The sequence below is a fragment of the Pedobacter psychroterrae genome (genome assembly GCF_004331695.1).
Taxonomy (GTDB): Bacteria; Bacteroidota; Bacteroidia; order Sphingobacteriales; family Sphingobacteriaceae; genus Pedobacter; species Pedobacter psychroterrae.
This window is the reverse complement of sequence record NZ_SJSL01000001.1, coordinates 1497847-1555517: the sequence shown is the minus strand read 5'-3', so window position 1 is coordinate 1555517 and position 57671 is coordinate 1497847. Positions and strand designations below refer to the sequence as shown.

Annotated in this window: 62 protein-coding genes and 1 tRNA gene (2 of these 63 only partly in view); 9 read left to right on the top strand and 54 right to left on the bottom strand. The window is 39.8% G+C overall.

The genetic code is table 11. The features are described 5' to 3' along the window. From dnaK to EZ437_RS06700, 39 genes are all read right to left on the bottom strand, one after another. Positions 1 to 51 carry the beginning of a molecular chaperone DnaK gene (gene dnaK / locus EZ437_RS06890; protein ID WP_131594502.1) on the bottom strand. Its footprint begins 1869 nt before the window's first position, so the window shows 51 of its 1920 coding nt (coding positions 1-51); the start codon lies at positions 49 to 51; its stop codon lies off the left edge, out of view. A gap of 164 nt (positions 52 to 215) precedes the next feature. After that, the gene (locus EZ437_RS06885; RefSeq protein ID WP_131594500.1) at positions 216 to 1430 is read right to left on the bottom strand and encodes a class I SAM-dependent methyltransferase; all 1215 of its coding nucleotides are present in this window, start codon (positions 1428 to 1430) and stop codon (positions 216 to 218) included. 233 nt (positions 1431 to 1663) lie between these two features. Next, positions 1664 to 2221, bottom strand: a complete 558-nt coding sequence (gene rplQ / locus EZ437_RS06880) for a 50S ribosomal protein L17 (RefSeq protein ID WP_131594498.1) — start codon at positions 2219 to 2221, stop codon at positions 1664 to 1666. Positions 2222 to 2312: 91 nt separating this feature from the next. Then, a complete protein-coding gene (locus EZ437_RS06875; RefSeq protein WP_131594496.1) occupies positions 2313 to 3305 on the bottom strand; it encodes a DNA-directed RNA polymerase subunit alpha in 993 nt (330 codons plus the stop codon). Between the two features lie 79 nt (positions 3306 to 3384). After that, positions 3385 to 3993 carry a 30S ribosomal protein S4 gene (rpsD, locus tag EZ437_RS06870; protein ID WP_131594494.1) on the bottom strand — a complete coding sequence of 203 codons (609 nt, stop codon included), beginning with the start codon at positions 3991 to 3993 and terminating at the stop codon, positions 3385 to 3387. A gap of 65 nt (positions 3994 to 4058) precedes the next feature. Beyond that, entirely contained in the window at positions 4059 to 4448 is a 390-nt protein-coding gene (rpsK, locus tag EZ437_RS06865; RefSeq protein ID WP_008244541.1) for a 30S ribosomal protein S11, read from the bottom strand. Positions 4449 to 4470: 22 nt separating this feature from the next. Then, on the bottom strand, positions 4471 to 4848 hold the full coding sequence (gene rpsM, locus EZ437_RS06860) for a 30S ribosomal protein S13 (RefSeq protein ID WP_048907427.1): 378 nt from the start codon (positions 4846 to 4848) through the stop codon (positions 4471 to 4473). Between the two features lie 82 nt (positions 4849 to 4930). Continuing rightward, entirely contained in the window at positions 4931 to 5047 is a 117-nt protein-coding gene (ykgO, locus tag EZ437_RS06855) for a type B 50S ribosomal protein L36 (RefSeq protein ID WP_008244551.1), read from the bottom strand. A gap of 1 nt (position 5048) precedes the next feature. Continuing rightward, entirely contained in the window at positions 5049 to 5267 is a 219-nt protein-coding gene (gene infA, locus EZ437_RS06850; protein WP_048907428.1) for a translation initiation factor IF-1, read from the bottom strand. Positions 5268 to 5338: 71 nt separating this feature from the next. Then, positions 5339 to 6124, bottom strand: a complete 786-nt coding sequence (gene map, locus EZ437_RS06845; protein WP_131594492.1) for a type I methionyl aminopeptidase — start codon at positions 6122 to 6124, stop codon at positions 5339 to 5341. A gap of 5 nt (positions 6125 to 6129) precedes the next feature. Further along, entirely contained in the window at positions 6130 to 7464 is a 1335-nt protein-coding gene (secY, locus tag EZ437_RS06840) for a preprotein translocase subunit SecY (protein ID WP_131594490.1), read from the bottom strand. A 3-nt stretch (positions 7465 to 7467) separates the two neighbouring features. Next, entirely contained in the window at positions 7468 to 7914 is a 447-nt protein-coding gene (gene rplO, locus EZ437_RS06835) for a 50S ribosomal protein L15 (protein WP_131594488.1), read from the bottom strand. A gap of 116 nt (positions 7915 to 8030) precedes the next feature. Further along, positions 8031 to 8210, bottom strand: coding sequence for a 50S ribosomal protein L30 (gene rpmD, locus EZ437_RS06830; RefSeq protein WP_131594486.1), 180 nt, complete (start codon positions 8208 to 8210; stop codon positions 8031 to 8033). Between the two features lie 4 nt (positions 8211 to 8214). Further along, positions 8215 to 8733, bottom strand: coding sequence for a 30S ribosomal protein S5 (gene rpsE / locus EZ437_RS06825; protein ID WP_131594484.1), 519 nt, complete (start codon positions 8731 to 8733; stop codon positions 8215 to 8217). An 18-nt stretch (positions 8734 to 8751) separates the two neighbouring features. Then, the gene (gene rplR, locus EZ437_RS06820; protein WP_068892467.1) at positions 8752 to 9105 is read right to left on the bottom strand and encodes a 50S ribosomal protein L18; all 354 of its coding nucleotides are present in this window, start codon (positions 9103 to 9105) and stop codon (positions 8752 to 8754) included. 5 nt (positions 9106 to 9110) lie between these two features. Beyond that, positions 9111 to 9668 (bottom strand): 50S ribosomal protein L6, encoded by a 558-nt coding sequence (rplF, locus tag EZ437_RS06815; RefSeq protein WP_131594482.1) that lies wholly within the window; start codon positions 9666 to 9668, stop codon positions 9111 to 9113. Positions 9669 to 9686: 18 nt separating this feature from the next. Continuing rightward, positions 9687 to 10085: a 30S ribosomal protein S8 gene (rpsH, locus tag EZ437_RS06810; protein ID WP_131594480.1), complete on the bottom strand. Its 399-nt coding sequence runs from the start codon at positions 10083 to 10085 to the stop codon at positions 9687 to 9689. A gap of 108 nt (positions 10086 to 10193) precedes the next feature. Beyond that, the gene (gene rpsN / locus EZ437_RS06805) at positions 10194 to 10463 is read right to left on the bottom strand and encodes a 30S ribosomal protein S14 (protein ID WP_131594478.1); all 270 of its coding nucleotides are present in this window, start codon (positions 10461 to 10463) and stop codon (positions 10194 to 10196) included. Continuing rightward, a complete protein-coding gene (gene rplE / locus EZ437_RS06800) occupies positions 10463 to 11035 on the bottom strand; it encodes a 50S ribosomal protein L5 (RefSeq protein ID WP_131594476.1) in 573 nt (190 codons plus the stop codon). The genes rpsN and rplE overlap by 1 nt, the downstream gene beginning before the upstream one ends. Next, on the bottom strand, positions 11035 to 11373 hold the full coding sequence (gene rplX / locus EZ437_RS06795) for a 50S ribosomal protein L24 (RefSeq protein ID WP_131594474.1): 339 nt from the start codon (positions 11371 to 11373) through the stop codon (positions 11035 to 11037). The genes rplE and rplX overlap by 1 nt, the downstream gene beginning before the upstream one ends. A 1-nt stretch (position 11374) precedes the next feature. Next, on the bottom strand, positions 11375 to 11743 hold the full coding sequence (gene rplN, locus EZ437_RS06790; RefSeq protein ID WP_008244575.1) for a 50S ribosomal protein L14: 369 nt from the start codon (positions 11741 to 11743) through the stop codon (positions 11375 to 11377). Between the two features lies 1 nt (position 11744). Then, positions 11745 to 11999 (bottom strand): 30S ribosomal protein S17, encoded by a 255-nt coding sequence (gene rpsQ / locus EZ437_RS06785; RefSeq protein WP_008244576.1) that lies wholly within the window; start codon positions 11997 to 11999, stop codon positions 11745 to 11747. 13 nt (positions 12000 to 12012) lie between these two features. After that, positions 12013 to 12222 carry a 50S ribosomal protein L29 gene (gene rpmC / locus EZ437_RS06780; protein WP_131594472.1) on the bottom strand — a complete coding sequence of 70 codons (210 nt, stop codon included), beginning with the start codon at positions 12220 to 12222 and terminating at the stop codon, positions 12013 to 12015. Between the two features lie 72 nt (positions 12223 to 12294). After that, positions 12295 to 12717 (bottom strand): 50S ribosomal protein L16, encoded by a 423-nt coding sequence (gene rplP / locus EZ437_RS06775; RefSeq protein ID WP_131594470.1) that lies wholly within the window; start codon positions 12715 to 12717, stop codon positions 12295 to 12297. 38 nt (positions 12718 to 12755) lie between these two features. Then, a complete protein-coding gene (gene rpsC / locus EZ437_RS06770) occupies positions 12756 to 13622 on the bottom strand; it encodes a 30S ribosomal protein S3 (RefSeq protein ID WP_131594468.1) in 867 nt (288 codons plus the stop codon). Between the two features lie 5 nt (positions 13623 to 13627). After that, positions 13628 to 13990: a 50S ribosomal protein L22 gene (gene rplV / locus EZ437_RS06765; protein WP_012780780.1), complete on the bottom strand. Its 363-nt coding sequence runs from the start codon at positions 13988 to 13990 to the stop codon at positions 13628 to 13630. Positions 13991 to 13997: 7 nt separating this feature from the next. Next, a complete protein-coding gene (gene rpsS, locus EZ437_RS06760) occupies positions 13998 to 14264 on the bottom strand; it encodes a 30S ribosomal protein S19 (RefSeq protein WP_008244581.1) in 267 nt (88 codons plus the stop codon). Next, positions 14264 to 15088, bottom strand: a complete 825-nt coding sequence (rplB, locus tag EZ437_RS06755) for a 50S ribosomal protein L2 (protein ID WP_131594466.1) — start codon at positions 15086 to 15088, stop codon at positions 14264 to 14266. Before rplB ends, rpsS begins: the two co-directional genes overlap by 1 nt. A 23-nt stretch (positions 15089 to 15111) precedes the next feature. Further along, on the bottom strand, positions 15112 to 15402 hold the full coding sequence (gene rplW / locus EZ437_RS06750) for a 50S ribosomal protein L23 (protein WP_131594464.1): 291 nt from the start codon (positions 15400 to 15402) through the stop codon (positions 15112 to 15114). Position 15403: 1 nt separating this feature from the next. Beyond that, positions 15404 to 16033: a 50S ribosomal protein L4 gene (gene rplD / locus EZ437_RS06745; RefSeq protein ID WP_131594462.1), complete on the bottom strand. Its 630-nt coding sequence runs from the start codon at positions 16031 to 16033 to the stop codon at positions 15404 to 15406. 4 nt (positions 16034 to 16037) lie between these two features. Continuing rightward, positions 16038 to 16655: a 50S ribosomal protein L3 gene (gene rplC / locus EZ437_RS06740; protein WP_131594459.1), complete on the bottom strand. Its 618-nt coding sequence runs from the start codon at positions 16653 to 16655 to the stop codon at positions 16038 to 16040. A gap of 180 nt (positions 16656 to 16835) precedes the next feature. Further along, the gene (locus EZ437_RS06735; RefSeq protein ID WP_225869513.1) at positions 16836 to 17234 is read right to left on the bottom strand and encodes a DUF1634 domain-containing protein; all 399 of its coding nucleotides are present in this window, start codon (positions 17232 to 17234) and stop codon (positions 16836 to 16838) included. Further along, positions 17235 to 18077: a sulfite exporter TauE/SafE family protein gene (locus EZ437_RS06730; protein WP_131594457.1), complete on the bottom strand. Its 843-nt coding sequence runs from the start codon at positions 18075 to 18077 to the stop codon at positions 17235 to 17237. Between the two features lie 189 nt (positions 18078 to 18266). Continuing rightward, positions 18267 to 20174 carry a hypothetical protein gene (locus tag EZ437_RS21535; protein ID WP_165500356.1) on the bottom strand — a complete coding sequence of 636 codons (1908 nt, stop codon included), beginning with the start codon at positions 20172 to 20174 and terminating at the stop codon, positions 18267 to 18269. A gap of 501 nt (positions 20175 to 20675) precedes the next feature. Continuing rightward, the gene (gene rpsJ, locus EZ437_RS06720) at positions 20676 to 20981 is read right to left on the bottom strand and encodes a 30S ribosomal protein S10 (protein ID WP_008244591.1); all 306 of its coding nucleotides are present in this window, start codon (positions 20979 to 20981) and stop codon (positions 20676 to 20678) included. Between the two features lie 60 nt (positions 20982 to 21041). Further along, positions 21042 to 23156 carry an elongation factor G gene (fusA, locus tag EZ437_RS06715; RefSeq protein ID WP_131594455.1) on the bottom strand — a complete coding sequence of 705 codons (2115 nt, stop codon included), beginning with the start codon at positions 23154 to 23156 and terminating at the stop codon, positions 21042 to 21044. A 13-nt stretch (positions 23157 to 23169) separates the two neighbouring features. Then, complete coding sequence (gene rpsG / locus EZ437_RS06710) at positions 23170 to 23637, bottom strand: 30S ribosomal protein S7 (RefSeq protein WP_131594453.1); 468 nt, start codon at positions 23635 to 23637, stop codon at positions 23170 to 23172. A 16-nt stretch (positions 23638 to 23653) separates the two neighbouring features. Next, positions 23654 to 24067 (bottom strand): 30S ribosomal protein S12, encoded by a 414-nt coding sequence (gene rpsL / locus EZ437_RS06705; RefSeq protein WP_008244597.1) that lies wholly within the window; start codon positions 24065 to 24067, stop codon positions 23654 to 23656. 113 nt (positions 24068 to 24180) lie between these two features. After that, a complete protein-coding gene (locus EZ437_RS06700) occupies positions 24181 to 24402 on the bottom strand; it encodes a VF530 family protein (protein ID WP_131594451.1) in 222 nt (73 codons plus the stop codon). A gap of 47 nt (positions 24403 to 24449) precedes the next feature. On the opposite strand from EZ437_RS06700, the gene EZ437_RS06695 reads away from it, so the two are divergent. Beyond that, a complete protein-coding gene (locus EZ437_RS06695) occupies positions 24450 to 25091 on the top strand; it encodes a hypothetical protein (RefSeq protein ID WP_131594449.1) in 642 nt (213 codons plus the stop codon). Here the strand turns inward: EZ437_RS06695 and EZ437_RS06690 are convergent, their stop codons facing one another. From EZ437_RS06690 to EZ437_RS06680, 3 genes are all read right to left on the bottom strand, one after another. Next, positions 25092 to 27056, bottom strand: coding sequence for a M1 family metallopeptidase (locus EZ437_RS06690; RefSeq protein ID WP_131594447.1), 1965 nt, complete (start codon positions 27054 to 27056; stop codon positions 25092 to 25094). It abuts the gene before it with no gap. Between the two features lie 71 nt (positions 27057 to 27127). Beyond that, positions 27128 to 27871 (bottom strand): hypothetical protein, encoded by a 744-nt coding sequence (locus tag EZ437_RS06685; protein WP_131594445.1) that lies wholly within the window; start codon positions 27869 to 27871, stop codon positions 27128 to 27130. A 63-nt stretch (positions 27872 to 27934) separates the two neighbouring features. After that, a complete protein-coding gene (locus EZ437_RS06680) occupies positions 27935 to 28291 on the bottom strand; it encodes an arsenate reductase (RefSeq protein ID WP_131594443.1) in 357 nt (118 codons plus the stop codon). Between the two features lie 397 nt (positions 28292 to 28688). On the opposite strand from EZ437_RS06680, the gene EZ437_RS06675 reads away from it, so the two are divergent. The 5 genes from EZ437_RS06675 (at position 28689) to EZ437_RS06655 (ending at position 36787) form a co-directional block, all read left to right on the top strand. Next, complete coding sequence (locus EZ437_RS06675) at positions 28689 to 30062, top strand: sensor histidine kinase (protein WP_131594441.1); 1374 nt, start codon at positions 28689 to 28691, stop codon at positions 30060 to 30062. A gap of 9 nt (positions 30063 to 30071) precedes the next feature. After that, entirely contained in the window at positions 30072 to 30755 is a 684-nt protein-coding gene (locus EZ437_RS06670) for a LytR/AlgR family response regulator transcription factor (protein WP_131594439.1), read from the top strand. Between the two features lie 94 nt (positions 30756 to 30849). Continuing rightward, on the top strand, positions 30850 to 34341 hold the full coding sequence (locus tag EZ437_RS06665; RefSeq protein WP_131594437.1) for a response regulator: 3492 nt from the start codon (positions 30850 to 30852) through the stop codon (positions 34339 to 34341). 1 nt (position 34342) lies between these two features. Then, positions 34343 to 35170, top strand: coding sequence for a CheR family methyltransferase (locus EZ437_RS06660; RefSeq protein WP_131594435.1), 828 nt, complete (start codon positions 34343 to 34345; stop codon positions 35168 to 35170). A gap of 27 nt (positions 35171 to 35197) precedes the next feature. Next, entirely contained in the window at positions 35198 to 36787 is a 1590-nt protein-coding gene (locus tag EZ437_RS06655; RefSeq protein ID WP_131594433.1) for a response regulator, read from the top strand. Here the strand turns inward: EZ437_RS06655 and pth are convergent. The 4 genes from pth to EZ437_RS06635 form a co-directional block, all read right to left on the bottom strand. After that, the gene (gene pth / locus EZ437_RS06650) at positions 36777 to 37337 is read right to left on the bottom strand and encodes an aminoacyl-tRNA hydrolase (RefSeq protein WP_131594431.1); all 561 of its coding nucleotides are present in this window, start codon (positions 37335 to 37337) and stop codon (positions 36777 to 36779) included. The genes EZ437_RS06655 and pth overlap by 11 nt on opposite strands. 106 nt (positions 37338 to 37443) lie before the next feature. Then, entirely contained in the window at positions 37444 to 38022 is a 579-nt protein-coding gene (locus tag EZ437_RS06645; RefSeq protein ID WP_131594429.1) for a 50S ribosomal protein L25/general stress protein Ctc, read from the bottom strand. 60 nt (positions 38023 to 38082) lie between these two features. Beyond that, a complete protein-coding gene (locus tag EZ437_RS06640) occupies positions 38083 to 39024 on the bottom strand; it encodes a ribose-phosphate pyrophosphokinase (protein WP_131594427.1) in 942 nt (313 codons plus the stop codon). Between the two features lie 72 nt (positions 39025 to 39096). Beyond that, a tRNA-Gln gene (locus EZ437_RS06635) sits at positions 39097 to 39167 on the bottom strand. 548 nt (positions 39168 to 39715) lie between these two features. Between EZ437_RS06635 and EZ437_RS06630 the strand changes: the two genes are divergently transcribed. Next, the gene (locus EZ437_RS06630; protein ID WP_131594425.1) at positions 39716 to 42745 is read left to right on the top strand and encodes a glycosyltransferase family 117 protein; all 3030 of its coding nucleotides are present in this window, start codon (positions 39716 to 39718) and stop codon (positions 42743 to 42745) included. A 402-nt stretch (positions 42746 to 43147) separates the two neighbouring features. Here EZ437_RS06630 and EZ437_RS06625 read toward each other — a convergent pair whose 3' ends face one another. Then, entirely contained in the window at positions 43148 to 44113 is a 966-nt protein-coding gene (locus EZ437_RS06625; RefSeq protein WP_131594423.1) for an acetyl-CoA carboxylase carboxyltransferase subunit alpha, read from the bottom strand. A gap of 161 nt (positions 44114 to 44274) precedes the next feature. Between EZ437_RS06625 and EZ437_RS06620 the strand changes: the two genes are divergently transcribed. Further along, positions 44275 to 45423, top strand: coding sequence for a fatty acid desaturase family protein (locus EZ437_RS06620; RefSeq protein ID WP_131594421.1), 1149 nt, complete (start codon positions 44275 to 44277; stop codon positions 45421 to 45423). On the opposite strand, the gene EZ437_RS06615 is transcribed toward EZ437_RS06620, so the two are convergent. From EZ437_RS06615 to EZ437_RS06590, 6 genes are all read right to left on the bottom strand, one after another. Continuing rightward, positions 45420 to 46325 (bottom strand): glycerophosphodiester phosphodiesterase family protein, encoded by a 906-nt coding sequence (locus EZ437_RS06615; RefSeq protein ID WP_131594419.1) that lies wholly within the window; start codon positions 46323 to 46325, stop codon positions 45420 to 45422. The two genes, EZ437_RS06620 and EZ437_RS06615, sit on opposite strands and share 4 nt — an antisense overlap. Before the next feature lie 19 nt (positions 46326 to 46344). Beyond that, the gene (locus EZ437_RS06610; protein ID WP_131594417.1) at positions 46345 to 47757 is read right to left on the bottom strand and encodes a calcineurin-like phosphoesterase C-terminal domain-containing protein; all 1413 of its coding nucleotides are present in this window, start codon (positions 47755 to 47757) and stop codon (positions 46345 to 46347) included. 85 nt (positions 47758 to 47842) lie between these two features. Then, positions 47843 to 49444, bottom strand: coding sequence for a DUF5689 domain-containing protein (locus EZ437_RS06605; protein ID WP_131594415.1), 1602 nt, complete (start codon positions 49442 to 49444; stop codon positions 47843 to 47845). Between the two features lie 38 nt (positions 49445 to 49482). Beyond that, positions 49483 to 51066 carry a SusD/RagB family nutrient-binding outer membrane lipoprotein gene (locus EZ437_RS06600; protein WP_131594413.1) on the bottom strand — a complete coding sequence of 528 codons (1584 nt, stop codon included), beginning with the start codon at positions 51064 to 51066 and terminating at the stop codon, positions 49483 to 49485. 10 nt (positions 51067 to 51076) lie between these two features. Further along, a complete protein-coding gene (locus tag EZ437_RS06595; RefSeq protein WP_131594411.1) occupies positions 51077 to 54340 on the bottom strand; it encodes a SusC/RagA family TonB-linked outer membrane protein in 3264 nt (1087 codons plus the stop codon). Between the two features lie 154 nt (positions 54341 to 54494). After that, on the bottom strand, positions 54495 to 56063 hold the full coding sequence (locus EZ437_RS06590; RefSeq protein WP_131595217.1) for a glycerol-3-phosphate dehydrogenase/oxidase: 1569 nt from the start codon (positions 56061 to 56063) through the stop codon (positions 54495 to 54497). 199 nt (positions 56064 to 56262) lie between these two features. Here EZ437_RS06590 and EZ437_RS06585 point away from each other — a divergent pair, with 199 nt between their 5' ends. Further along, entirely contained in the window at positions 56263 to 57027 is a 765-nt protein-coding gene (locus tag EZ437_RS06585; protein ID WP_131594409.1) for a DeoR/GlpR family DNA-binding transcription regulator, read from the top strand. Between the two features lie 7 nt (positions 57028 to 57034). Here EZ437_RS06585 and EZ437_RS06580 read toward each other — a convergent pair whose 3' ends face one another. Further along, a protein-coding gene (locus EZ437_RS06580) for a M28 family peptidase (RefSeq protein ID WP_131594407.1) crosses the window boundary here: on the bottom strand, positions 57035 to 57671 show its end. 809 nt of this gene lie beyond the right edge of the window; only the last 637 of its 1446 coding nucleotides appear in the window; its start codon lies beyond the right edge, outside the window — the gene reads right to left on this strand; the stop codon is at positions 57035 to 57037.

Below are 57671 nucleotides of genomic sequence, written 5' to 3'. Positions count from 1 at the left end.
GGCTACGCAAGAGTTTGTTGTTCCTAAGTCTATACCAATAATTTTTGACATGCTATTTATCTCTGTTTATGTTATGAAATCTTATTATTTTACAACTGTTTAACAAGCAATGTGCCAATTGGTTTTTGGCAGATAATCCCTCTGATATGGAATAATTAAAGAATTTTATGTCCGAATGCTGTTACAGAAATGTGACAGTATGACAGAAACAAGACTCACATCAATTGTTCCTGCATCAAAAGTCTCTCCAAATGATGATAGCCGATTCCGAAATATGTTTTAGTTTCCAAAATCTTTTGTTTTATTTCCTGCTTTTTAGTTTCCAGATTTTTACTTTGGTCCTGATCAGCTGATTTAACACCAACAACTAACACATTCTTGGGTGTATGTGCATCTGATATGAATTCAAAAATCTTGGTCTTGTAGCCAAAATATTCCAGGATCAGGGCGCGGATCCCATCTGTTACCATTTCCGCTTGCCGCTCCATAAATATCCCGTATTTTGTCAATACGGAAATTTCATTTTTAACCTTATGTTTTTCCATCTCACGCCTGATCTGTTTATGACAGCAAGGAGCTACGACAATCAATTTGGCACTAGCCTTAATACCTTTAAATATCGCATCATCCGTAGCCGTATCACAGGCATGCAGGGCAATTAGCAAATCAATAGCTGAGACCTCATAATTTTCTATAGTTCCCTGAACAAAATCCAGTTGTTTAAATCCTGATTGCTTGGCTATAGCATTACACAAGAGTACCAGGTCCTCTCGATATTCTACTCCTGTAACTTTAATAGTTTCCTTTAGTACATTTTGCAGATAATCATAAAGCGCAAAGGTCAGGTATCCCTTACCCGATCCCATGTCTACTACCTGCTTAATAGTACCTGCCGGCAATTCTTTGATAAGACTATTTAAAATTTCGATATATTGATTAATCTGCCTGTATTTATCCTGGGCATTCTTAAAAATATTCCCTTCTGAATCGGTTAGTTTAAGCTCAACCAAATATGGCTTTCCGCTGGCCTGTATCAACCGCTTCTTCTCCTTATTGTGGGATAAGTCTGGGGTAACTGCCTTGCTAAGCATCTGTTCCCGCATAGAAATCTGCTGGTTTTTCCCATGCTCCAAAATAACTTCCTTTTCCGTGGTAAACAATGTGGCTATCTTAAAATCATTGCTCATAAAATGTCCTACCAAAGTAATGCCCTCAGCTACAGGAAAGTTTTTAATGATATCACGTGACTTGTAGCGATAAGTAAATGACAGCATATCTGTTCTCTTGATCTTTACCCTTCTAACATAAATATTCTTTAATTCCTTCTCGTTCCCCTGATAATTACCGAGAGAAATTTTAACAAATACATTAGATGAAATGTTATTTGCAAGCTGATCTATAAATTGCTGTAAATGGCGTTGATTAGACATGAGATTTGATTATAGGACAAAGGTACCTTTTTAGAAAATGAATAGTAAATTAGCTTTATGGAATCACTTTCTTTGTCGTCACTTTAGGCACCATATGACATTAAAACCACGTAGAATAAACAATATGCTAAAGAAAGAAACAAGGCTAAAACTACTTCAACCTGTTAAGAATAACAAAAGACCCTGACCGATATCGGTCAGGGTCTTTTGTTATAATGTCAGCAAATAAATATTTATTCGCCTTTATCCTCTTTTGTTTCTTCAACAGCAGGTGCCTCAGGTGTAGCATCTTCTTTAGCAGAAGTCTCGGCTTCAACTGTTGCTTCAGCAGTCTTTTCAGCTTTAGCAGCAGGAGCATCAGCCTTTTTAACTTTGCTTCTTCCACGACGGGTTGTTTTCTTCTCAGCCGATTCAGCTTCCTTACCGTAAACCTCATTATAATCAACCAATTCGATCAATGCCATTTCAGCATTATCACCTAAACGATTATTTAATTTAATGATTCTGGTATAACCACCTGGACGGTTAGCAACTTTCGCTGCAATGTCCCGAAACAATTCGGTTACCGTTTCTTTATCTTGTAAGTAGCTAAATACAATACGACGAGAGTGTGTAGTATCATTTTTAGATTTAGTGATAATTGGTTCAACATACATACGCAACGCTTTCGCCTTAGCTAACGTAGTTGAAATTCTCTTATGTTTAATCAACGATGAAGCCATGTTAGCCAACATCGCCTTACGATGTGAATCTGTTCTTCCTAAGTGATTTACTTTTTTACCGTGTCTCATTTTTCAATTTATTCAGTGTATACCGTCTCTTTAAGTTATTTGAGGGAATTACACACTATTAACAATATGTTATTTATGCTTTTATAGCTTATTATTCTTCGTCCAATTTAAATTTAGACAAGTTCATTCCAAATGATAAACTCTTAGATTTAACCAGTTCTTGTATCTCTGTTAAAGATTTCTTACCAAAGTTTCTGAATTTCAACATGTCAGCTACATCATAAGAAACAAGATCTGCCAATGTACGTATATCAGCTGCTTTCAAGCAGTTCAATGCACGAACTGACAAATCAAGATCAACAAGTTCAGTTTTAAGGATTTTACGCATATGCAAAATTTCCTCGTCAACTTCTTTAGTCTCTTCTTTTGCCTGAGATTCCAATACTAAGTTTTCATCAGAAAACAACATAAAGTGCTGAATCAAAATCTTCGCAGCCTCCTTTAATGCCTCCTCAGGATGAATTGAACCATCCGTTGAAATATCTAATATTAGTTTTTCATAATCTGTTTTCTGTTCAACACGATAATTTTCAATCGTATATTTCACATTTTTCATTGGAGTAAAGATCGAATCAATAGCAATAACTCCAACTACAGCGTCATTAATTTTATTTTCTTCTGCAGGTACATAGCCCCGTCCTTTGTTAATGGTTAGCTCAACTTCTAAAGTAACCGCTTTCTCCATGTTACAAATAACAAAATCCGGATTAAGAACCTCAAAGTTTGTAGAAAATTTAGTGATATCTCCTGCAGTAAACTGCTCTTGACCATTCACCACGATAAAAACTTTCTCAGAATCACCAGAATCTCCTACTTTTTTAAAACGTACTTGCTTTAAGTTAAGAATAATCTCAGTTAAATCCTCTACTACTCCTTTTATGGTAGAGAATTCATGAGATACACCAGAAAAACGAATACTTGTAATGGCATAACCTTCCAATGAAGAAAGCAATATTCTTCTCAAGGCATTACCAATTGTTACACCGAAACCGGGCTCTAAAGGACGAAATTCAAATATACCATCGAAATCAGTCGACTTCTGCATGATTACCTTATCGGGTTTCTGAAATGCTAAAATTGCCATTTATAATGTTTTTAGATCGTTATTAAAATTTTGTAACGCAATTTGACTAATTGTCAATAGACAATTAGTCACAAATATATTACTTAGAGTACAGCTCTACTATAAGGTTTTCTTTGATGTTCTCTGGAATCTCATCACGGTTTGGATAAGCGAGGAATTTCCCAGTTAATTCATGTGCATTCCAATCCAGCCAATTAAATTTATTGACTACTCTTCCTGCTACTGAATTTGTGATTGCCTCCAAAGTTTTAGACTTCTCACGAACTGCAACCACATCACCAGCCTTTAATTGATATGAAGGAATATTTACTACCTCACCGTTAACTGTTACGTGTTTATGGCTAACTAACTGACGGGCAGCCGAACGTGTGGTAGCGATACCTAATCTGTAAACAGTATTATCTAAACGAGCTTCCAATAATTGCAATAAGTTATCACCGGTAATGCCTTCACGAGAAGAAGCTTTAGTAAATAAGTTACGGAACTGGCGCTCCAATACACCGTATGTATATTTAACCTTCTGCTTTTCCATCAACTGAACAGCGTATTCAGATTGCTTACCTCTTCTTTTTGAAGCCCCATGTTGTCCAGGAGGATAGTTCTTTCTGTCTAAGACCTTGTCAGGGCCGAAAATTGGCTCTCTGAACTTACGCGCGATTTTGGATTTTGGTCCTGTGTATCTTGCCATTGTTTTTTGTTTTAAAGTATCTTACAACCTAAAGCTGTAGACTCTTAGCTTTAAAAATTAATAAATTAAACTCTTCTCTTCTTAGGAGGACGACATCCATTATGTGGAAGCGGTGTAATATCTTTGATTGAGGTAACTTCAATACCCGAAACCTGCAATGTTCTAATTGCAGACTCACGGCCTGAACCCGGACCTTTTACAAAAACTTCTACTTTACGTAGCCCTAAGTCAAATGCTACTTTACCACAATCAGATGCAGCTTGGCCTGCAGCATAAGGAGTGTTCTTTTTAGAACCCTTAAATCCCATTTTACCTGCAGAAGACCATGAAATAGTTTGACCATTGTTGTTTGTTAAGGTAACAATGATATTGTTAAAAGTAGCATTGATGTGAGCCTGACCTACAGACTCAATAACAACAATACGCTTTTTGGTAACTTTTTTACTCTTAGCCATAATTATTATTCAGTACTAAATTTTATTTAGTAGCTTTTTTCTTGTTAGCAACTGTTTTTCTCTTGCCTTTACGAGTACGAGAATTGTTCTTAGTGCGCTGACCACGTACTGGCAAACCTTTCCTGTGACGTAAACCACGGTAACAACCGATGTCCATTAAACGCTTTATGTTTAACTGAACTTCCGACCGCAAAGCGCCTTCCACTTTTACGCCGTCGTTGATAATTGTACGGATAGCCGATAATTCATCGTCAGACCAGTCCTGTACTTTTTTGCTTAAATCGATACCTGCCTCTGTTAATATACGTTGTGCAGTTGATCTGCCTATTCCGAAGATATAAGTCAATCCAATTTCGCCTCTTTTGTTTCTTGGTAAATCAATACCTGATATCCTTGCCATATTTATACTAAATGTTGATTATTTGATTAAACGACAGATTGAGTAACCTGTACATTCAATCCAATCATACTTCAATAATTTCTTAACCTTGACGTTGCTTAAATTTAGGGTTCTTCTTGTTGATTACGTAAAGTTTACCTTTACGACGAATAACCTTACAATCAGCACTGCGCTTTTTAATTGATGACCTAACTTTCATTTTATTTATATCTATAAGTAATCCTGCCTTTTGATAAATCGTAAGGCGACATCTCTAATTTTACTTTATCTCCGGGCAAAATTTTGATGTAGTGCATCCTCATTTTTCCCGAAATGTGAGCGATAATCTCATGTCCATTCTCCAGTTCGACCCGAAACATAGCATTTGATAACGCTTCCTTTATTACACCGTCTTGTTCAATTGAGGCTTGTTTAGCCATATAATATTGATTTTTACTTAATTAGCTGCTATTAAACAGGGACGCAAAATTAAATAAAAAATTTTAATTATTTACCTTTTTTCTGTTAAAACTTCTTCAATTAATGAAAAGGTTGATAAAACATCTGCCTTCCCCTTTTTTATAGCAACCGTGTGTTCAAAATGTGCTGACGGTTTATTATCCTTTGTCGTTACTGTCCAACCGTCAGACCAAAACTTAACTCCTGCAACCCCGGCATTTATCATTGGCTCTATCGCTATCACCATTCCCTCCTCTAGCTTGACACCACTACCTCGTTTGCCATAATTTGGGACCTCAGGCTTTTCATGTAATTTAATTCCAACTCCATGTCCCACTAGTTCCCGTACAACCCCAAATCCATTAAGCTCTGCCAAATTTTGAACAGCAAATCCAATATCTCCTATTCGAGATCCTACTACCGCTTTCTCTATTGCTAACTGCAAACACTTTTTTGTTATATCAACCAGCTTTGCCTTTTCCGGATCAACTTCACCTATAGAAAACGTGTAAGCAGAATCACCATAATAGTCATTTTTAATAACACCACAATCTACAGAGATCAGATCTCCTTCCCGTATCACATATTCTCCAGGAAAACCATGGACTACTTTTTCATTAGGTGATATACACAGAGAATAAGGAAATCCATTATAGTTTAAGAAAGCTGGCATTGCGCCATTGTCTTTTATAAAAACATAGGCAAGTTCATCCAATTTCTTTGTAGTCATTCCTGGCTCGATTACTTTAGCTATCTCAGCTAAAGTTCTTGAAACCAACAACGAACTCTCCCTTATTAACTCAATCTCTTCTAAAGACTTGTAATAGATTTTTGACATCTAAATTAAATAACTGCATTGCTACCACTAGTAGCAGGAATTCCTGTTCTGCCAGTTACTCTGCCGGTTTTCATCAATCCATCATAATGACGCATTAACAAATAACTTTCGATCTGTTGCAATGTGTCTAAAACTACACCTACCAAAATTAACAGGGAAGTACCTCCATAAAACTGTGCAAATTCTGACTTAATACCAAATTTCACGGCAATAGAAGGAAGAATCGCTATGATAGCTAAAAAGACAGCCCCAGGAAAGGTAATCTTAGAAATCACATCATCTATAAAAGAAGAGGTAGACAAGCCTGGCTTAATCCCCGGAATAAAGCCTCCGTTCTTTTTCATGTCATCAGACATCTGTGTCGGATTTACAGTAATAGCAGTATAGAAAAATGTAAATGCTATAATTAAAAATGCAAACGTCAAACTATAAGCCAGAGAAGTATAATCACTAAACTGAATTAACCAGGTGTTTTGTAAAGATGGGAAAAATTGGGTGAGCGTAGCTGGGATAAACATCAATGCTTGTGCAAAAATGATAGGCATTACACCTGCAGCATTCACCTTTAAAGGAATATACTGTCTTACTCCGCCAAACTGTCTGTTGCCTACAATTCTTTTTGCATATTGTACAGGCACTTTACGTACACCCTGTACAATCATAATAGTAAACATCACTACTGCAAATAAAGCTACTATTTCAATCAGTAGTGCTAAAGGCCCGCCTTCCCCACCAAATCTAGAAGTAATTTCCTGATATCCAGCGACAGGTAAACGAGCAATAATGCCGACCATAATGATCAAAGAAATACCATTACCAATACCTTTGTCTGTTATTTTCTCACCTAACCACATTACGAATAACGTTCCCGCTGAAAGTACAAACGTAGATAACACAAAGAATAATGTGTGATCGATTATAATTGCTTCTTGCGGCACCTGAGTTTTAACATATCCTACTGCCTGAACTGCTGTAATCGCTACTGTTAGGTATCTCGTAATTTGATTCAGTTTATTCCTTCCGCTTTCACCTTCCTTTTGCATTTTCTGAAACGAAGGAACTGCAATACCCAATAGCTGCACTACAATTGATGCTGAAATATAAGGCATAACCCCCAAAGCCAATATAGAAACCCTTGAGAAAGACCCTCCGGCAAACATATCCAAAAGCCCTAAAAGGCCCGACTTTTGATTATCACCCAACAGATTTGCATCAACACCAGGTAAAACTATGTGCGATACGAATCTATATACTAAAAGAATCATAAGCGTATATACTATACGCTCTTTCAATTCTTGAATTTTCCAAATATTACTTAAAGTAGTAAACAGCTTCTTCATTAATTACAATTTTTCGATTGAGCCTCCAACAGCCTCAATAGCTTTTTGTGCGGTTGCAGAAAAAGCATGTGCTTTAACTTCTAATTTAGATTTAACTTCACCACGACCCAAAATCTTAATCAGATCGTTCTTTGATGCCAAACCATGTTGTTGTAAAGTAGCGAAATCTATACTTGTTAAGCTAAATTTCTCCGCTAAACCTTGTAATACGTCTAAATTAACACCAACATACTCAACCCTGTTGATCGGCTTAAAACCTACTTTAGGCACACGACGCTGTAAAGGCATTTGACCACCTTCAAATCCAATCTTTGTAGAATGTCCTGAACGGGATCCAGCACCTTTATGGCCACGCGTAGAAGTACCGCCACGACCAGAACCAGTACCACGACCAATTCTTTTACTATTCTTAGTAGAACCTGTTGCAGGTTTTAGATTACTTAAGTTCATTTTTTGAAACTCATTGTGCTACCCTTCGCTTTCACTAATCAGGGTAACGGTTAAACAATTTATAAAGGCTGCAAATGTAGTCATATAACTTACATTTACAACCCTTACTATAATAATTATATACTCTCGATGGCAATTAAGTGATTCACTTTTCTTACCATTCCGATAATTGCGGCATTTGCTTCTACTTCAACACTCTGGTTCATTTTAGTTAAACCTAAAGCCTGCATAGTTCTCTTTTGGCGCTCGCTTCTATCGATAATACTTTTTATCTGAGTTATTTTGATCTTCGCCATAATATTATCCGTTAAAAACTTTATTTAAATCTACACCACGCTGTTGAGCGATGGTATAGGCATCACGCATTTTAGTTAAAGCATCCACAGTTGCCTTCACCACATTGTGTGGATTTGATGAACCTTTTGATTTTGCCAATACATTATGCACACCTGCACTTTCCAATACAGCACGCATCGCACCACCGGCAATAACACCGGTACCTACTGCAGCTGGCTTGATTAAAACAAAACCACCTGAAAATTTACCGATTTGCTCATGTGGTACAGTTCCATTCAATAAAGGAACTTTAACCAAATTTTTCTTTGCATCATCAATCCCTTTCGCAATTGCTTCTGTTACTTCTTTCGCTTTACCTAAGCCGTAACCTACGATTCCGTTTTCATCCCCAACAACAACGATTGCTGAGAAGCTGAAAGTACGACCACCCTTGGTTACTTTAGCTACACGTTGTATACTAACTAAACGATCTTTTAATTCGATTTCGCTAGTCTTAACTCTTTTTATATTGATAGTTGACATTCTTATCCTATTTTCAGATTAAAATACTAAACCAGCCTCGCGAGCACCTTCTGCCAACGATTTAACACGTCCATGGTATAAATAGCCATTTCTATCGAAAACAACTTCTTTAACACCAGCCGCAATTGCTTTTTCAGCAACAAGCTTTCCAACAGCTACCGATTGCTCAGATTTGTTGCCTGTACCTGAAAAATCCTTTGATAAAGATGAAGCTGATACAATTGTACTACCGGTTACATCGTTAATGATTTGAGCATAAATACCTTTATTGCTTCTATAAACCGATAAACGTGGACGGCTTTCGGAACCCGTCAATCTTTTTCTGATTCCTTTTTTTATACGATCTCTACGAGATAATTTTTTCCCTGCCATGATGATTATTTTTTAGAAGCTGATTTACCTGCTTTTCTTCTTAACACTTCGCCTACAAACTTAATACCTTTACCTTTATATGGCTCCGGAGCACGTAATGAGCGTATTTTTGCCGCTACCTGACCGATCAGTTGTTTGTCTATACTTTCCAAGATAATCTTAGGAGTCTGACCTTTTTCTGAAGTTGTTGTTACTTTAATCTCTTCCGGCAATTGGAACACATAGTGGTGTGAATAACCCAATACAAGATCCAGGGTATTTCCCTGATTAGTAGCGCGATAACCCACACCTACTAATTCCTGCTGAATTTTGTAACCTTCTGTTACACCAATAACCATATTATTCAACAAAGAACGGTACAAACCGTGCAATGCCTTGTGTCTTTTTTGTTCAGATGGACGTTGTACACTTAATACGCTGTCTTCCTGACTTACAGTGATATCTGAATCCACTGCTTGAGTTAATTCTCCTTTTGGTCCTTTTACTGTTACTATATTATCTTTAGAAACTGTAATTGTTACACCAGCAGGAACATTAATTGGGGCTTTTCCTATTCTTGACATTTTGTTATCCTCCTTTAATTAATAAACGTGACACAAAACTTCGCCACCAATGTTCAGTCTGGCTGCTTCCTTGTCAGTCATTACACCTTTCGATGTAGACAGGATTGCAATACCTAAACCATTTAATACTCTTGGCATATTTTCTACGCCGGCATATTGCCTTAAACCTGGTTTGCTAATACGTACTAACGTGCGAATTGCAGGAATCTTAGTAATTGCATTATATTTCAATGCAATTTTAATAATACCCTGAGTTGTAGTATCTTCAAATTTGTAGTTAGCAATGTAACCTTTATCGAAAAGTACTTTAGTAATTTCCTTTTTAAGGTTTGATGCAGGAATCTCTACAATTCTATGATTTGCCTTGATGGCATTTCTTACTCTTGTAAGATAATCTGCTATTGGATCTGTATTCATTTTTATATAGTTGTGATAGTGGTTTCCTTCCCGACCCATTCGGGACGACCTTCCATCGGTTAATTATAATTGTTACTTAAGACTTTACTTAAGTGCAAAGAAGCTGTATTACCAGCTTGCTTTTCTAACTCCAGGTATTTTACCTGCCAAAGCCATATCGCGAAATGTAACCCTTGATATACCAAAAGTACGCATATAACCACGAGGACGACCAGTTAATTTACAACGGTTGTGTAAACGTACTGGTGATGAGTTCTTAGGTAACTTATCTAATCCTTCATAATCACCTGCAGCTTTCAATTCTGCACGTTTATCTGCATATTTAGCCACCAATTTTTGGCGCTTAACTTCGCGAGCTTTTACTCCTTCTTTTGCCATTATTGCTCTGTTTTAGGTGTTTGGTTTTTAAACGGTAATCCAAATTGCTTTAAAAGTTCCAATGCTTCAACATCAGTAGTAGCGGTAGTCACAAAAGTGATGTCCATTCCTAAAATCTTACTGATCTTATCAATATTAATCTCAGGAAATATGATCTGCTCAGTAATACCCAAAGTGTAGTTACCTTTTCCATCAAAACCTTTATCATTGATACCTTTGAAATCACGGATACGAGGCAAAGCTACGGAAATTAAACGATCCAGAAACTCATACATATTGTTATCACGCAATGTTACACGTACACCAACCGGCATACCTTTACGCAATTTAAAGTTTGAGATATCCTTTTTAGATTTTGCACCCACAGCTTGTTGACCTGAAATCGTGCTCATTTCTAAAATAGAGCTGTCCATAATCTTCTTGTCGGTTACGGAGAAACGACCAACACCCTGGTTGATTGCTATTTTCTCTAACTTAGGAACCTGCATAACGCTTTTGTAAGCGAACTTATCCTTAAGGGCAGTTACAATCTCCTCTTTATATTTACTTTTTAATCTTGGTACGTAAGCCATTATTTGATCTCCTCTCCTGATTTTTTACTAACCCTAACTAATTTCCCATCAGCATTAAGCTTTCTGCCAACGCGTGTAATCTCACCTGATTTAGGATCTATTAACGCCACATTAGAAATATGAAGAGCAGCTTCTTTTTTTATGATACCACCATTTGGTGTAGCAGCATTTGGTTTTGTATGTTTTGATACAAGGTTCACACCTTCTACAAGTATCCTGCTTTTGGTAATCAATACCGAAAGCACTTTACCTTGCTGGCCTTTTGAATCGCCGGCTATAACCTTTACTAAATCACCTTTACGGATTTTTACTTTTGGTGTAGTTATTTTATTTTTCATTTTATAATACCTCCGGTGCTAATGACACAATTTTCATGAATTGTTTTTCACGCAGTTCTCTTGCTACCGGGCCAAAAATACGTGTACCGCGTGGCTCATCTTGTGCATTTAATAATACTGCTGCATTGTCGTCGAAACGGATGTAAGAACCATCTTTGCGTCTGATCTCTTTCTTCGTCCTTACAACAACTGCTTTAGAAACTGTTCCTTTCTTAATGTTACCAGAAGGCAATGCACTTTTAACGGTAACAACGATTTTGTCACCAATAGAAGCATATCTCTTTCCAGTACCACCAAGTACACGGATAACCAATACTTCTTTTGCGCCGCTATTGTCGGCTACGTTTAATCTTGATTCCTGTTGTACCATGTTATTTAGCCCTTTCTAAAATTTCCACTAATCTCCAGTTCTTGTTTTTACTCAGCGGACGAGTCTCCATGATCAGTACTGTATCTCCAATACCGCAATCGTTTTTCTCGTCATGAGCCATAAATTTGGTAGTTTTCTTAACAAACTTACCATAGATCGGGTGTTTCACTTTACGTTCTACCGCCACAACAATAGATTTTTCCATTTTGTTGCTTACCACCAACCCGGTTCTTGTTTTTCTTAATTGTCTTTCCATTTCGACTCTAAAGTTATTTAGTTTCAGTAGCAGACTCAGCTTTACGCTTAGTCACTTCAGTATTTAATCGGGCTATATCTCTTCTTACTTTTTGAATGCGCGAAGGATTTTCTATAGCCGAAATTGTATGAGCAAATTTTAACTTAACTAAGTTTTCTTTTTCTTCTGCAATCCTGGCTACTAGTTCTTCTTTTGAAAGCCCTGTGATTTCTGAGTTCTTCATTTTATTAATTTTTATGTTCTGGATCTAGCGGTTATAATAACAAGTTACTTACAACATTCAATCCATCACTTATTATGCCTCTACGTAATCTCTACGTACTACAAATTTTGTTTGGATTGGCAATTTCTGAGCGGCCAATCTCATCGCTTCTTTTGCTATTTCTAAAGAAACACCTTCGGCTTCAAAAATAATACGTCCGGGTCTAACAACGGCTACCCAATACTCAGGCGCACCTTTACCTTTACCCATACGTACCTCAGCTGGCTTCTTAGTTACCGGTTTATCCGGAAATATTCTAATCCACACCTGGCCTTCACGTTTCATGAAACGAGTTACCGCAATACGGGCTGCCTCTATCTGACGACTGGTGATCCAAGTCGACTCTAAAGATTTAATCCCGAAAGACCCGAATGACAATTCAGCACCACGTGTTGCTAAACCTTTCATTCTGCCCTTTTGCATCTTTCTGAACTTCGTTCTTTTTGGCTGTAACATTTTATTCTAATATTATCGTAAAACGATCTGTTAACTAATTATTTACGAGGACCTCTGTTAGGAGTGTTTCCGCCTCTGTTATCTCTTCCTGGACCACCTTGACCGGGACCACCTTGACCAGGGCCTCTTCCACCACGATTACCACCACCGCGGTTATCGTTTCTTCTGTCGCCACCGCCACGGTTATCTCTGTCTCTGCCACCAGCAAATGCACCTTCTGGTCTGCCACCTTTACCTGGAGCATTGCTCACAGCACCGATGTTAGGGGAAAGATCACGTTTACCGTAAACCTCACCTTTACAGATCCAAACTTTAACACCTATTTTCCCATAAGTAGTCAAAGCTTCAGCCAATGCATAGTCAATATCTGCACGGAAAGTATGCAAAGGAATTCTTCCTTCTTTATACTGCTCGCTACGAGCCATCTCAGCACCACCTAAACGACCAGAAGTCATTATCTTGATACCTTCAGCACCCATGCGCATTGTTGATGCGATTGTAGACTTCATTGCCCTACGGAATGAGATCCTTGCCTCTAATTGTTTTGCAACACCTTCTGCTACTAATTGTGCATCAAGTTCCGGGCGTTTAATTTCAAAGATGTTGATCTGAATTTCTTTTTTAGTCAATTTCTTCAACTCTTCTTTGATCTTATCAACCTCAGCACCTGCTTTACCTATCACAATACCTGGTCTAGCTGTGTGTATCGTAACAGTAATACGCTTTAACGTACGTTCAATTACCACTTTAGCTACGCCGCCTTTTGCGATACGTGCAGAAAGGTACTTTCTTATCTTTTCGTCCTCAACTAATTTATCAGCATAGTTGTTGCCACCGAACCAGTTAGAATCCCAACCCTTGATGATTCCTAACCTGTTACCTATTGGATGTGCTTTTTGTCCCATTTCTGTTAATTAGTTTGAGTTTCAACGTTTTTACTATCTACTATCAAAGTTACGTGGTTTGAACGTTTACGTATTCTGTAACCGCGTCCTTGAGGTGCTGGTCTTAGTCTTTTCAGTTGACGACCACCGCCTACCATTATCGTTTTCACGTATAACTGGTTTTCTTCAGGGCGAGAACCTTCATTCTTAGTTTCCCAGTTCTTGATAGCTGATAATAATAGTTTCTCAACTCTTATTGCTGCATCTTTATTGGTAAACTTTAAAATATGTAAAGCTTTCTCAACACGCTCACCTCTGATAAGATCTACAACCAAACGCATCTTACGTGGTGAGGTTGGACAATTGTTTAATTTCGCTACTGCTTCCATCTCTTAATTATTTTTTCTTTTCAGAGTGACCCCTAAATGTTCTGGTTGGAGCAAACTCTCCCAGCTTGTGACCAACCATGTTTTCTGTTACGTATACCGGTATAAATTTATTACCGTTGTGTACTGCAAATGTATGACCCACAAAATCTGGTGAGATCATCGATCTGCGAGACCAAGTTTTAATTACAGACTTCTTGCCTGAATCATTCATAGAGACAACTTTTTTCTCTACGTTATGGTCAATATAAGGTCCTTTTTTTATCGAACGAGCCATTATTTCTTCCTTTTCTCTATGATGAAACGATTTGAGTATTTTTTAAGCGTACGGGTCTTGAAGCCTTTAGCATACATGCCATTTCTTGACCTCGGCTGACCTCCTGATGAGCGACCCTCACCACCACCCATTGGGTGATCGACTGGGTTCATCGCTACCGGACGTGTTCTTGGACGACGTCCCAACCAGCGTTTACGGCCTGCTTTACCTAATACTTCATTTGCATGATCTGAGTTAGAAACTGCTCCTATTGTAGCCAGACAAGTAGTCAAAATCAATCTTGTCTCGCCAGAAGGCATTTTTAATGTCGCATACTTGCCATCACGGGCCGCTAACTGTGCATACGCACCAGCGCTACGTGCCAATTGAGCTCCACGTCCTGGATGAATCTCCACATTGTGAACGATAGAACCCAAAGGAATATTTGCTAATTTTAAAGCATTCCCCACTTCAGGTGTAGCTCTATCTCCCGATAATACTGCTTGTCCTACTTGCAACCCTTCAGGTGCAATAATATAACGCTTCTCACCATCTGCATAATGTAATAATGCGATGCGTGCTGTACGGTTTGGATCGTATTCAACAGTAGCTACTGTTGCAGGAATGTCAAACTTATCACGTTTAAAATCTATTAAACGGTAAGATTTTTTGTGACCACCACCCATGTAGCGCATAGTCATCTTTCCTGTATTGTTACGACCTCCCGATTTCTTAGAAGATACAACCAATGATTTTTCGGGCTTGGTTGCTGTAATCTCCGTAAAACTGGCACCTACTCTAAAGCGGGTTCCCGGAGTGACTGGTTTAAATTTTCTTAAGCCCATAGTTTATAAATATTCAATTCTTATTAAATGTTCGCGTAATAATCTATTGTCTCACCATCTTTCAAGGTAACAATAGCTTTTTTATATTTCGGGCTACGTCCTGTAACCAATCCGCCTTTAGTATTTCTAGACTTAACTTTTCCATTTACCACCATTGTATTAATGGCTAAAATGTTCACGCCGTACATCTTCTCAATAGCAGTTTTGATTTGCAGCTTGTTTGCTTTATGCTCTACCCTAAAAGTAAACCTGTTAGATTTTTCTGTCAGTGCAGAAGCTTTTTCTGTTAATATTGGTTTCTTTAAAAATTCCATATTACTTGGCAAATGCCTCCTCCAATGTTTTTAGAGAATCAGCAGTCAACAAAAGCTTGCTACAGTTTAATACATCATAAGTATTTAACTGATCTGCAGTGATAACTTTCGCTTTCTGAATGTTTCTACTTGATAAATAGATATTGTTATTTTGTGAAGGCAAAACCAATAAAGTTTTTTCGCCAGCCAAATTCAAAGCGCTAACTAAATTAAGGTAGTTTTTAGTTTTGATTGAATCAAAAGAGAAATCTTCCAAAACAACAACATTTGAATCTTGTGCTTTATAAGATAATGCAGACTTACGTGCTAGCACTTTCAATTTTTTATTCAATTTAAAACTATAGTCACGTGGCTGAGGACCAAACACACGACCACCACCATTAAACAATGGAGATTTAATACTTCCGGCACGAGCACCACCAGTACCTTTTTGTTTATATAACTTACGGGTTGAACCTGCAATTTCGTTACGTTGTTTAGATTTGTGAGTACCCTGACGCTGATTAGCCAAATACTGCTTTACATCTAAATAGATTGCATGATCAACAGGCGATATGCCAAATACCGACTCAGGAAGCTGCACCTTGGCACCTGTCTCTTTTCCTGAAATGTTTAATACTTTAACTTCCATCTGCTTACTTATCTAAGATTACGTAAGAACCCTTAGCTCCTGGTACGGAACCGCTAACTACAACCAGATTTTGATCAGCATAAACTTTCAAAACCTGTAAGTTTTGAATTTTAACTCTGTCTCCACCCATTCTTCCCGCCATACGCATGCCTTTAAATACACGTGCAGGATAAGAAGCAGCTCCCAATGAACCTGGGGCACGCATTCTGTTATGCTGTCCGTGAGTCTGACCGCCAACACCAGCGAAACCATGACGTTTAACAACACCCTGGAAACCCTTACCTTTTGATGTACCAACTACATCTACAAAATCACCTTCATTAAAGATGCTAACCGTTACGGTATCACCTAAATTTAAAGATTCTTCAAAAGGATCAAATTCAACCAGCTTACGTTTTGGCGTAGTGTTTGCTTTTGCAAAATGGCCTCTTAGGGGCTGAGTTGTGTTCTTTTCTTTAGCTTCACCGAAGCCTAACTGAACTGAAACGTAACCGTCTTTCTCTTCGGTCTTTACCTGTGTAACTACACAAGGTCCAGCTTCGATCACCGTACATGGAATATTCTTTCCATCGGCGTCGAAAATGCTGGTCATTCCTACTTTTTTTCCAATAATACCTGACATTTTCTAATTTTAATTTAACACCCATCGAAGCAGTAGGGCTTCGTTCAAGGTGGATACACTCCCGTTAAGGGAGGGCAAAAATAAGAAAGAAATCTTAATTTTCAAATAGTTAGCTAATTATTTTTGTAAATAAATGCTAAAAAGTTATCGAAGGTTAGATAACCCGCGGTTAAACTACTGTCAGTGCACTAGCCTATTACTCAAACTAAATAATATTATACCAAAAACCAGCAGCCCGATGATAACATATAAATAATCCCGTTCAATAATGAAGCTAAAGACAGAAAACACTACACGTGCAACCGGTGTAAATATCAGTAGTAAAATACCAAATTGGATAATGGCCTTAGCATTAAATCTCGAAAGGCCTAACAAAATTGAACTTATCGACGAATACTCCTGCTGTAGCGAATTAAACACATGATAATCGACCAGCTGCTCTTCATGGTGAAGCAAATAGAGCAATCCTCCAACAAATATTACTGTCATCGATACTATTACTCCAACCCTCAATAAGGTGCCTAAAATAACCTGAATATCCTTATCTGCAAAGAAATGCTTCGTTACTCTTTTCATCATTTACGAGAATCTACCAGAAACACCATTATATATCATCTGTACCGCAAGGAATGCAACCACTACAGCAAATATGATCTTCAATCTGTCAGAATTCGTTCTGACCAAAATCTTAGAGCCAACTGTGGCTCCAAGTAATACCCCCAGGCTTACCGGCATCGCTATTCCCGGATCAATCTGTCCTCTATGGAGGTATACGACTGCGCTGGCCGCTGCAGTAACACCCATCATGAAATTACTGGTGGTAGTAGATACCTTAAACGGGATTTTCATGATATTATCCATTGCAATTACTTTTAAGGCTCCAGATCCGATTCCTAACAATCCGGAAATCGTCCCTGCCACAAACATCATCGCAAAACCGCCGGCAACGTTGTGCACAGTATATCTTTTGATCTCTCCACTTTCGGTTGGATAACTACCGTTCAATTTAAAAAAGTTAGCAATATGACCTGATGTTTCTAGATCAACATGATTAGCCTTCTTTTTTAACATCATTAGGGCCGACATAAGAAGAATTAGCCCAAAAAGTACCGCGATGTATCCAGGATCAATAAACACTGTTACAACAGCCCCTATTACTGCGCTGATGGTAGTAGCTACTTCAAGAAACATTCCGATCCTTATATTCGTAATTCCTTCCTTAACGTACGCCGCTGCAGATCCGGTTGAAGTCGCTATCACAGAAATGATAGATGCTCCTATTGCATAATGAATGTCAACACCCAAGACAAGTGTAAGCAAAGGGATTATTATTACCCCGCCTCCAAGGCCAGTTAATGAGCCAAGTAGACCGGCAGCGAATGCACCGAGGAGCACGATGATCGTAAACAGTAAAACCGTCATATATGCAAATATACTTGGAAGTTAGCTTAGAACACTAAATAACAAAGCGTTAATCAAATAATAACTAAGATGGAAGATGTAAATGCATCTTAGCAAAGATCTTGATCAGAAATGAGCTAAAATAAAAAAGCAGCCCCTGTTCAAGGGGGCTGCTTACATTATATATAAAAATAACTCTATTGATTATTATTATTTATTTAATGAGATGTATTTACCAAGCTCAGCAGCGTTGTTTACATCAACACCTTTTGCTTTAGCCGTTTTAATAACATCTCCAGGGATAACAAATACTTGTACTTGAACTAATTTAGTTCCAGAGAAGTAAGATGCTGGACGACCACCGGTTCTCAAAACAAGTTGAGCATCTCCATTAGCATCAAGCTGACCAGCAGGAGTAGAAGTTAACTGAGCTCCTGAATAGAAGTCATCTTCAAAACCACGAGCAACAGCTGGAGCTCTTGTACCTGTGTTACCAACTACAGTTACACTTGGAATAGTTGTAGGACCAAAAGAGTAAGTAGTTGTAGCGTTACCAAAGTTTGTACCGCTATTGATGTTCCAGTTGATTACAACCTCACCATCATTGTATACAGTACTTGCAGTAGTTACAGCAGCAGCAGTTTGATTAGTTGCCAAAGTAACAGTCGTACCTGCATTACCAAAGATGTTAGCAGTACCCATAAAGTTTGGACCACCTGCAAATGGATTACCCATACCACTTGTATAAGCAGGAGCATTAAATGGACCTGGGAACAATGTAGGGTTAGTATCAGAATTATCTACACCGTAAGAAACAGCTTTCACATAAGAATTAGCATATGGAGTGATGTCAACCCAACCTGCGTTAGTTCCTGCGTGATTCTCAGGATTGTTACCTGCAGTATTGCTAGTGAAATATTTGTATTTTACAAATACTTTACCTTCTTGCTTGTATTTCTCAATGTTAGCACCTAAACCTGGAATCGTATTGATGTTAAGTCTAGTTTGAGCAGTATAAGTTGCATTGTAGTTAGCACTTGCACCTGACTCACTAGTAACCGCTACATTTTTAGTTCTAGCAAAGTTCATAGTACCACCTGGAGTTAACAAGCTAGGGTTAGCCGGCATATAGCTATTACCTGGGTTCGATGGAGAAGTAGTTACTTTAGCATAAGTTAAGTAACCAAAAGCAGCACCATTATTAGCAGTTAACCTGTCAATATCAATTTGAGTTAATGCAAAAGTAGTTGTTGGGTTAGCGGTGTTATTTGTGTAAATAAACCTTCTACCTACGCTAAAATCAGCATCAAAAGCACCACTAGCAGGATTTAATTGATTTCCAGAAGTAGGAACTTTATCGAACACGCCTGAACCAGCAGTATTTTCAAAAGCCATCTCTCTGTTATCTGACCAACCTGGATAGTTAGCAATACGAACTTCATCATCAGAATTAATAGTGTAAGTAGTGATGATGTCAAACATACCATAAGACACATTAGCTACCTGACCATAAGTTTTAGTTACTTCTGTTACACCTTCAAAACCTCTAGTTAAATAGAAAGTTTTAGCAGCATAAGCACGACCAATAGGCATTACGTTAGAACCTGCAGAAGCAGCCCATGGAGTAGCACCTGTTCCTTTAGGACCATAAAATACTGAATTAGTAGTGTCAAAATAGAAATCACCTTCACTACCAATTGCAGCACCTGGAGCACCTGCACCAGCAAGGAATTTAGTTCCAGCTGCACCAGTTGAACCGTTAGTTCCAGTAGCTCCAGTTGCACCTGTAGCACCATTTGCACCAGCAGCACCAGCAGGACCAGAAAGTACTACACCTGTTGCAGGCCAAGCACCACCGGCTTTAGGACCATACAAAGATTTCGCAGTACTATCAAAATAAAAATCACCGTTTGCACCAGTAGCGGCAGCAGGAGCGCCAGCACCAGTTAAAATTTTTGAACCGTCAGCACCAGCTGCACCTGCAGGACCTACTTGGCCAGCAGCACCAGCGGCACCCGTCGGACCCGAAGGACCTATTGGACCTTGGTCTCCTTTTTTACATGCATTAAAAGCTAGCAAAAAGCCCACCGTCATTACACTTAATAAAACTTTTCTCATAATCTAGAGTTAATAAAATTTAATTTCTTGCTTACTCTTAACAGTTTTCAGCTTTCCCTGTTGAATCAAAAATGGATCCACGCCACAAATTTAAGCTTAAATAGTAATTAAAAAAAATTTATTTTAATTATTTTAAAATTAATACCTTAAGTTAATTTGACAACAGCGTTCAAACTCTTCTTTTCAAGCCCAAATATAATATATTTTTATTACTTCCAAGTTTTTTTTAAAATAATCTTATTTGCCGCTTTTTTTTATCAAATTCATTAGATGGATTGCCATAACCAATTGATTATCAAAAACAAAAAATAAAAATTAAACTCAAAAAAAAATCAATATAATGAAAAATATAGCACTATCACACGACTCAACATCTTGATTAATCCACCTATATATGGCATATTTAATCAAAATATTATATAAAATATCAAATTTTTGAATTCAAAAAAAAGAGAACCTATTAATAATAGGTTCTCTTTTCCAAAATTTTCACTAAAATCGTTAAACTTTAATCTCGACTTCAACACCACTAGGTAATTCCAGTTTCATCAAAGCATCAACTGTTTTAGAGTTTGAGCTATAAATGTCAAGCAAACGCTTATAGGCACAAAGCTGAAACTGCTCACGTGCTTTTTTGTTCACGTGAGGTGAACGCAAAACAGTGAAGATTTTCTTTTCTGTAGGCAACGGAATTGGCCCGCTAACTACCGCACCCGTAGGTTTAACAGTTTTTACGATTTTCTCAGCAGATTTATCTACCAGGTTGTAATCGTATGATTTTAATTTGATCCTAATTCTTTGGCTCATATCATTTATTTAATTAAGGCACCGGTTAGAGCTATTAATAACCGGTTGCCGATTTATTTACTAGTCTACTGACTTAACTTTCCCTTTTGATTTCGCAATCACCTCTTCCATCACGTTTCTAGGAGCTGGTTCATAATGATCAAACTCCATAGTCGATGTCGCACGGCCTGAAGTAATGGTACGCAACTGAGTTACATAACCAAACATTTCAGAAAGTGGCACCAAAGCTTTGATTACCTGAGCACCCGCCCTTGTGTCCATACCTTGCAGTTGGCCACGACGACGGTTCATGTCACCCATTACATCACCCATGTTTTCTTCAGGAGTAAGTATCTCGATTTTCATGATTGGCTCCATCAATACAGGATTACATTTTGGAACTGCCTCACGATAAGCCATTTTAGCCGCAAGCTCGAAAGACAATGCATCTGAATCGACTGCGTGGAACGAGCCATCTATTAAACGAACCTTCATATCTGGAAGCGGATAACCCGCCAATACTCCATTAGCCATCGATGCTGCAAATCCTTTCTCTACAGAAGGAATAAACTCACGGGGAATTGAACCACCAGATATCTCGTTTACAAACTGCAAACCGCCTTTTTCATAATCCGCGTCAATTGGAGAAATAACAACTTGAATGTCCGCAAATTTACCACGGCCACCAGATTGTTTTTTATAGACCTCACGGTGCTGAATAGTTCCATTAATTGCTTCTTTGTAAGCAACTTGTGGCGCTCCTTGGTTTACTTCTACCTTAAATTCGCGTTTCAAACGATCAATTAGGATATCTAAGTGAAGCTCACCCATACCCGAGATTACAGTCTGTCCAGTCTCCTGATCAGTTTGAACTCTAAATGTAGGATCTTCCTCAGCCAGTTTTGCTAAGCCCATACCCAATTTGTCGATATCAGCCTGAGTTTTAGGCTCGATCGCCAAACCAATAACTGGTTCAGGGAAATCCATTGACTCAAGGATAATAGGATTTTTCTCATCACAAAGTGTATCTCCTGTTTTGATATCTTTAAAGCCTACAACAGCAGCAATATCACCAGCACCTACATTAGGAATCGGGTTTTGCTTATTTGCATGCATCTGGAAGATACGTGAAATACGCTCTTTATTTTCCGAACGTGCATTGTATACGTAAGATCCAGCTTCCAGATTACCAGAATAAACACGGATAAAACATAAACGGCCTACAAAAGGGTCAGTCGCAATTTTAAATGCTAAAGCTGCAAACGGCTCTTTTTCAGATGGCTGACGCATTATCTCTTCTCCAGTGTCTGGATTAGTACCAGTAATACCTTCTACATCCATTGGTGAAGGCAATAGTTCCATCACATAATCAAGCATGGTCTGTACACCTTTGTTTTTGAAAGATGAACCACAAACCATAGGTACAATTTTAGCATCCAATACGGCTTGACGCAGTGCATCTAAAACTTCACGCTCAGTGATTGTCTCAGGAGCTTCAAAGAATTTCTCCATCAATGACTCATCATACTCAGCTACAGATTCCAGCAATTTCTCTCTCCACTCAGCAACCTCGTCAATCATATCTTCCGGAATAGGCACTTCAGTAAAGGTCATCCCTTTATCATGCTCATTCCAAACGATACCACGGTTGTTGATCAGATCAACTACACCTTTGAATGAATCTTCACTACCGATAGGCAATTGTAGCGGTACAGCATTACTGCCCAACATATCTTTTACCTGCTTAACTACTTTTAAAAAGTCAGCTCCTGAACGGTCCATTTTATTAACGAAACCAATACGGGGAACATTGTAGTTGTTAGCTAAACGCCAGTTCGTTTCAGATTGAGGCTCAACACCGTCAACTGCCGAGAATAAGAACACCAATCCATCCAATACACGTAACGAACGGTTTACCTCAACGGTAAAATCCACGTGACCAGGGGTATCAATAACGTTCACATGATAACTTTGGCCTCTGTATTTCCAGCTCACTGTAGTGGCAGCAGAAGTAATAGTAATACCACGTTCCTGCTCCTGGGCCATCCAATCCATCGTTGCAGCACCTTCATGTACCTCACCAATTTTATGGCTTACACCAGCATAATAAAGGATACGCTCTGTTGTTGTAGTTTTACCCGCATCAATGTGAGCCGCAATCCCTATATTTCTTGTAAATTTTAAATCTCTTGACATCTTATTGCTTCAATTAAAAACGGAAATGAGAGAATGCTTTGTTAGCTTCTGCCATTTTATGCGTATCTTCTTTTTTCTTGACTGCTGCACCTTCACCCTTAGCTGCTGAAACAATTTCACCTGCTAATTTTTCTTTCATCGTTTTCTCTCCACGTCTGCGTGCATAAGAAATTAACCATTTCATGCCTAAAGCAATCTTACGGTCAGGTCTAACTTCTGTAGGAACCTGGAAGTTTGCACCACCTACACGGCGTGACTTTACTTCTACAGCAGGCATTACATTAGCCAAAGCACGTTTCCATACTTCCAGGCCGCTTTCGCCTGCTTTCTTCTCAGCTAATTCAACTGCATCATAAAAAATATCATATGCAATAGATTTTTTTCCATCATACATCATATTGTTTACAAACCTTGTCACCTGAACATCGTTAAATTTTGGATCAGGAAGGATAATTCTCTTTTTTGGTTTTGACTTTCTCATTTTTCTTTCCTCCTAATTATTTCTTTTTACCTTTTGTTGGTGCCGCAGCTACTTGTCCTGGTTTAGGACGTTTAGTACCATATTTCGAACGACGTTGGTTACGACCAGCTACTCCTGAAGTATCTAATGCTCCACGGATGATGTGATAACGTACACCTGGCAAATCTTTAACACGACCACCACGGATCAATACGATCGAGTGCTCCTGCAGGTTGTGACCTTCTCCAGGGATGTAAGCATTAACCTCTTTACCATTGGTTAAACGTACACGCGCTACTTTACGCATTGCTGAGTTTGGTTTTTTAGGGGTAGTAGTATATACACGTGTACATACACCTCTTCGCTGTGGACAGCTGTCCAACGCCGGAGACTTACTCTTGAACTCCAGTGCTACTCTACCTTTTCTAACTAATTGTTGAATGGTTGGCATTGTTTCTTTTTTGTTTCTTATTTATATTTAAAACTTTACCCCTCAATAAGGGACTGCAAAGGTAAGACAATACAATTTATAAATCAAGGGGTTAACATAAAATAAATAGCACCTTAATGAAAAGTGTCTAAATACAGCTTTTCCACCTTTTTCCGTGCCCAATCTGTCTTCCTCAAAAACTTCAAACTTGAATTCATCGTCGGGTTGTTGTTAAAACACGCTATCTTAACCAACATGCCCAACTCCTCCCATCCATAATGCCATACCAACTGCTTTAATATAAATTCAAGAGTTTTACCATGTAATGGATTGTTTTTTTGCTCCTCTGCCGCCATGCCGTAAAAATAACTAAATTTGACATGCGTTAAAAAAAATCCAGCATATGAATTTTAAATTAGGAGACTTTGTCCGTTTTGTAGATGAAAACTTAGAGGGATACATTACCAGGATTATCGATAAAGAAACCATTGGGGTTACCGACAGCAATGATTTTGAAATTCCTGTTCTTGCTTCCAAAGTGACCCTCGTCCATGGTGAGATCCCTGACAATGAAATCGTGTCAAACAGACCTGCAGTTCCTGCTCCTCAAATGAAATTCATCCATGACGGTGTGTTCCTGGGTATTGCAACAGATCAGCACATTGCTTATGTTGCTCATTTTCATATAATAAATGAAACATCCTTTCAATTGCTCCTCAGCCTCACCACTGAAAAAAACGGGACTTTTAAAGGAGAATTCGCAAATATAATCCCTGCTCAGTCAACTAAGAAAATCTATTCGGATCAACTCGGAGACATACAGGTCTGGCCAAAATTCAATCTCGAAATATTGTTTCACAGTCCTGCAAATACCGTCCAAAAAGCTCCAGTCGCTATTAACAGGTACATTAAAGGCAAAGACCTTTCGGTTGCCAAAGAAGAAATCCCCGTCTTAAAACAAAATGGATGGCTCATCCGTCTGGATGACCCTGAACCTATCATTGATGCCGAAAAACTAAAGCAGAGCTTCTTCAGAGGCGCTTAACTATTTCTTCCAGGTATTATTCGAATCATTTATATCCGGCAGCACATGATTCGGATCCAGCACTACTGAAATTACCTCTTCCGTAGTTGGGTAGTGAACTGTCCATACTTTATTCCTCATCCACACATCTACAGGTACCTTTACTATATCAGTCTTACCGCTTTTAGTCTTGATCCCCAAAATGATCGGCATGGGCATTTGCTCCAAATTTGCCACTACTATATTATATCCGTTTACCGCAGAACCGGCTTTGGTTTCAGTTACAGAATTAATCGCCTGGTCCATCTTCCAGTTTTCCATAAACCAGCCTCTCCAAAACCAGGACAGGTCTTCTCCTGCTCCATTTTCCATCGAGCGAAAAAAATCATGTGGAGTAGGATGCTTAAATGCCCATTGCTCAATGTAATTTCTAAAAGCATAATCAAAACGATCAGCACCCAGTATCTCGTTTCTTAAAATATCAAGGCCCCATCCCGGCTTGCTATACAGATTTACGCCTATGTTTCGCTCCCTCATCGCATCGGGACTTAGCATAATATATTCTATCGCCGGATTTTGCAGATTCCTACCAATCTCATGCATATCTTCAGCGTCAGCTTTATACTCCCCATTATTGAAGGCAGCACTAGACAGACCGTTGATAAAAGTATTAAACCCTTCATCCATCCACCCATACTTGCGCTCATTATTTCCTACGATCATAGGAAACCAGGTATGCCCAAATTCATGGTCTATCACTCCCCAGGCACTTTCGCCCTTCGCATTCCAGCCACAAAAAACAATCCCAGGATATTCCATCCCTCCTACATTACTGGCCACATTTACAGCCATCGGATAAGGATACTCAAACCATTTACTTGAATAATGTTCTATCGAAGCCTTTATATATTCCGCAGCTCTGCCATACCCGTCTTTTCCATTACTTTCTACAGGATGTACCGCTACAGCCAGCGACTTCTTACCACTTGGCAGATTAATGCGGACAGCATCCAAAACAAATGCTTTTGACGATCCCCATGCAGCATCACGGGCATTCTTTATCTTGAATTTCCAGGTAAGCTTATCCTTAGCCGGACGTGATTTTGGATCATTTACCTCCGCTTCTGAACGCACTGTTACAATTTTATCACTTGATTTTGCAGCATTCCATCGCGACAGCTGCTCTACCGTAAATACCTCCTGGGGATTCAACAACTCTCCCGAACCCATTACGATGTGACTAGCTGGCGCTGTTACATTAAAATCTATATCGCCAAATTCACAATAGAACTCACCTGCACCCCAATAAGGTAAAGTATTCCAGCCCAATACATCATCATAAACACACATCCTTGGAAACCATTGGGCGATGGAAAATATCTCTCCGTTTTTTGTAGTCAGGTGCCCCATGCGGTCTGAACCATTGATCGGGATAATGAATGAAAAATTCATTTTAATCGTTACGATATCCCCTCCTGCTGCCATTGGCTGATCCAGACGGATCTGCATCCTGGTATCTTCTATTAAAGAAGTAAACTTTACAGGTTTTGCCTTTTGTGATACAGACAAGCCTTCAATCTTATAACCACCCTCCAACTTTTCCCCCCTTGCCCCATATCGGCTGCCAGCAGCAATCAGGGCATTACCTCTTGACTCTGGCGCAAATAAATTCTGGTCCAGCTGAAGCCATAAATAAGGAAGTTTATCCGGACTATTATTTTTATAAGTTATCGTTACACTGCCTGTTACCTTATTATTTGCCTCATCCAAATTACTTGAAATGGTATAGTCGACTCTATTCTGCCAGTACCTGGGACCAGGATAACCATTTGCAGAGCGATATTCATTACCATTCTGAGTATAAAACAAAGGGCTAAATGCTGCATGGGGATCATAATTACCGACAATCTGCCCCGATTGCTGTCCATAGCCGGACAGACTGAATGCGCACAATAATAACAGTACTAAGGCTGGTTTATTAAACATATAATATTGCTGATTAAAAAATTTGAAGATAAAGTTATAAAAACCATTGTACTCAGCATATAATAAATTCTTTATTTATTATTCCGTTTCAATTTAGGCATAGCTGGTACACTTTTTTCAACCGACGACAATTTCACCCATTTACTATAAGCCCTAACCGTGTAACTTGAGTAATCAAACGGCTCATCAGTATCTACCAGAGCCACGTCTGGCCTATATAAGGACATAAAATCTTTAAGTTCCTGGCCTTTAAGCTTAGTCCGATCTGAAACAAAAGCTTCCGTAAATATGCGATTAATCTCCGCTTCGTACTTGTCTTTTTGTTCCAGGAGTTCAATTTTTTCCTGCTGTTTCCGGTATTTTCCATATCCCAGGTTAAACTTCAAGCCCCCTGCCCTGTCATTATTACCCTTACCTCTCAATCCATCCGTCTGAACCCGCCTAAATTCTTTAACATCCTTATCAGGAGTGTAAAAACCCGGATTAACTTTTGCCCCCACAATGTTTACCTCTTTTAGATCTGTAGCATTCACAGGAAGATAGATCACCTTGTGCGAGAGATTAATCAAATAAAGTGTATCGATATGATAGCCGCTCAAAGAAAATTCCAGCAGGTCTCCAGTCTTGGCCGCCAGCTTAAACTCGCCTGAAGCCTTGGTATAAGTAAGTTTGTCACTTGTCAAATTCTTTACCAACACGCTTTGCAATGGCATTTTCCGATTTTCAAAATCATATAACTTACCACTGATAAAACCCTGGGCCCAAAGTTCTATGGGTAAAACAAGCAATGTAAAAATCAGTAATTTGTTAGCCATAGCCCAAATGTAAAGCAGTTTTAAACTGCGGATGAGTATTTAACAAACTTTAACAGCAAAAGGTTATAAAAGATGCGACTTAAGTTCGCTGTAGGCGGTTTCAGTAAATCCGATCAGCACTGCTTTACCACTTACTTCAACTACAGGGCGCTTAATGGCACTGGTATGATTTAACAGCACGTATATCGCACTTTCTTTATTGACAACTGCTTTCTGTTCCTTCAGATCTAGCTTTTTCCAGGTTGTCCCTTGCTTATTCAGTACCTTCTCCCATCCAAAAAACTCACACCATTCATTTAATTTCTCTGGGGTGATGCCTTTCTTTTTAAAATCATGAAATTCTGCTTTAAACCCGTTTTCACTCAGCCAGGTCATAGCCTTCTTTACGGTATTACAATTTGGTATCCCATATACGATCATGCAGCAAACTTAGAAAAAAATAATAAATCTGCTGTATAGTGCTCAATTTGTCTGCGTTTGATTTTGATTTGTGCTGATATGATATTTCGATTTGCCTTGTCAGCTTTCTCACTCGATCTTCGTTTGATCTGACACCTTTTCAGCTTCGGCTGACGTTCGGGCCAGGTTCGGCTCAGGTTCGGCTCAGGTTCGGACAAACCCGTCTGTGAGCCGTCGCTGGCCCGTTGGTTGTTGGTTGCCCATCCGTCGGCAAGGCGTACACAGATAAAGGACGGATAGAACCCTGTCCTTCCACCGTTCATCACATTTTTCTATAGTTTCGTCACATTTTAAGATTTGACGGCACAACAGTTTGTACTATTGCCTAAATAAATTTAAACACGAACGATTAAGGCAAATGCTAAAACTAAACGAATCTACAAAAATCGAACTCTGGGCAGCCACAGGGTGCATCACTGCTGCATTATTGTTTTCTATTACTGAAATGACAATAAACGCCCAATACATGGGACAAACATGGATATCTCTGTTATTTAACTATATGGTAACATGCATTTGCTATCTGTTACTCGTTTTGTATGTGGATCAGGAATTTAAAAAGTCAGACAAAGAAGTATCCATTGCTGTAATATTTGTATATATACTTATAAACATCTGCTTCGTCATAGAAATCATTAATGCCTACTTTACAGCACTTCTGGCAATAAAAATTCTAATCATCTACTTCAGGGCCAAGAAAGAAAATCCTAAAAATCAGATTTATGCAGAAGCTACCTTGCTATTTGCATGCTCCATTTTTATACATGCATGCTTGGTATTATCAAACTCCATCAACATATCAAAGGCCTTTTTTACTTTTATTGCTCCGATATCTATATTTCTCTATTTGTACCTGATGTATGCAGCTTTACCACATCTAATAACCAAAAGCCGTCATTTTTTAAGATATCTGGGCTCTTCACTATTATTTACTGCGGTCTCCTTTATCCCGCTTGGAATATTACTCGCTTTTTATTTCTCCAACAATAATAACCAAAACATACCGGAAGTACTTCTCGCATTCAATGCCCCGGTACAACTAATCGTTCATATTTTGGCCTGGAATATATTTAAATTCAGAAACAGAAGAAAAGCTGAAGAGATCCAGACTCTCAAAACAGAACTGGGTAAGTCCGATGCCAATCTCAACTTTCTAAAATCCCAGATCAATCCCCATTTTCTGTTCAATGCACTAAATACCCTATACGGAACAGCACTTCAGGAGCAAGCAGAACGAACAGGAGAAGGTATTCAAAAGCTTGGCGACATGATGCGCTTCATGCTCCAGGAGAATATAGAAGATAAAATCCCATTGTCCCGTGATGTAGATTATCTGAACAACTATATAGACCTGCAAAAGCTAAGGACTTCCACCTCATCCCAGGTAGCTATTGAAATCCAAATAGAAGAGCAGCTAAACAACCTGCAGATCACACCGATGCTACTCATACCTTTTGTTGAAAACGCATTTAAACACGGCATAAGCCTCCTGTACCCCTCTCACATCAAAATCACACTTCAAATAAATAACAGTACGCTATATTTTGACGTACACAATAGCATCCATTTAAAACAAGACAATGATCCGGAAAAACTACAAAGCGGCATAGGCCTTCAAAATGTGAAGCAAAGGCTTGCGCTCATATATCCCGGCCGTCATGAACTCATCATCAGGGAAAATGCAAAAGAGTTTTTTGTTCACTTAACCCTTCAGTTGACAGAAAATCATTAAATTTAATGCATGACTGTAATAGCGATTGATGATGAACCCATTGCTTTGGATGTTGTGAAATCCCATGCATCCAAAGTTCCTTTCATAGAACTAAAAGCCGTATTTACCAATGCATTTGATGCACTTACTTACCTTCAGGAGAACAATATAGACCTCATCTTCCTGGACATAAAAATGCCTGATATAAGTGGCATTGATTTTCTCAATAGTCTCAGTAGTCCCCCAATGGTCGTGTTTACTACGGCATATTCCGAACATGCCGTCAAAAGCTTTGAACTGGATGCCATTGATTATCTCTTAAAACCCTTTTCCTTGCCCCGTTTTTTAAAAGCATGCAATAAGGCACATGAACTTCATAATCTAAGGAACAGACATGAAAATCCGGAAAGCACTTTTATATTCATCAAAGACGGCTATGAACAGATCAAAGTACTGGTAGAAGAAATTTTGTATATCGAAGCTTCGGGCAATTATACCCTGATAAACCTTAGCAACAGCACATTACTCAGCACCCGGGTCCCGCTCAATGAAATGTTGCTGTTATTGCCTGCCAAAAAATTTATCCGGACCCATCGTGCTTTTATCGTTGCAAAAAATAAGATCACTAAATTCGACAGGACACAGCTATGCGTCGGCAGCCATCTAATACCAATAGGAGCTACTTTCGCAAATTGCCTCCAGGATCTTTACTAAAACAGTATCAAAAAATTAAACAAAAACTTGCTAGTAAGATATTATCGTTAATATTGTATTGTTTATTGTCTCTGTCTCATTTATAACATAAAATATGTTTAAACTCACTTTTAAACAACAGGTATTAACAGGATTTATAATCTCCCTGCTTTTCGTTCTAATATCTGCTATCACCTCCTACCTTAGTATAAATGAATTAAATAATGACACCAAATGGCAGACGCATACCTATGACGTAATTAATATGGTGAAAGATATCGAGTCCCAGGTGCTTAATTCAGAGACAGGCGTTAGGGGCTTTATCTTATCTGACGGGAATAAACTTTTTCTGGCGCCATACACTAAAAGCTCTGTCAAAATCCTGCCCTCTATACAAGAACTGAAAAATACGGTAAGTGATAATCCGGCGCAAATAATTAGAATTGATTCGCTGGATTTTTATGCACATGCCAAGGTTGAGGAAATGCTCAAAGCATTGAGCATATTCGAAACACAGGGTCAAGAAGCCGCAGGTTTCCGGGTAATGAACGGTCCCGGCCAGTCGTATAAAAATAAGATCCTGAGGATAGCAGAGCAAATTATCGAAGTAGAAAAAAGCTTGCTTAAAACAAGAAAGAACGCTACCCTCAAAAGCAGCAAACAGAGCGAAATTATAGTCCTGGCCAGCGCTTTTATCATATTCTGCCTGATCCTCTTTCTATTCTCCTATATCAGACGCACATTTGACCAGCAAAAAGAAACTGAAGAAAAAATCAGGGAGTCAAACATCCAGCTTGAGCACATCTCTGCAGAAAATGAGCAGAAGAACTGGCTGCTTTCGGGTGCGACGAATGTAAATGAAGCAATGCGTGGCGAACAGGAAATAGAAGACCTTGCAGTCAGTGTGATCACTGTGATCAGCAACTATGTCCAAGCCTCCGTAGGGGCAATTTATTTATTCGACGAAGCCCGAAAAACTTTCAGATTTCAGGGTGGATATGCTTATAGAAAAACAAAAAATACCCCCAATGAATACCACTATGGTGAGGGTCTGGTTGGACAGGCTGCTTTGGAAAAGCAGGGAAAATTACTAACCGATATCCCCGCTGATTATATAAAAATATCCTCAGGCCTGGGAGACACAAACCCTTCAGCTATATTTTTATTGCCGGTTACATTTAAAAATGCAACCCTTGCTGTAATTGAATTGGGATTAACGGACCAACCTAATCCAGCTTTACTGCTATTTTTAAACACCATAGCGGAAAGCATCGGCGTGGGATTGAACAGCGCAATTGCACGCATCAAGTTGAGGGCACTGTTTGAGCAAACACAACAACAAGCTGAAGAACTGGAAAGCCAGCAGGAAGAGTTACGGACTACCAATGAAGAACTGGTTTATAAATCCGACCAATTGATGGCTTCGGAGGAAGAATTGCGTGTTCAGCAGGAAGAATTAAGGGAAACCAATGCTGAACTGGAAGAAAAAGCACAATTACTGGAAGAACAAAACATACTCGTAAACCAGGCGCGTGAGGCCATGAGCCTCAAAGCAGAGGAACTGGAGATCTCCAGCAAATATAAATCTGAGTTTTTAGCCAATATGAGCCACGAACTCAGAACTCCTTTAAACAGCATCCTGATACTGGCAAGGATATTAAAGGAAAACAGGCCTGAAAATCTAAATGAAGAACAGATCAAATACGCAGGGGTGATCCACAACGCAGGTACAGATCTGCTGACGCTGATCAATGATATCCTAGACCTTTCCAAAATAGAATCGGGCAAAATCGACCTGCAGATTGAAGATATTGCACCATCTTCCATATCAACACACATGCAATCATTGTTTAGTGAGTTGGCAAAAAGCAAAAAGATTAATTTCCAGACCATACTTGACCCCAAACTGCCTGCTTCTTTGAGTACAGACGAAGCTAGAATAGAGCAGATCACCAAAAACCTTTTGTCTAATGCCTTTAAGTTTACACCTGAACATGGCGGAGTTTCCATAAATATCAGGAATGCAGAAAAAAACACCAAATTTTATACAGAACAGCTGCAGAAAACCTCAGAAAATGTAATAGCTATTTCCGTAACCGATTCAGGGATCGGTATTCCAAAAGAAAAACAAAAATTAATATTCGAGGCCTTTCAGCAAGCAGATGGCTCTACCAGCAGGAAATATGGAGGTACCGGCCTGGGCCTTTCTATAAGCAAAGAACTCGCCTACATCCTTGGTGGTGAAATCCAGGTCGAAAGCGAACCGGGTGAAGGAAGCTCTTTTACCTTATTTATTCCGGTAAAGAACAATAATGTAAGCACCGACAGTACCATAAAAGAACCGGAACCAATTGTTCAGAAAGAACCAAAAGCAGGCCTGACACCGGAGCCGCAGTCTGTTAAATCCACCGCAAAGCAAACACTGTTGATTATCGAAGACGATGTGGTCTTTGCTGATGTATTAAAAGATTATGCCATTGAAAAGGGATTTCAGCCAATACTTGCACATCGTGGCGACACAGGGCTTGAAATGGCTATATCCCAGCTGCCAGACGCCATCGTATTAGACATTATGCTCCCGGTAATGGACGGTTGGACTATTCTCAAAAAACTAAAAGCTGATCCAAAGACCAAGCATATACCTGTACATATGATGTCGGCCGGCAATGAAAACGATAGCAAAGCCAAAAAAGAAGGGGCTATCGGATTCCTTAAAAAACCAGTGGAAAAAGAGCAACTGGATCAGGCATTTGATCTTTTGATGGGTGTCCATGAAAAATACAATTTCAACAAAGCGCTTGTTATTGAAGACCAGGAACTTCAAAGTACGATACTAACCCAGCAGCTTACTGAAAAGGGAGTAGAAGTAAAACAAGCCTTTACAGGCAAAGCAGCATTAGAATTATTAGATCAGTATACATTTGACTGTATAATCCTGGATCTCAGACTTCCGGACATATCAGGCTTTGACTTACTGGATATTATCAAATCCAAGCCCTCACTTACTTCTATACCAGTAATCATTAATACCGCTATGGAGCTTGATGACGACAAGATGGCGCATATTTTGAAATATACCGAAGCAATGGTCTTGAAATCAAATAAATCCAATGATCGGCTGATCGACGAAGTAAGTCTTTTTATGAATAAACTTAAAGAGACAGGGCTAAATGATTCTCCTAAGCCATGGGCCGTAGCCGCCAAGTCCAGAGGCATTTCTACTATCGAGAAGGCATTAAAAGGAAAAAAAATATTAATCACCGATGACGATATGCGTAATATCTTTGCACTGTCAAGTGCCCTTCAAGGATATGATATGAATATGGTTATTGCAAATAATGGCAGGCAAGCCCTGGAAAGACTAGCCGACACAGAAAATATTGATCTGATACTAATGGACATCATGATGCCCGAAATGGATGGTTATGAAGCCATGCGGGCAATTAGAAATGATAAACAGTTCAATAAAATCCCCATTATTGCCCTTACCGCAAAAGCAATGAAAAATGACCGTGAAAAATGTATAGAGGCAGGGGCCAATGACTACATATCCAAACCGGTAGATGTAGACAAACTTTTATCAATGCTGAGGGTCTGGCTAAGTTGATATGAATACTAGAACAGCTGAAACAATTACCTACGAGGAACTCGCAAACCTAGTCGATTTTATTAAAAAAATACACGGCTTTGATTTTGGCGGTTATTCATCTGCGTCTTTAAAGCGGAGGGTTACAAGAATTATGCAGCTGCAAAAACTAACTTTATTTGATTTACGTACATTGCTTACAAATGATCATGATTACTTTGAGGCTTTTTTAATAGAAGTCACGGTAAACGTGACAGAAATGTTCAGAGACCCTAAGTTTTACAAATCTTTTTCCAGTAATGTGATCCCTTATTTAAAGTCTTACCAGCGGATTAAGGTTTGGAACGCAGGATGCTCCACAGGTGAGGAGTTATATTCCTTTACCATCCTGTTTTCTGAAGAAAACCTCTATGACAGAACCTTCTTTTATGGAACTGACATCAATGCGGACGTATTAAAATATGCAAAAAATGGCATATATGATCTCCAAAAAATGAGACAATACTCAGAAAATTTTCACAATACCGGAACGATACACACCCTTTCAGATTATTATACTGCCAAATACGATGCCGCTACGATCAACCATTCACTAAAGAAAAATGTGCTTTTTTCTGTCCACAATCTTGTCTCGGATGGAGTATTCAATGAATTTCAGGTAATATCATGCCGTAATGTATTGATTTATTTTAATTCGGAACTACAGAAAAAGATCATTGATCTATTCTATAACAGTCTGGCCAATTTCGGCTTTTTATGCCTTGGCTCTAAAGAAACATTAAGAAATACAGAAATAGGCCGCTTTAAAATAATAGACATTAAAAATAACATCTATCAAAAAATAGGCTAAAACCATAAAACAACCAAAACACCAACTATGGAAAAAATTAACATTTTAATTGTTGATGACAGACCTGAAAATATAATAGCATTAGAGGCCCTTCTGCAAAGGGATGACGTGAACATAATAAGCACCACCAACCCCAATGAAGCATTGAGACTTTCCTGGGAGATGGATATTGCAATAGCGCTGGTTGATGTTCAAATGCCGGAAATGGACGGCTTTGAACTGGTTGAAATATTAAAAAGTAATCCCAGGACTAAAGACATTCTCGTCATATTTGTTACTGCTATTTCAAAAGAAACCAAGTATGCAGTAAAAGGATTGAATACTGGGGCAGTAGATTACCTGTACAAGCCCCTTGACCCCTTCGTTACTTCTGCCAAAGTTGATTCTTTTATTCAATTTATCCGAAATCAGCGTGAGATAAAGCAAAAGAATATACAGCTAGAAAACTATCAGAAAGAACTTATCAAAGCAAAAGAAGAAGCTGAACAAGGCAAAAGGGCCAAAGAAAATTTCCTGGCCAATATGAGCCATGAAATCCGGACCCCCATCAACGGAATAATCGGGCTTTCAAACCTCCTGGAGACTACTTCTTTAACTGAAGATCAAAAAGAGATGGTCAAATTACTGGAAATCTCTTCAACATCCCTGCTCGGTGTCATCAATGACATCCTCGACCTTTCAAAAATTGAAGCCGGTAAATTCAAAATCAACCGTAGTCAAACTGACATAGCTAATGTATGCAATTCAGTAGTCAATTTATTACGTATAAAGGCCAAAGAGAAAAAACTGGAATTGAACACAGTACTTTCACCCGAATTACCAAAATACATCCTGGCCGACTCCCTCAGATTAAACCAGATCCTGATGAACCTAATTGGAAATGCCATCAAATTCACAAATGATGGCAGCGTTACTTTAAAAGTAGAAATCCTGAATACAAAAGGCAATAATATACAGGTCAAATTTACCGTAAGTGATACAGGAATAGGGATAGCACCTCAGAACCTGGAAAAGATCTTTGAAACTTTTGAGCAGGCTGATGAACACACCACTGCTCAATTTGGCGGCACAGGCCTGGGCCTTTCTATCGTGAAAAATCTGGCTAAACTGAAGGGCGGTCAACTGGAAGTGAGTAGTGAGGAAAATAAAGGAAGTGAATTCTGCTTTACAAACTGGTATGAAGTAGTCAAAGAGGTTAAAGAAATTGAAAAACCAGCCAAAGGAATACTTAGGCCGTTCAATAACATCAAAATTTTGGTGGCAGAAGACAACCCGATCAATAAATTTCTAATCGTTAAGATCCTCAAAGATTGGAACATTGAAACCGAAGTTGTCGAAAATGGTAAAGATGCCATCGACAAATTGGTAGACAATGATTACAACCTCATCCTAATGGATACTTTTATGCCCGTAATGAACGGACTTGAAGCGATTAAATTGATCAGAGAAGGTTATGCTCCAGGGAAAGAGCGGGTGCCAGTCATCACTTTCTCCGCGGCAGTAATGGAAAGCGACAAAAAAGTAGCTATAGAAGCAGGTGCCAATGATGTGATCAGCAAACCATTTGACCTGGAGATCCTTCATGAGAAAATAACAAAATATACCGCTACTTATTAAAGGCAGTCATCGTTAGTGCTGGTCCAATGGTAACAAAACTTTTGACCAGCGCTACACTTTTATCTATCAGTGCAGGCAGTTCCGGAAGTTCGTCCTTATCAAAAGGTGCCAGAACATAGTCAACCTGCCTTCCCTTAGCAAAATTATCACCGATACCAAAACGCAACCGCGGATAGTCCTGTCCGCCACAAAGGCCTTCTATACTTTTTAAACCATTGTGTCCTGCGCTGCTGCCCTGTAGTTTAAGTCTAAGTTTACCCAGCGGAATCGCCAGGTCATCCACTATCACCAGTACATTTGACAATGGGATCTTCAATTCCTGCATCCAGTAGTTAACCGCTCTCCCACTCAAATTCATATAGGTTGTAGGCTTAATTACGTACAGCTTTTTGCCCTTATGGGAAAGCTCTGAATAATAGGCCAGCCTTAGATTGGAAAATGTACCACCAAGCTGTTTTACCAACTCATCAGCGATATCAAATCCGATATTGTGCCTGGTATGAGCATACTCAGGTCCTATATTTCCCAAACCAACAATTAGATATTTCATTTCAGCGCAAATATAATAGTTTGAATGAAATTTGGACACCCAAATCTCTCCCCATAAAAAAAGCAGTCCCGGTTGCAGGACTGCTTTTTTATAATACTAATTAAAATTATTTTTTATTAGCTTCTTGCTCTGCTTGTTTCAATGCTCTTGACATACCTACAGAAACGATAGTATCTTCAGGAGTGTTAGTTATTGCATAGTTTCCTTTCGCAAGGTCACGCACGCGGAACAGGTTACCAACTTCTAATTTTGCAATGCTCACTTCAACTGCTTGCGGCATGTCTTTAGGGAAAGCCCTCACACGAAGTTTACGAAGTTTTTGCACCATTTTACCACCCATTTTAACACCTGGAGAAGTACCTGTCAATTTTACAGGGATTTCCATTAAGATTTCTTTGTCATCAAATAACTGAAGAAAATCTACGTGTAAAAGTAAATCTGTAAGCGGGTGAAATTGTAATTCTTTAATAATGGCTTTGATTTTCTGAGTTCCTAATGTGATCTCAATAAAGTTAGCCTCTGGTGTATAAATAGCATCCTTTAATTCGGTTATTACTACAGCAAAATGTGCCTGTTCTTTTCCACCATACAATACTGCAGGAACTTTGCCTTCATAGCGAAGCTCTTTAGCATCGCGTTTCCCTACGTTCTCTCTTGGAGAACCGCTAATTGCGATTGTTTTCATTTCTTGTTTTTTTAAATTGTTTTGGAGCTGTTAAGCTTCCTGTATATATAATTATTAATATTAAACGTTAAAAAGATCGCTGATTGATCCATGTTCATTTACATTGGCTATTGCCTTTGCAAATAATGGAGCAGTAGACAATACTTTTATTTTTGGGCTTTCCTGTTTCAAAGGAATTGTATCTGTTACGATCAGTTCGGTAAGCATGGAGTTTTCAATTGTTTCGTATGCTTTGCCCGATAATACCGGGTGCGTACAAACTGCCCGTACACTTTTTGCCCCTTTTTCCATGATCAAAGCCGCTGCTTTTGCCAGCGTCCCTGCCGTATCACAAATATCATCCATCAGCACTACATCCAGGCCTGCCACATCACCTATTATCGACATCGACTCAATTTCATTGGCGCGTTTACGGCGTTTATCGCAGATTACTACCTCTGCATTAAAAAACTTTGCAAACGTACGCGCCCTGTATGATCCACCCATATCCGGTGAGGCTATGGTCAGATTTTCGAGTCCGAGGCTTTTAATATATGGAACAAAGATTACTGAGCCATCAAGATGGTCAACCGGAATATCAAAAAAACCCTGGATCTGTGCAGCATGCAAGTCCATGGTCATGATCCTGTGTATGCCTGCAGATTTCAACAGGTTTGCTACCAGTTTGGCCCCTATCGCTACCCTTGGCTTATCTTTTCTATCCTGTCTGGCCAATCCATAATAGGGAACAACAGCTGTAATATAATGGGCAGATGCCCTTTTAGCAGCATCAATCATCAATAAAAGTTCCATTAGATTGTCAGAAGGCTGATAAGTAGACTGTATAATGAATACATCACATCCCCTTACAGTTTCATCATATGAAGGCTGAAATTCACCATCGCTAAACCTACTTAAGGTTACACTCCCTAGTGGTTTGCCGTAACTTTCGGCAATTTCATGAGCTAAATCCTTTGTACCGCTTCCGGCAAAAAGTTTAACCGGGTTAAATTGCAATGGCATTATTGAAATGGATCAATACTGGTTAAAAAAAATCGGATTGTGCATTTAAACTCACAATCCGAATATTATTAGTTGCCCGACCAGGATTCGAACCTAGACAAACGGTACCAAAAACCGTTGTACTACCTTTATACTATCGGGCAATCTTCCATCAAAGGTTGCTTTGAAATGGAATGCAAATTTACGCACATTTTTCACTTCTGCAATACCAGAAAGCAAAAAATGTAAAAAAAACACAAAAGATTTTTTGGCCTGAATTCATCACCCAGAATACCAGCGGATTAAAATTGCGTAATGAATTTGCCACGCCCGGTAAAAAGCACAGGTAAAGCATTGTCTTAGCTTAGCCTAAACATTGTATTGCTTCGTGTTTGGAACATGTTTGGAACGTATTTGATACATGTTCGGTTCGAATGCCTGGCGATGTAAACATAATTTAGACACGAATCAAACACGATCTAATGATTTATTAATAGAAGCATTAGATCGGGCTAAGACAATTCTTCACCAATGCTTTATAAAAAGGTTGACCAAACCAACCCAATTGTTAAATTCTATTTATACATGGTAGAACGATCAGGATAAAAAGGGATATGTTAAACTCGTTATTAGATTATACGATTATCAATCTTATTCTTTATTTTCGGCTGCAATTAATAGCCTTATATATTAATAACTACTCGATCAAGAAATGAATTATTTAAAAATCAATAACATCGCCGGTTGGTTTTGTTTTGCAATTGCTACATTAACCTATATCTTAACACTTGAACCCTCAGTTAGTTTTTGGGACTGCGGTGAATTTATTGCCTCAGCACTTAAAATGCAGGTAGTACACCAACCAGGTGCTCCCTTGTTTTTAATGATACAACATTTCTTTTCTCTTTTTGCATTGGGAGACCTTAGCAAAGTGGCCTACTTTATGAACGTTGGCTCGGCTGTGGCAAGTGGTGCTACGATATTATTTTTGTTTTGGACCATTACTGCGCTCGCAAAAAAAGTACTGCTCAAAGAAGGAGAAGAGCTTAGCAAAGCAAACTTAGTTTCCATCATAGGGGCAGGTATTGTTGGTGCACTGGCCTATACATTTTCAGATAGCTTCTGGTTTTCAGCGGTTGAATCTGAAGTTTATGCATTGTCTTCGTTATTTACAGCGATCGTTTTCTGGGCCATATTAAAATGGGAAGCCGTAGCAGATGATCCACGGGCCGACAGATGGTTACTCTTTATCGCCTACATTATGGGTTTATCTATCGGTATCCACTTGCTAAACTTATTAACCATACCTGCAATTGCATTTGTTTACTATTTCAGAAAAACAAAGGACGCTACCACTTCCGGTGTCGTAAAAACGGGTGTGATAGGCGTGCTTATTCTAGCGGTCATACAATACGGCATCATACAGTATATCGTATCATTAGGGGCATATTTTGACTTATTCTTTGTCAATACGCTAGGTATGGGCTTCGGAACTGGTGTAATATTCTTCGCTATTTTATTGATTGGTGGCTTGGTATGGGGTATCAGATATTCTATCAAGCATCAGAAAAAGATACTTAATCTTGCTTTATTATCAACCGTACTGATCATTTTCGGTTATGCTTCTTTTGCCATGATCATCATCCGTGCCAAGGCAAGCCCCAACCTGAACAATAGTAACCCGGACAATGCATTTTCTTTTCTGGGTTATTTAAACAGGGAGCAATATGGCGACAGACCGCTGCTATTTGGTCCTAATTATAATTCAGAAGTAGTGAACTATGAAGATGGTAAAACCATCTACAGAAAAGGTGCTGACAAGTATGAAGAGGCTGGTAAAAAATCAGAAGCTGAGTATGATAAAACTACACCGTTTCCAAGGATGTATAGCGATGATGCAAGACATGTAAGCTATTATAAAGACATGATGGGGCTCAGTGACGACCACTTCCCTACTCTTTTTGATAATATTGGATTTTTCTTTAGCTACCAGACCGGACAAATGTACATGAGGTATTTTATGTGGAATTTTGTTGGCCGTCAAAATGACGAACAAGGTCAGGGAAGTATATATGACGGGCAGTGGTTAAGTGGAATCAAACCTATTGATGCCATACGTCTTGGCGACCAATCCCATCTTCCTCCGTCGATCACTGAAAATAAAGCCTACAACAGGTTCTTTTTCTTACCACTGATTATTGGGCTGATCGGTGCATACTGGCACTTTAAACGCAATCAGAAAGATGCAGGGATCGTAGCGCTGTTATTCTTCTTTACCGGGATCGCGATTGTGTTGTACCTCAATCAAAAGCCGCTGGAACCAAGAGAACGTGATTATGCATATGCCGGATCATTCTATGCATTTGCAATATGGATCGGTATTGGGGTATTGGCCATACGCGACTGGCTGTCAAAGAAGATTACCCCTTTAAACGGCGCCATTGGTGCCACTGTAATTGGCTTATTTGCTGCTCCCATTATTATGGCTGCACAGGGCTGGGACGATCATGACAGGTCGACTAAATGGGTGGCACGTGATATCGCCATAGATTATCTTCAATCCTGCGCCCCTAATGCCATCTTGTTTACATATGGTGATAATGACACCTATCCGCTGTGGTATGCTCAGGAAGTGGAAAATATCAGGCCGGATATCCGCCTGGTGAATTTAAGCTTATTTGATACTGACTGGTACATTGATGGTATGAGGCGCAAGCAAAACGAATCTGCACCATTACCGCTATCTATGAAAGAAGCAGATTATGTACAAGGCGTAAGGGATGTGATGTATTACCAGGATTATAAAGTGGCTGGTTCTGTTGAACTGAGCAATATACTTGGCATCCTGCTTTCCAACGACGATGAAGACAAGCTTACTATGCAGGATGGCAGAAAGGTTAATATAATACCGACCAAACATTTTAAGCTGACCGTAAACAAGGCAGATGTAATTAAAAACAAGGTTGTTGCCACTGCTGATTCGGCAAAAATTGTTCCTGAGCTGGAATGGACATTTAATAAAAATTATGTAACTAAAGGTACTTTGGCAATGTTTGACATCCTGGTGCACAATAACTGGGAGCGACCTATTTATTTTGCAAGTACCGTCCCATCAGAACAATATAATGGGCTGGATAACTATTTATATACAGAAGGTCTGGCTATGCGCTTAATGCCATTGAAACTTGATACCACTGGTACCGAGAAGCAAGACCTCATCAATACTCCTGCATTGTATGACAACCTGATGAACAAGTTTGTATGGGGAAATGTAAAAAATGCCCGCTATCTGGATACACAATCTGCAGATGATGTGTCGATCTTTACAAATATTTTCAACAATGCAATCACAGGCCTGCTTAAAGAAGGAAAGACGGCAGAAGCTAAAAAGGTGGCAGACCGCTATTTTAAAGTGATGCCTAATAGATTTTTTGGACTGCGTTCTACAATGGGAACCTACTTCATGGCAGAAAATCTTTATCAGTTGAAGGACATCAGCAGGGCAAATGCCCTGATGGAGAAATCTGCTGATTATATCGAGAAAGAACTGATCTACCTGGCAGATCTGTCTAAAAGTAAAAATAAGCTGATTGGTTCACAGAATGTGCAGATGGGATGGTCATTCTTAAATCAAATGGCCAAGACAGCTGCTGTAAACAAACAGGATAAGCTGGCTGAAAAGCTGACTCAGAAATTTACTGCGATGGAAGGCAGGTTTGCTCAGTACTTTGGCCCACAATAAATCTCGCATTCTGTTCTCCGGCTGCATAATTTGGCTCTGAAAAAGAGCCAAAAGACGCTATGCCGGTTCACAGAACACTCGATTTTTGTAACGGACAAGCGAAGGAGATTAAATGAAAGGATAAGCATGGAGGGATTGAAGAATTACAGTTAAAGAAGTGATTGATTCAATGACAATAAAGAATACAGGTATTAAAATATATAGCGATAATACAGATTTTACTCAAAAAAAAAGCATTACCAGTATTAAAATACATAGCGTTAATACAGATATTACTAAAAAAAAGGCCTGCAATTTCGAAAAATTGCAGGCCTTTTTTGCTACTATAAACGAGTGTTCTATGAACCGGCCTAGCGGCTTTTGGCTCTTCTTCAGAGCCAAATTATGCAGCCGGAGAATAGTTTAACCTTCTTGAACAACCCCCATCGCACAAAACTTATCAATTCTGGTTGCGATCATTTTGTCGGTCTTTTCTTTTTTAAGTATTTCGAGGTCTTTTATGATCTGCTCTTTAATGGTCTGGGCCATTTCTTCAGGATTCTGATGTGCACCGCCAAGAGGTTCTTTAATGATTCCGTCTATCAGTTTGTTATTGTACATATCATCAGAAGTCAGTTTGAGGCATTCCGCTGCCCTTTCTTTATAGTCCCAGCTTCTCCATAAAATAGAAGAACAGGACTCAGGTGATATGACCGAATACCAGGTATGCTCCAGCATGTAGACCTTATCTCCTATCCCTATCCCCAATGCACCGCCTGAAGCACCTTCACCTACTACAAAACAAAGAATAGGCACCCTCAATATGGACATTTCCAACAAGTTTCTGGCAATGGCCTCGCCCTGTCCGCGTTCTTCTGCTTCCAGGCCAGGATAAGCACCCATGGTATCAATAAAAGAAATAACTGGTTTATTAAATTTCTCGGCTAGCCTCATCAGGCGAAGTGCCTTTCTATAGCCTTCAGGATTGGCCATGCCAAAATTACGGTATTGCCGCTCTTTCGTGTTTTTCCCTTTCTGATGACCAATGATCATTACCGACTGCCCATTAATGGTGGCAAAGCCGCCTATGATCGCCTTATCATCTTTTACAGTCCTGTCGCCATGCATTTCAATAAAATCATCGCAGATCATACTGATGTAGTCCAAAGTCTGTGGCCTTTCAGCATGACGGGACATCTGAACTTTTTGCCATCCCGTAAGGTTGGAATAAAGCGTTTCGCGGGTCTGAGCCACTTTTTCTTCCAACTCTATGAGCGTAGCAGACATATCTACTTTTGTTTTATCGGCAACCTGTTTAACCTTTTCAATCTGCTGAATAAGTTCAGCTAAAGGCTTTTCAAAATCAAATGATGTTTTTATCTGTTCCATAAGCGGGGCTGTAAAAATAAACATTTTTTTAATATAAAATCCGAAGCGCGGTCAAAATCTGATGTAAACGAATTTACGTAGGTAATGATGTATTCTTTTAATAATTATAGTACATTAGCTAAATATCTCAGGGATATATACAATACGAGGGAAATTTGTTCATGGCGAAAAAGCTTAAATTTATAAATGCTAATAAATCGGCATTCTATGGTACAGTACGTGCGCGGGTAGAGGCTTATTTTACGGAGGGAAATATTTCAACGTACGCCAATTCGGCAATGTGGTTCAAAGCACTGTTTTTTTTGACCAGTCTTGTCACCGTCTATTTACTGATCCTGGTTGGAGACTTCAGTCTGTCGTTTAAGTTTTGGCTGGCTATTTTGTTGGGCATGATTGGTGCATTTGTCGGCTTTAACATCTGTCACGATGCCATTCACAAATCCTTCTCCAAAAACCAACAAATAAATAATGTATTTAGTTTTGTGTTTAACCTGATCGGGGCAAGCCCTTATGTATGGAATATCTGTCATAACATTGTTCACCACACCTATACCAATATAGCCGGACATGATGAAGACATTGATGTAGCACCCGGCCTGATCCGTTTTTCTGAGTCTGAAACGGTGAACAAACTACAACGTTACCAGCATTTCTATGCTTTCTTTCTTTATAGTTTCTCTATGTTGTCCTGGGTATTTAGAAAGGATTATAAAAAGTTCTTTCAAAAGAAAATTGGTGAACATGAACTGGTACATCCTAAAATTGAATATTATAAGTTGTTTTTTTATAAATCGATTTATTATTTTCTTTTTATCGTGCTTCCGCTGATTGTCATTGATATAACCTGGTGGCAATTCCTGATAGGCTTTTTAGCTATGCAGTTCTCCCAGGGCCTGGTATTAGGCTTAGTATTTCAACTCGCACATGTAGTAGAGGGTACCAGCTTTCCTTTCCCTGATGAAAAGGGAAATATTGAAGAAGCATGGGCTGAACATCAAATGCGGACTACCGCCAATTTTGCGGTAGACAATAAAGTAGCCGGATTTCTTTGTGGGGGACTGAACAGACAGATAGAACACCATCTTTTTCCTAAAATATGTCACATACACTATCCTGCTATAGGCCATATTGTTAAGCAAACTGCCGAAGAATTTGGTCTTCCTTATATAGAAAGCGCCACGTTTAGTGCTGCGTTGGTTTCTCATTACAAAACACTGAGAAAACTAGGTAAAGAAGCTTATGCGGAAAACAAGTATGTAAACAAGGCCTCCTGTACCTTTACCCGCAAGGTATCTGCCATATATTCTTAAAAGAGATTTGGATAGTCAGTGATAATGCCGTCTACCTTTAAAGCTTTTAAACGATCAATATCTGCTTTTGTATTTGGTGTCCAGGGAACTATTTTGACCCCGTCAGTATGTGCCTTACTAACCAGTTCTTCATTGACCAGTTTCCATTCAGGGCTGTAAATAAATGGTTTATATCCCAAATCTGCAATATTCTCGTCGTAACTCTTTTTGTTAGAAATCAAAAAAGAGGTTTTCACCTTCGGGTATTTTTGATTGATGAGTTGAATTGTTCTTTTGTCAAAAGACTGAATAACAACATAAGGTGTAATTTTCTTCTGCTCAATAACATCCATTAGCAACTTAACAAATACCTCCGGTACCGGGTTAACCACTCCATCTCCTGCAGGGCCGCACTTCGTTTCAATGTTGTAGAAAACCTGCTTTTTATTTTTAACCTTAATCTCTGTTTGTACACTGTCTATTAAATCTGCCAGCAATGGAATATAGGTTTTAACTTTTTTCTGCTGGGTAAATCCTGCATTAACTTTAGTCCCGATGTCAAAGGCTTTAAGCAGATCATAATTCATTTGATAGACCGGATATTTCTTAGCATCACCAGGAGGAATTTCTTTGCCCTCAGGGGTTAGCATAAAACCAGGGCTCAGGTAGTCGTCATGTGTGACCACCACCTGATTGTCCTTGGTAATATGTGTATCCATTTCCAGGGTGGTAATGTTGCCATAACTCATTGCATCCAACATGGCAATGATTGTATTTTCCGGCATTAACCCTCTTCCACCACGATGTGCTTCAGTGCTAAATACCGGGAATTTCGCAGCCGCATCCTGATTAGCTTTATTTATGGTCTTACAAGCAGATAATCCGACCATGGCCAGTGCGGCCACACCAATTAAATTCTTCATCTATTACTGGATTTAGTAATTAAGCATCCTTTGTTATCGTATATTTTTTTCCAAAACGGTCTGTTGCTACCACAGTTACTACTTTAACCTCTGGTTTAAAATGGGCTACAAATATGTGATTGTTCTTTTTCGGTTCTTTAAATTTTCTTTCCCCTTGTTCTACCGGAGTGTTGAACAATTTTACAGCCAGCGGGTCTACCCCTTTTTCTTGTGCCAGCTCACCCATTTCTTTACCATCCAGACTATAGGTTACCTTCCATTCCGGATCCCAGTTCCAGACGTTGGCAATTACCCTTTTTTGATTGGTAAGCGTATCTACTGAAACGCGCAACTGATGGTCGCTATTTTGTCCGGTAGATTTGTAATACCATTTTAGCTGGTTACCATCAACCTCATATACGCCATATCCGCTGGGGGTTCCGTCCGCACAGATCGGCCCGGTCCACCAGGCACCACAGACAGTTCCATGATTATGCTCGTATATACCGTCTTTGATGTTGTTAAGGTTATAGTGCGTATGGCCCGACATGATGTGTACGTTTTTATAGCCATCCAGCAAGGTGTAAAGCGCAGCATTATTTTTTACGGAATTGTGAACCGGAATATGCAGGCAGATGATCAGCAGCTGATCTTTAGCTACATGTTTCAGGTCCTGAGTCAGCCAGGTTAACTGATTTTCCAGAATATAACCGTCATAGGTTCGCTCTACACCAAGGTACCGAACATCATCGAGTACCACGTAGTGTGCTTTGCCCCGATTGAAAGAATAGTAGGTTGGGCCGTATATTTCCTTAAAAGTCTTATCGGAGGCTTCATCGCCACCCATTCTGTAATCCTGATCGTGGTTACCCAGTGCCTGGAAAAATGGAATACCCATCAATGCGATGGCACGGTTATAATCCGGGAACAGCTCATGGTTATCCCAAACCAGGTCGCCCACGCCAACACCATGGATCAATGCATCCGGCCCCATCGATTTAACTAGCTGCTGCACATCAGGTACAGAGGTCTCCATCATTTTTTTGACATCCTTTTTGTTTTGTACCTGCGGGTCTGCCCAAATGATGAAGTTATGCTTGTTGTCGTTTCTTTTAAGGGCCTTAATTGTAAAATCGTATTCATTACGGCTACCCAATGTTTCATATTGCTTTGCTACATGGTAATCGGTTTTAAATTCATAGCCAGCAGGCGTGCTCATGAAGATATTTGTTGCCTTTGCATCGGGAGTAATACTGTAATTCCCCTTAGCATCTGTTAAAACAACTGAATAACCGTCAGAAATGGCCACATTAGCTACTCCCCTCTTGCCATCTTTTACTATTCCTTTTATGGTTTTATCGCGGCCAAGCTTATTAAAAGCATTGCTATGGAGGCTAATAAACGCACTGCCGGTTACAAAACCGACACTTTGTAAAAAGGATCTTCTGTTCATGGATGTATGGTTTTAAGTTTAAAAATTAAGGAAGCCTGATATCCAGGCCTTCTTAATTTCTTTAGTGATTAATATAAAAAAGCTATTAAATCTTTGGTTTTTTAAGACTTGTAGCGTAAACTGTATCTCTTCTAACTTCCTCATTTGTAGCCCTGTCATACCAGATTCGCTCTGTTGGCCCTTCAATCGTTTCAACGGTAGATGTTTTTTCCAACTGGAAAACAAAATGTGAACGTGCTTTTACCCATTTTCCCTGATCGGGGTTATACACACCGCTTACCTTATAAAACCATCCTGCATCTGAAGTTGGCGCATAAATGAAGTTCAAGGTATTTAGGCCCTGGGTAAAGAAGGGCTGCTCAGCAAGTGTCAGTGGATTAATCCTGTCGTAGAAATCGTTGGCAGCTACACGGAACCCCGCAGCTGGTGAAGCCTGGTATAAAGCCCCTCCAGTGCTCACCCAAACCACATCTACCGGCACCGAGGTAACAGTAACTGTAGTTCCATTGAATAAGGCAATACCATAGGCATTTCCACTATTGGCCAACAGATTGGTCGTTGTGTTTCCAAAACTTTCTCCGGCAGAACTTCCATAGTTTCTGGTCTTCACAAAATTTGCAGTGGTAGAAATATTCGTAGAGCCGGTACTATTGATCAATTGGTTGGTACCTCCTACATAGAAATACGTTCCCTTTTTAGCAGTTCCGGTCGTGATGTTAAACTTATAGGTACGTACACCACCGGTAGCCCAGCCATTTAACGGGGCTCCTGTAGGTTCAGCAGTACCTGCATTATTGCTGGTTACCACAGACATCGGTGTGGTTGCAAAATCTATGTCCTGAGTGGCAAGGAACTGTATGTATTCATTATTAGCATCTGTACCCTGAGGATCGTTGATCCATCCGGATATTACCGCCGGGGCAACCTCAATATTGTTACTAAGTACAACAGCGTCACTTAACTTACGCATACGGATTTCCGGGGTCAGCTTGCCTTCAGGAAGTGACCTGTTAACTACTATTCCATAAAAGTTACCTACAACTGGCAGATTGGCACTGTTGGCAAATGTTGCAGCACCAAGCGTAACTAAGGGTATATCTGCGAAACCATCATTTATAAGCTTCGCACCCGAATAAGTATCGGCAGGTGAAGGAAGGGGATCAAATGTGCCTTTGGCAATAGCCACCAGGGTGCTTTCATATTTATCCGGATCTAGTAAAATAAAACTGGAAGGAACTCTGTTTGGCGGGATTACATTTCCACTGGAAATTTTTGTGATCTTATCTGGTGTAATGCCGATAATCTGCAGCATACCATTCTCGCGCTTCAATACTCCACCTACAATATGCACGTGGATAGAATCTCCTGAAACATAATCTTTAGCCGCCGCACCTATTGGTATGGCAATACCTCTCAACTCGTTTAAACGACGCTTGTCCTGAAGTATCAAGTATCCTTCGGGCAAATTACCTCCGGGATGATCAGATATCACCACTCCGGATATCTGGTTGGAGCCAAACATATTGTCCTGCGTTAGGGTCAGGTCAGCGCCCTTATACAAATTCCTTAAATCGTACATCGGAATGAAAGCACTGATTGTACCACCTGGATAATTGTTCTTTTTACATCCAGCAATGGCAAATGCCAAACCAAGTAAAAAGAATGAGTAAATAAATATTTTTTTCATTTTAATATCATTAAATATAAATTCTTTAGAACTTTAGTTTATGGTTTCTGCCACCAAACCTGAGTAGAAATATGATCAGGCCCTTGTGCAGCTACCGCAGCTTTATAATTGGTTGGATTAGCAGATTCCACATATACCGGGTAGGTCATTCTTGCAGGCATTATCCCGTTATTCCTTAGACCAGGTCCTTTTGGCAATACCGGGTATCCAGTACGGCGGTACTCGAACCACTGCTGCAAATCGACCATGAACATGGCATAGTATTTCTGCATATGTATAGCTTGCATTTGTTCCGGTAAACTAGCCCCGAATAAAATATCCCCGCCAGTTAAGTAATCCAGAAATGGCTGAGAAGTAATGGTCATTGCCGGACTTGGAGCTGTATTTAAGGCGGTCGCATTAGGCCAGTTTGGCAACCAGAGGGTGATGTAATTTAACATCCCAGTTTTCCAGAAGGTTTCAGCACTGCCTGCAATCCAGCCTTTGGCCGCACATTCTGCAAGAATAAACTGTACTTCTGAAAAATTCATGATCATTCCGGTCATCGCATCATTTTGCAGAGAAGTAACCGGCTTGGAAGCATTTAATTGCTCATAAGAATAAAAATAAGCATTTTTAGTCTCCCCCTGTCCTGGCAGATAACCACTTGGTACTCCGGTAAAGGTTTTGGCACTTGGGCTGATCCCCAGCCTTGGCGTGCTGTTGATCCCATAAGTTCCGAGATTGATCAATGGAGAGAACCAGTTTCTTAGTGGATCGATAAAGAAAGAGGCGATAGCCGGCGCCCTGAAATCCTGAGCCCTAACACTAATCATAAAAGGGGAAGTATAAGGGCCTGTACCATTCCATTTCAGGATAGCTGATTGGGCATTACTGGTGATTCTTGGGTAATCTGCCGATTTGATGTCTACAATATCCTTGATCTTGGCTATTACATCTGCAGAAATTTCAGCTTTCCCGGAAACCCTAAGTAATAATCTTAAATACAGAGAATTAGAAAACCTGCGCCAGGCGGCCGCTACTCCCCCATAAATTGGGTCACTTGCAGCGTTAATGGCCGCTCCCGTTTTTAACAATTCATTGGCTTCCTCCAGTTTCAGAAAAATATCGGTATAAATGTCTTTCTGTTTGTCAAATTTAGGCTCATAAATTGCGCTATCTCTTGCCATATTGGACTCAAAGTAGGGAACGTCCCCATAAGTATCCGTCAATAAGGAATAAGTCCAGGATTGAAGGATTAAAGATACCGCTTTATAGGTTTTAGCTTCATTTACAGGCAGTTTTTCCGAATTAGTATAGATGTCTTTCAAATTCGTCAACTGCAGGTACCAGTTGTTCCAGGTATAATCAGAAGTTGATCTTCTGAAGTCATACCTGAAGATCGCCTGTTCATCATCATTCTGGCTTACTGTTACCTGCATCAGTTCATTGGTAAAGTTACGGTTGCGGGACATGTTTGTTCCAACAAGACTCACCAACGCAGGTGCTAACAACTGACTCGGAAGTGCATCCGGAGCTCCGTTCGGATCTGTATTGATATCTTCAAAACCATCTTTACAAGACGGGAGTATTATAATGAATGCCATTAGCACACCTATAATTTTATATATTATATTTTTCATTTTTATAGAATTAAAAACCTACAATTAAATTGATACCATAAGAACGTGTGGAAGGGAACTGAGCGGTCTCAAAGCCCTGAACAATATCGGTTCCCGAAAGCGTTCCAAACTCCGGATCAAACATCGGCCATGGCGACCAGATGAACAGGTTTCGGCCATACACACCTAAGGTTGTTTTTTGTAAGCCCAAGCTGGCAGTTATTTTGGTTGGCAAGGTATAGTCAAACCTGGCTTCTCTGAATTTAATGAAATCAGTACTGAAAGTGCTTCCTTCTGCATTATCAGCCCCCATGTGTGAGCGGTAATAATTATCTATATCGAATGTAATTACATCGTTAGGACGGTAAGACCCATCTGCATTCTGGATTACCCCTGTACCTATGATACCGTTGTACCTGCCGGGAAGGGTGCTCTTTAATTTCCCCTGCTCCACCATTTTATAGTTCATCAGAGAGTGGGCAACCCCGCCAACCTGGGCGTCAAACAATACACTCAATTTAAACCCTTTGTACCTTAAGTCTGTTCCAAGGCTGGTTTTGAATTTAGGAATGGTATTACCAATGTAAACCACGTTATCCGTGATCTTGGCAAAACCGGTTCTTTCGTCATAAACGATCTGCCCGTCAGGCGAGCGCACATAGCCACGGCCATACATATCACCCATGCTGCCGCCTACTCTGGCAACGATCTGTCCACCTGCGACCGGCCCTGTCCTTAAAACCACGTTGCTGTCCAACAACTGCGTTACTTTATTGCTATTGGCCGCAAATGTTGCGAACAAATTCCAGTTTAGCCCGTGTTCACTCTTTAGTGGAGATCCGTTTACCGCGATCTCTATTCCCTTATTCTGAACTTCTCCGGCATTGATCAGGATCTGACTAAAGCCTGTTGAACGATCGACAATACGTCTCAAGTGCTGATCTTTGGTTTTTCCAAAATAATAAGCGACATCAAGCCCAAGCCTGCTTTTAAAGAAACGCACATCAGTTCCTATTTCATAAGTAACGGTTTTCAAAGGTCTTAAATCAGGATTGGACAGTAAGCCGGGATTTTGTAAACCACCACCAAATTGACCATTTCCTGCAACAACGTAGTTGTAAGAAGTCAGGTAAGGTGAGGTTCCGCCACTACCAACTTCTGAAGCAGAAAACCTGACTTTAGCAAAGCTAATTTGACTTGGCAATTCGAAAGTCTCGGAAATCAGGAAACTGACACTCGCTGAAGGATAAAAGAAACCGGCATTCTCTGTACGCAATGGCGTAGCCAAAACACTGTTCCAGTCATTTCTTCCCGTCAGGTCTAAATACAAGAACTCTTTATAGGCCGCAGAGAACAGTCCGTAAAAGCTATTTAAGGAATATTGACTTTTATACGGGGAAGATATGATCGGTCCGGCAGCATTTGCTACGGTATAAATGCCTGGAGCATTCAATGAATCTGCCCTGATCTCATCCCTGTTATAGAAGTTTTTCAGCACGCTACCACCTCCGGTTACTGAGAAGTTAAAATCTTTACCTATTTTTTTAGAATATCGAAGTAAAAAGTCACCGCTCGCTTCCTGAGAATAGACGTTTTGTGCCCGGTAGGAACCTTTTGGTAATTTGGTGCCCGCATCAAAAGGACGCTCCTGAGCAGTTTTTGTATAGCTCAAATCAACAGAGGTCCTTACAAGCAGGCTTAGATCTTTGGTAATGTTATAAGAAGCTTGAATATTACCTGTAACTGCATTACGGGATTGTGTGTTGATAAACTCATGGGCTATCGCATAAGGATTTTCAGGGAAGCTACTAAAAGGATACTTAATTGTCTTTCCTTCAGCTCCGTTTACCCAGTAATTTTTTAACCAGTCCAGATCGGCATTGGGTTGCCAGAAGATGTACCAGTACATGATGGACTGGTTACCGTAGCCGGCTCCGGGCAGGTTATCACTAAACCTGTTCTGATATTGTATTTTTGAAGTGATTGACAGTTTATCACTCACTTTAGAATTCAGTGATAGCGAAACAGAATTTCTTCCATATCCTGTATTCGGCATGATCCATTGGTTTTTCACATTGGTTACAGAGAAACGTGCCGTATTCTTTTCCGATCCACCGTCAATACTTACCGAATTGGTTATTGTATTGGCTGTTTCGAAATACTTATTGACTTTATTTTCATATCCAACCCAAGGTGTCCGCACTGCGCCTACAGCCTGTAAGTCAGGGTTATACTGAAAAAAGTATTGCCCGTCAAATTTAGGACCATAAGCAGAACTCGTACCACTGGTACTTGCCCCGTCTAAACTTGCTCCATAAGAATAATAGGCAACGCCATCAAGGCCTTGTCCATATTCAAACTGCAAGTCCGGGAAACGATTAATGGTTTCCATTTCTGCCTTTGAATTGATGGAAATACCTATTCCTTTTTTCTTGGCACTGCCAGACTTTGTAGTGATGATGATCGCACCGTTTGCGCCACGCTGTCCGTATAAGGCCGCAGCACCAGGCCCCTTAAGTACTGTTACACTCTCAATATCTTCCGGATTGATGTCATTTATACTGCTACCATAATCTGCAGGCATGTTATCACTGCTAGTTCCATAAGCAGATTCTCCGGCATTGGCGCTACGGCGGCCACTACCATTGTTCATCACCACACCGTCCAATACGATCAGGGCTTCATTCTCCCCAGTCAGGTTGTTTTCACCCCGCAGGATGATCTTATTTGAACCAGTTGGCCCGGAGCCTGACCTTATCAGGTTCAAACCCGCTACTTTTCCAGACAATGCATCTGTCCAGTTGCTTGAAGCCGCATCGGTAAGTTGCTCGCTCGTAACAGTTGTGGTAGAATAACCCAACGACTTCTCTTCACGTTTTATACCTAAAGCAGTTACAACGACCTCATTTAGTTCATTGCTTGAAGTGGCCATTCTAATGTTTAAACTATTCTCATTACCTGCCGCCATGTGCTTTACAACGGTGTAGCCCAACATGTTAAAAGAAAGTTCAGTTCCTTTCTCAGTGGTAACCGTAAAGTTGCCATCAGCATTGGTAATAGCCAACACTTTCCGCTGGTTGTCTGTAATGGTAACCCCAGGTAAAGGTTGATTGTCAGCATCATCCTTTACAGTCCCCTTTATGGTAACCTTTTCCTGAAAAGCACCATCGCCCATAACTGCAACAGGCTCAGCCTGAAGTAGTTGGAGTGACTGCGCCAAGGTCAAGGCACATGCAAAAAATACGTACTTAGAGAGCTTGGTAAATCTTATGTGATTGGTAAAATTTCTCTTCATACTACTTGATTATTTGATTTTGTTCATTCGGGTTTCTTGCGGCATTTCGTTTCATTTCGATTTTTTTATTTGGCGCAAATATCCGTTTTGCAGTATTAAGCTATCATTATGTCTCCGTTAAATTGATCTGCGTAGAATTCAGGACAATTCAGTTTCATTCGTTTTGCAGCAGGTACTGTTTTGCAAGATCCGTAAATTCAGCAATTTGTTGATTAACCCATTGCTCACTCTTACAAAGTTCATTTGCCATGATAACCGCCACAGCCGGCGCAAGTTCCATCGTTGCTCTTGCGTCAAGAAATAAAAGACGCATCCTTCTTGAAAGCACATCTTCAATAGCCCGGGCCATCTCCTGTCTCACCATCCAAACAATCTCTGCCTTTACATACTCATGCTCTGGGTGCAGCTTCTGTCCCAGTTCAGGCTCTAAATGGATCAGATTCTGAATGCCTTGGGCATCGGCACCATACAAGCCAAGGGGGCCATCCTGCATTTCCCTCGTGTAGCCGTGAATCTTAATATTGGCAGTTAAACATTGCCTGTGATCTAATTTACCCAGTTCAATGGCTTTGTCAATTACGTCCAGCGCCATCTTCCTATAGGTAGTCCACTTACCACCAGTTATCGTAATCAATCCCGACTTGCTGACAATAAGCTTATGGCTTCTGGAGATTTCTTTGGTACTATTGGTATTTTTATCTGGAGCTGCCAATGGCCGCAGCCCTGCAAATACCGATAAGACGTCAGATCTAGACGGTTTCTTTACCAGGTAATTACCTGCAGTATTTAATATAAAATCAATTTCCTTGTCCAGCGGCCTCGGTTCGAGACTATGCTGATCCAGCGGGGTATCAGTAGTACCCACAAGTACCTTTCCATGCCATGGCACAGCAAACAATACCCTGCCATCAGAGGTTTTTGGAATCATTAAGGCACTTTCACCTAGCAAAAATGATTTGTCAAGCACGATGTGTGCACCCTGACTTGGCCTTACAATCGGCCTGCCTGATGGTGTATCCATTTTCAGGATATCATCCACAAATACCCCTGTAGCATTTATAACCACGCTGGCAGTTAAATGATAGGCTTTATCCGTCTCCAGATCCACTACCTGCACTCCGTTAATCTCCTGACCTTTTTTGGTCAGCCCTGTTACTTTCATATAATTTAACAGCACACCACCGTATTCGGCAGCTGTCTGCGCTAAATTCAATGCCAGCCGTGCATCGTCAAACTGCCCGTCACTATAGCTCACACCTCCTATCAATTTTCCCCGTTTCAATCCCGGAATGGCGACCATAACTTTATCTGCAGAAAGAAATGAAGATTTCTTAAATCCACTCTGGCCAGCCAGAAGATCATAGAGTTTTAATCCTATCAAATACTTGTACTTGGATAACCAGGAATAACACGGAATAATGAATTCCTGATCCTTAACCAGATGCGGCGCATTTTTCCGCAATAACCCCCGCTCGTGCAATGCTTTGTATACTAAACTGATATCACCCTGTGCCAGATACCTTACTCCCCCATGCACCAGCTTGGTACTTCTGCTTGAAGTCCCCTTGGCAAAGTCAGATTGCTCCAAAAGCAATGTTTTAAACCCACGCGACGCAGCGTCCACCGCTGTACCCAGTCCAGTAGCACCGCCACCTATGACAATAACGTCCCAATCAGCTTGCGCTTCTATTTTCTTTATAAATATAGTTCTGTCAAATGTCATTTCGTTTGTTTTCAATGCACTTTATTTTAAATTTCACAAACTTCCGTTTATTATCAAATAAATAACAAAACGAAACTAAACATAATTTTATATAATAAAAACAAATTAATTAATATTTTTATAGTGGATTTTTTTAAAGCAAAATTAACCCTGCGAATAAAATATTTACTATCTTACTATCTGAAAATAATTACGCTAAATGATTAGTATAGCCGAAAGACACCAATATATTTTAAATAAGATACAAGCCAACGGGTCTCTTGATGTACAGGGCTTATGCAAAGAACTGGATGTTTCATCTGTCACAATCCGTAAGGACCTGAAACTTCTCGAAGATAAAAATTTACTATACAGAACTCATGGTGGGGCTACTTTACACAATCCATACACGGTAGATAAGCCCGTTAACGAGAAGGAGCATCTTCAATCTGATGAAAAAATGAGGATCGGCAATTTAGGTGCAGAACTGATAGAAGACAACGATTCTATCATCATTGCGTCGGGTACAACTGTGCTGGCACTCGCCAGATGTATCAAGCCAAAAGGAAACTTAACAGTCATCACTTCAGCCCTGAATGTAGCCCTCGAACTGGTACACAATACCAATATCGAAGTGATACAGCTTGGAGGCCTGCTGAGAAAGAGTTCTTCTTCTGTCACAGGCCCTTATTCAGACAATGTACTGAGTAATATATTCTGCAGCAAGCTGTTTCTGGGAGTAGACGGCATAGACCTTGAGTTTGGGCTAACTACCACCAATGCCTTTGAAGCGCATTTAAACAGGCAGATGATTGACTCTTCTCAAAAAATAATCGTACTGGCTGATTCTACTAAATTTGGCAAGCGTGGCTTTGGCAGAATTTGTGGAATTGAGGAAGTCGACCATATTATTACTGATAAAGGCGTCACTGAGCACACTGTTAAAACACTGCAAAATCTGGGAATAAAAATCTCTGTTATTTAGTTTCACACTACCATCGCCATTCCCCGGCAATCTTTAACGGGACTTCTAAATTGTTTTCCTGAAGGAATGTTTTAAGATCGGCTTCAGTTTGCCGGCCAACAGGAATAACAGTCGTATTCGCCAATGCATAGGCCAGCATAGCGCTGTAGCGCACTGTATTCTTTAATCCCTGCTCGTCAACCAGCTTAAAGACATCGCCGTCAGAATGATAGTATGGACCTGAATTGTTAGGCAAACTTCCTCCTGTACCACCGCCTATGGGAATTCCATGAAGCATAAAGGGCTGATGATCACTATGCAGCCAGGCTCCACTAACAAATGTATTCTTAAACCCTGTATCCAGCTTTACGATCTGATTCCCCCAATCGGCAAACAAGCCCTGCATTTCCTTTCGACTTGTTGAAAACCCCTTAGGGTCATTTGTCATGTCATAGTTGAGCATAAACCTGATCTTTCCCAAGATACTTGAATGCTTTGCAGCGTCAACATATGCTTTAGAGCCAAGCAAGCCCTGTTCTTCACCCATAAACAAGACAAACTCAACTGTCCGCTTATTGGCCAACTGTAATTTCTTAAACGTACGTGCCATATCTATTATCGCAAACGCACCGATTCCATTATCAATTGCTCCCGTTGCCAGATCC

What these genes read in the sequence shown, in the direction of transcription:
- rpsN (WP_131594478.1), bottom strand. Translation starts at nt 10,463, where the DNA reads ATGGCAAAAGAAGGAGTAAAAGCTCGCGAAGTTAAGCGCCAAAAATTG.
- EZ437_RS06630 (WP_131594425.1), top strand. Translation starts at nt 39,716, where the DNA reads ATGAATTATTTAAAAATCAATAACATCGCCGGTTGGTTTTGTTTTGCA.
- rplO (WP_131594488.1), bottom strand. Translation starts at nt 7,914, where the DNA reads ATGAACTTAAGTAATCTAAAACCTGCAACAGGTTCTACTAAGAATAGT.
- EZ437_RS06595 (WP_131594411.1), bottom strand. Translation starts at nt 54,340, where the DNA reads ATGAAGAGAAATTTTACCAATCACATAAGATTTACCAAGCTCTCTAAG.
- EZ437_RS06660 (WP_131594435.1), top strand. Translation starts at nt 34,343, where the DNA reads ATGAATACTAGAACAGCTGAAACAATTACCTACGAGGAACTCGCAAAC.
- rpsH (WP_131594480.1), bottom strand. Translation starts at nt 10,085, where the DNA reads ATGAATACAGATCCAATAGCAGATTATCTTACAAGAGTAAGAAATGCC.
- rpsM (WP_048907427.1), bottom strand. Translation starts at nt 4,848, where the DNA reads ATGGCAAGGATATCAGGTATTGATTTACCAAGAAACAAAAGAGGCGAA.
- rplV (WP_012780780.1), bottom strand. Translation starts at nt 13,990, where the DNA reads ATGGAAGCAGTAGCGAAATTAAACAATTGTCCAACCTCACCACGTAAG.
- rplX (WP_131594474.1), bottom strand. Translation starts at nt 11,373, where the DNA reads ATGAAAAATAAAATAACTACACCAAAAGTAAAAATCCGTAAAGGTGAT.
- secY (WP_131594490.1), bottom strand. Translation starts at nt 7,464, where the DNA reads ATGAAGAAGCTGTTTACTACTTTAAGTAATATTTGGAAAATTCAAGAA.
- EZ437_RS06695 (WP_131594449.1), top strand. Translation starts at nt 24,450, where the DNA reads ATGAATTTTAAATTAGGAGACTTTGTCCGTTTTGTAGATGAAAACTTA.
- EZ437_RS06585 (WP_131594409.1), top strand. Translation starts at nt 56,263, where the DNA reads ATGATTAGTATAGCCGAAAGACACCAATATATTTTAAATAAGATACAA.
- rplQ (WP_131594498.1), bottom strand. Translation starts at nt 2,221, where the DNA reads ATGAGACACGGTAAAAAAGTAAATCACTTAGGAAGAACAGATTCACAT.
- rplE (WP_131594476.1), bottom strand. Translation starts at nt 11,035, where the DNA reads ATGGCTTACGTACCAAGATTAAAAAGTAAATATAAAGAGGAGATTGTA.
- rplF (WP_131594482.1), bottom strand. Translation starts at nt 9,668, where the DNA reads ATGTCAAGAATAGGAAAAGCCCCAATTAATGTTCCTGCTGGTGTAACA.
- EZ437_RS06610 (WP_131594417.1), bottom strand. Translation starts at nt 47,757, where the DNA reads ATGAACAGAAGATCCTTTTTACAAAGTGTCGGTTTTGTAACCGGCAGT.
- EZ437_RS06615 (WP_131594419.1), bottom strand. Translation starts at nt 46,325, where the DNA reads ATGAAGAATTTAATTGGTGTGGCCGCACTGGCCATGGTCGGATTATCT.
- rpsK (WP_008244541.1), bottom strand. Translation starts at nt 4,448, where the DNA reads ATGGCTAAGAGTAAAAAAGTTACCAAAAAGCGTATTGTTGTTATTGAG.
- EZ437_RS06605 (WP_131594415.1), bottom strand. Translation starts at nt 49,444, where the DNA reads ATGAAAAAAATATTTATTTACTCATTCTTTTTACTTGGTTTGGCATTT.
- EZ437_RS06640 (WP_131594427.1), bottom strand. Translation starts at nt 39,024, where the DNA reads ATGCCATTGCAATTTAACCCGGTTAAACTTTTTGCCGGAAGCGGTACA.
- rplP (WP_131594470.1), bottom strand. Translation starts at nt 12,717, where the DNA reads ATGTTACAGCCAAAAAGAACGAAGTTCAGAAAGATGCAAAAGGGCAGA.
- rpsJ (WP_008244591.1), bottom strand. Translation starts at nt 20,981, where the DNA reads ATGAGCCAAAGAATTAGGATCAAATTAAAATCATACGATTACAACCTG.
- EZ437_RS06700 (WP_131594451.1), bottom strand. Translation starts at nt 24,402, where the DNA reads ATGGCGGCAGAGGAGCAAAAAAACAATCCATTACATGGTAAAACTCTT.
- rpsS (WP_008244581.1), bottom strand. Translation starts at nt 14,264, where the DNA reads ATGGCTCGTTCGATAAAAAAAGGACCTTATATTGACCATAACGTAGAG.
- EZ437_RS06680 (WP_131594443.1), bottom strand. Translation starts at nt 28,291, where the DNA reads ATGATCGTATATGGGATACCAAATTGTAATACCGTAAAGAAGGCTATG.
- EZ437_RS06645 (WP_131594429.1), bottom strand. Translation starts at nt 38,022, where the DNA reads ATGAAAACAATCGCAATTAGCGGTTCTCCAAGAGAGAACGTAGGGAAA.
- EZ437_RS06670 (WP_131594439.1), top strand. Translation starts at nt 30,072, where the DNA reads ATGACTGTAATAGCGATTGATGATGAACCCATTGCTTTGGATGTTGTG.
- map (WP_131594492.1), bottom strand. Translation starts at nt 6,124, where the DNA reads ATGTCAAAAATCTATTACAAGTCTTTAGAAGAGATTGAGTTAATAAGG.
- rpsC (WP_131594468.1), bottom strand. Translation starts at nt 13,622, where the DNA reads ATGGGACAAAAAGCACATCCAATAGGTAACAGGTTAGGAATCATCAAG.
- EZ437_RS06735 (WP_225869513.1), bottom strand. Translation starts at nt 17,234, where the DNA reads ATGATGAAAAGAGTAACGAAGCATTTCTTTGCAGATAAGGATATTCAG.
- EZ437_RS06685 (WP_131594445.1), bottom strand. Translation starts at nt 27,871, where the DNA reads ATGGCTAACAAATTACTGATTTTTACATTGCTTGTTTTACCCATAGAA.
- EZ437_RS06885 (WP_131594500.1), bottom strand. Translation starts at nt 1,430, where the DNA reads ATGTCTAATCAACGCCATTTACAGCAATTTATAGATCAGCTTGCAAAT.
- EZ437_RS06620 (WP_131594421.1), top strand. Translation starts at nt 44,275, where the DNA reads ATGGCGAAAAAGCTTAAATTTATAAATGCTAATAAATCGGCATTCTAT.
- rplB (WP_131594466.1), bottom strand. Translation starts at nt 15,088, where the DNA reads ATGGGCTTAAGAAAATTTAAACCAGTCACTCCGGGAACCCGCTTTAGA.
- EZ437_RS06665 (WP_131594437.1), top strand. Translation starts at nt 30,850, where the DNA reads ATGTTTAAACTCACTTTTAAACAACAGGTATTAACAGGATTTATAATC.
- EZ437_RS06730 (WP_131594457.1), bottom strand. Translation starts at nt 18,077, where the DNA reads ATGACGGTTTTACTGTTTACGATCATCGTGCTCCTCGGTGCATTCGCT.
- rplR (WP_068892467.1), bottom strand. Translation starts at nt 9,105, where the DNA reads ATGGCAGGGAAAAAATTATCTCGTAGAGATCGTATAAAAAAAGGAATC.
- EZ437_RS06875 (WP_131594496.1), bottom strand. Translation starts at nt 3,305, where the DNA reads ATGGCAATTTTAGCATTTCAGAAACCCGATAAGGTAATCATGCAGAAG.
- rplC (WP_131594459.1), bottom strand. Translation starts at nt 16,655, where the DNA reads ATGTCAGGTATTATTGGAAAAAAAGTAGGAATGACCAGCATTTTCGAC.
- EZ437_RS06625 (WP_131594423.1), bottom strand. Translation starts at nt 44,113, where the DNA reads ATGGAACAGATAAAAACATCATTTGATTTTGAAAAGCCTTTAGCTGAA.
- rpsQ (WP_008244576.1), bottom strand. Translation starts at nt 11,999, where the DNA reads ATGGAAAGACAATTAAGAAAAACAAGAACCGGGTTGGTGGTAAGCAAC.
- EZ437_RS21535 (WP_165500356.1), bottom strand. Translation starts at nt 20,174, where the DNA reads ATGAGAAAAGTTTTATTAAGTGTAATGACGGTGGGCTTTTTGCTAGCT.
- fusA (WP_131594455.1), bottom strand. Translation starts at nt 23,156, where the DNA reads ATGTCAAGAGATTTAAAATTTACAAGAAATATAGGGATTGCGGCTCAC.
- EZ437_RS06690 (WP_131594447.1), bottom strand. Translation starts at nt 27,056, where the DNA reads ATGTTTAATAAACCAGCCTTAGTACTGTTATTATTGTGCGCATTCAGT.
- pth (WP_131594431.1), bottom strand. Translation starts at nt 37,337, where the DNA reads ATGAAATATCTAATTGTTGGTTTGGGAAATATAGGACCTGAGTATGCT.
- rpsE (WP_131594484.1), bottom strand. Translation starts at nt 8,733, where the DNA reads ATGTCAACTATCAATATAAAAAGAGTTAAGACTAGCGAAATCGAATTA.
- rplW (WP_131594464.1), bottom strand. Translation starts at nt 15,402, where the DNA reads ATGGAATTTTTAAAGAAACCAATATTAACAGAAAAAGCTTCTGCACTG.
- rplD (WP_131594462.1), bottom strand. Translation starts at nt 16,033, where the DNA reads ATGGAAGTTAAAGTATTAAACATTTCAGGAAAAGAGACAGGTGCCAAG.
- rpsL (WP_008244597.1), bottom strand. Translation starts at nt 24,067, where the DNA reads ATGCCAACCATTCAACAATTAGTTAGAAAAGGTAGAGTAGCACTGGAG.
- rpsD (WP_131594494.1), bottom strand. Translation starts at nt 3,993, where the DNA reads ATGGCAAGATACACAGGACCAAAATCCAAAATCGCGCGTAAGTTCAGA.
- rpsG (WP_131594453.1), bottom strand. Translation starts at nt 23,637, where the DNA reads ATGAGAAAGTCAAAACCAAAAAAGAGAATTATCCTTCCTGATCCAAAA.
- EZ437_RS06655 (WP_131594433.1), top strand. Translation starts at nt 35,198, where the DNA reads ATGGAAAAAATTAACATTTTAATTGTTGATGACAGACCTGAAAATATA.
- EZ437_RS06675 (WP_131594441.1), top strand. Translation starts at nt 28,689, where the DNA reads ATGCTAAAACTAAACGAATCTACAAAAATCGAACTCTGGGCAGCCACA.
- rplN (WP_008244575.1), bottom strand. Translation starts at nt 11,743, where the DNA reads ATGGTACAACAGGAATCAAGATTAAACGTAGCCGACAATAGCGGCGCA.
- ykgO (WP_008244551.1), bottom strand. Translation starts at nt 5,047, where the DNA reads ATGAAAGTTAGGTCATCAATTAAAAAGCGCAGTGCTGATTGTAAGGTT.
- rpmC (WP_131594472.1), bottom strand. Translation starts at nt 12,222, where the DNA reads ATGAAGAACTCAGAAATCACAGGGCTTTCAAAAGAAGAACTAGTAGCC.
- rpmD (WP_131594486.1), bottom strand. Translation starts at nt 8,210, where the DNA reads ATGGCGAAGATCAAAATAACTCAGATAAAAAGTATTATCGATAGAAGC.
- EZ437_RS06600 (WP_131594413.1), bottom strand. Translation starts at nt 51,066, where the DNA reads ATGAAAAATATAATATATAAAATTATAGGTGTGCTAATGGCATTCATT.
- infA (WP_048907428.1), bottom strand. Translation starts at nt 5,267, where the DNA reads ATGGCTAAACAAGCCTCAATTGAACAAGACGGTGTAATAAAGGAAGCG.
- EZ437_RS06590 (WP_131595217.1), bottom strand. Translation starts at nt 56,063, where the DNA reads ATGACATTTGACAGAACTATATTTATAAAGAAAATAGAAGCGCAAGCT.